At 69.7% G+C, this 53,820-nt stretch carries 49 protein-coding genes and 1 pseudogene; 28 read left to right on the top strand and 22 right to left on the bottom strand.

Features of this window, described 5'->3' with window-relative positions; genetic code table 11:
• Positions 1-6: 6 nt before the first annotated feature.
• Both Q664_RS23625 and Q664_RS52540 read right to left on the bottom strand, forming a co-directional pair.
• Positions 7-522: an imm11 family protein gene (locus tag Q664_RS23625; protein ID WP_052518566.1), complete on the bottom strand. Its 516-nt coding sequence runs from the start codon at positions 520-522 to the stop codon at positions 7-9.
• Between the two features lie 65 nt (positions 523-587).
• Positions 588-1,952: an AHH domain-containing protein gene (locus Q664_RS52540; protein WP_075207493.1), complete on the bottom strand. Its 1,365-nt coding sequence runs from the start codon at positions 1,950-1,952 to the stop codon at positions 588-590.
• Positions 1,953-2,160: 208 nt separating this feature from the next.
• Here Q664_RS52540 and Q664_RS23615 point away from each other — a divergent pair, with 208 nt between their 5' ends.
• From Q664_RS23615 to Q664_RS23595, 5 genes are read left to right on the top strand one after another with little or no spacing between them, the layout of a single operon-like run.
• Positions 2,161-4,035, top strand: coding sequence for a type I restriction-modification system subunit M (locus tag Q664_RS23615; protein WP_235216843.1), 1,875 nt, complete (start codon positions 2,161-2,163; stop codon positions 4,033-4,035).
• On the top strand, positions 4,022-5,263 hold the full coding sequence (locus Q664_RS23610) for a type I restriction enzyme endonuclease domain-containing protein (RefSeq protein ID WP_084610293.1): 1,242 nt from the start codon (positions 4,022-4,024) through the stop codon (positions 5,261-5,263). The genes Q664_RS23615 and Q664_RS23610 overlap by 14 nt, the downstream gene beginning before the upstream one ends.
• Positions 5,260-5,997: a M48 family metallopeptidase gene (locus Q664_RS23605; protein ID WP_052518562.1), complete on the top strand. Its 738-nt coding sequence runs from the start codon at positions 5,260-5,262 to the stop codon at positions 5,995-5,997. The genes Q664_RS23610 and Q664_RS23605 overlap by 4 nt, the downstream gene beginning before the upstream one ends.
• Positions 5,998-6,024: 27 nt before the next feature.
• Complete coding sequence (locus tag Q664_RS23600) at positions 6,025-8,349, top strand: hypothetical protein (RefSeq protein WP_235216842.1); 2,325 nt, start codon at positions 6,025-6,027, stop codon at positions 8,347-8,349.
• Entirely contained in the window at positions 8,346-9,686 is a 1,341-nt protein-coding gene (locus tag Q664_RS23595; RefSeq protein ID WP_043399851.1) for a hypothetical protein, read from the top strand. The genes Q664_RS23600 and Q664_RS23595 overlap by 4 nt, the downstream gene beginning before the upstream one ends.
• 6 nt (positions 9,687-9,692) lie before the next feature.
• On the opposite strand, the gene Q664_RS23590 is transcribed toward Q664_RS23595, so the two are convergent.
• Positions 9,693-10,892 (bottom strand): lipase family alpha/beta hydrolase, encoded by a 1,200-nt coding sequence (locus Q664_RS23590; RefSeq protein WP_043399897.1) that lies wholly within the window; start codon positions 10,890-10,892, stop codon positions 9,693-9,695.
• Between the two features lie 144 nt (positions 10,893-11,036).
• On the opposite strand from Q664_RS23590, the gene Q664_RS23585 reads away from it, so the two are divergent.
• Positions 11,037-11,330: a hypothetical protein gene (locus Q664_RS23585; RefSeq protein WP_043399849.1), complete on the top strand. Its 294-nt coding sequence runs from the start codon at positions 11,037-11,039 to the stop codon at positions 11,328-11,330.
• Positions 11,331-11,337: 7 nt separating this feature from the next.
• On the opposite strand, the gene Q664_RS60095 is transcribed toward Q664_RS23585, so the two are convergent.
• The gene (locus Q664_RS60095; RefSeq protein WP_043399845.1) at positions 11,338-11,598 is read right to left on the bottom strand and encodes a DUF1360 domain-containing protein; all 261 of its coding nucleotides are present in this window, start codon (positions 11,596-11,598) and stop codon (positions 11,338-11,340) included.
• A gap of 436 nt (positions 11,599-12,034) precedes the next feature.
• Here Q664_RS60095 and Q664_RS52535 point away from each other — a divergent pair, with 436 nt between their 5' ends.
• On the top strand, positions 12,035-13,981 hold the full coding sequence (locus Q664_RS52535; RefSeq protein ID WP_052518561.1) for a lamin tail domain-containing protein: 1,947 nt from the start codon (positions 12,035-12,037) through the stop codon (positions 13,979-13,981).
• Here the strand turns inward: Q664_RS52535 and Q664_RS23570 are convergent.
• The 3 genes from Q664_RS23570 to Q664_RS23560 form a co-directional block, all read right to left on the bottom strand.
• Positions 13,946-14,965, bottom strand: coding sequence for a zinc-dependent alcohol dehydrogenase family protein (locus Q664_RS23570; RefSeq protein ID WP_043399842.1), 1,020 nt, complete (start codon positions 14,963-14,965; stop codon positions 13,946-13,948). The genes Q664_RS52535 and Q664_RS23570 overlap by 36 nt on opposite strands.
• Before the next feature lie 303 nt (positions 14,966-15,268).
• The gene (locus Q664_RS23565; protein WP_043399839.1) at positions 15,269-16,459 is read right to left on the bottom strand and encodes a hypothetical protein; all 1,191 of its coding nucleotides are present in this window, start codon (positions 16,457-16,459) and stop codon (positions 15,269-15,271) included.
• Between the two features lie 219 nt (positions 16,460-16,678).
• Positions 16,679-17,176 (bottom strand): hypothetical protein, encoded by a 498-nt coding sequence (locus tag Q664_RS23560; protein ID WP_043399837.1) that lies wholly within the window; start codon positions 17,174-17,176, stop codon positions 16,679-16,681.
• A 304-nt stretch (positions 17,177-17,480) separates the two neighbouring features.
• Between Q664_RS23560 and Q664_RS23555 the strand changes: the two genes are divergently transcribed.
• From Q664_RS23555 to Q664_RS23545, 4 genes and pseudogenes are all read left to right on the top strand, one after another.
• Positions 17,481-18,356, top strand: coding sequence for a lysylphosphatidylglycerol synthase domain-containing protein (locus Q664_RS23555; RefSeq protein WP_043399834.1), 876 nt, complete (start codon positions 17,481-17,483; stop codon positions 18,354-18,356).
• 197 nt (positions 18,357-18,553) lie between these two features.
• A pseudogene (locus Q664_RS63120) lies at positions 18,554-18,688 on the top strand (transporter substrate-binding domain-containing protein); the annotation flags it as partial.
• A gap of 377 nt (positions 18,689-19,065) precedes the next feature.
• Positions 19,066-19,455 carry a hypothetical protein gene (locus Q664_RS23550; RefSeq protein WP_043399831.1) on the top strand — a complete coding sequence of 130 codons (390 nt, stop codon included), beginning with the start codon at positions 19,066-19,068 and terminating at the stop codon, positions 19,453-19,455.
• 172 nt (positions 19,456-19,627) lie between these two features.
• Positions 19,628-21,529 carry a glycoside hydrolase family 15 protein gene (locus Q664_RS23545; RefSeq protein ID WP_052518560.1) on the top strand — a complete coding sequence of 634 codons (1,902 nt, stop codon included), beginning with the start codon at positions 19,628-19,630 and terminating at the stop codon, positions 21,527-21,529.
• 10 nt (positions 21,530-21,539) lie between these two features.
• Here the strand turns inward: Q664_RS23545 and Q664_RS23540 are convergent, their stop codons facing one another.
• Entirely contained in the window at positions 21,540-21,881 is a 342-nt protein-coding gene (locus Q664_RS23540; RefSeq protein WP_043399828.1) for a hypothetical protein, read from the bottom strand.
• A gap of 414 nt (positions 21,882-22,295) precedes the next feature.
• Between Q664_RS23540 and Q664_RS23535 the strand changes: the two genes are divergently transcribed.
• The 3 genes from Q664_RS23535 to Q664_RS23525 all read left to right on the top strand — a co-directional run bounded on the left by Q664_RS23535 (position 22,296) and on the right by Q664_RS23525 (position 24,632).
• A complete protein-coding gene (locus Q664_RS23535) occupies positions 22,296-22,823 on the top strand; it encodes a pyridoxamine 5'-phosphate oxidase family protein (RefSeq protein ID WP_043399826.1) in 528 nt (175 codons plus the stop codon).
• Positions 22,824-22,945: 122 nt separating this feature from the next.
• The gene (locus tag Q664_RS23530; protein WP_043399823.1) at positions 22,946-24,136 is read left to right on the top strand and encodes a cysteine desulfurase-like protein; all 1,191 of its coding nucleotides are present in this window, start codon (positions 22,946-22,948) and stop codon (positions 24,134-24,136) included.
• Between the two features lie 28 nt (positions 24,137-24,164).
• On the top strand, positions 24,165-24,632 hold the full coding sequence (locus tag Q664_RS23525) for a nucleoside deaminase (protein WP_043399820.1): 468 nt from the start codon (positions 24,165-24,167) through the stop codon (positions 24,630-24,632).
• Here the strand turns inward: Q664_RS23525 and Q664_RS23520 are convergent.
• The 5 genes from Q664_RS23520 to Q664_RS23500 are packed head-to-tail and all read right to left on the bottom strand — an operon-like array spanning position 24,565 to position 28,299.
• The gene (locus tag Q664_RS23520) at positions 24,565-25,323 is read right to left on the bottom strand and encodes a lycopene cyclase domain-containing protein (RefSeq protein ID WP_235216841.1); all 759 of its coding nucleotides are present in this window, start codon (positions 25,321-25,323) and stop codon (positions 24,565-24,567) included. The two genes, Q664_RS23525 and Q664_RS23520, sit on opposite strands and share 68 nt — an antisense overlap.
• 7 nt (positions 25,324-25,330) lie before the next feature.
• A complete protein-coding gene (locus tag Q664_RS23515; RefSeq protein ID WP_043399817.1) occupies positions 25,331-26,239 on the bottom strand; it encodes a prenyltransferase in 909 nt (302 codons plus the stop codon).
• Positions 26,236-26,961 carry a hypothetical protein gene (locus Q664_RS57965; RefSeq protein ID WP_052518559.1) on the bottom strand — a complete coding sequence of 242 codons (726 nt, stop codon included), beginning with the start codon at positions 26,959-26,961 and terminating at the stop codon, positions 26,236-26,238. Before Q664_RS57965 ends, Q664_RS23515 begins: the two co-directional genes overlap by 4 nt.
• Positions 26,958-27,893: a prenyltransferase gene (locus Q664_RS23505; protein WP_043399814.1), complete on the bottom strand. Its 936-nt coding sequence runs from the start codon at positions 27,891-27,893 to the stop codon at positions 26,958-26,960. Before Q664_RS23505 ends, Q664_RS57965 begins: the two co-directional genes overlap by 4 nt.
• Positions 27,894-27,939: 46 nt before the next feature.
• Entirely contained in the window at positions 27,940-28,299 is a 360-nt protein-coding gene (locus Q664_RS23500) for a helix-turn-helix transcriptional regulator (RefSeq protein ID WP_043399810.1), read from the bottom strand.
• Positions 28,300-28,563: 264 nt separating this feature from the next.
• Between Q664_RS23500 and Q664_RS23495 the strand changes: the two genes are divergently transcribed.
• Positions 28,564-29,040, top strand: a complete 477-nt coding sequence (locus Q664_RS23495; RefSeq protein ID WP_043399807.1) for a hypothetical protein — start codon at positions 28,564-28,566, stop codon at positions 29,038-29,040.
• On the opposite strand, the gene Q664_RS23490 is transcribed toward Q664_RS23495, so the two are convergent.
• Positions 29,041-30,336: a CapA family protein gene (locus tag Q664_RS23490; protein WP_043399804.1), complete on the bottom strand. Its 1,296-nt coding sequence runs from the start codon at positions 30,334-30,336 to the stop codon at positions 29,041-29,043.
• Between the two features lie 223 nt (positions 30,337-30,559).
• On the opposite strand from Q664_RS23490, the gene Q664_RS23485 reads away from it, so the two are divergent.
• The 4 genes from Q664_RS23485 (at position 30,560) to Q664_RS23470 (ending at position 35,727) form a co-directional block, all read left to right on the top strand.
• A complete protein-coding gene (locus tag Q664_RS23485) occupies positions 30,560-31,366 on the top strand; it encodes a hypothetical protein (protein WP_063934742.1) in 807 nt (268 codons plus the stop codon).
• Complete coding sequence (locus Q664_RS23480; RefSeq protein WP_084610287.1) at positions 31,363-32,283, top strand: DUF3396 domain-containing protein; 921 nt, start codon at positions 31,363-31,365, stop codon at positions 32,281-32,283. The genes Q664_RS23485 and Q664_RS23480 overlap by 4 nt, the downstream gene beginning before the upstream one ends.
• Before the next feature lie 42 nt (positions 32,284-32,325).
• Complete coding sequence (locus tag Q664_RS23475) at positions 32,326-32,871, top strand: glutathione peroxidase (protein WP_235216840.1); 546 nt, start codon at positions 32,326-32,328, stop codon at positions 32,869-32,871.
• Positions 32,872-33,183: 312 nt separating this feature from the next.
• The gene (locus Q664_RS23470) at positions 33,184-35,727 is read left to right on the top strand and encodes a VIT domain-containing protein (RefSeq protein ID WP_052518557.1); all 2,544 of its coding nucleotides are present in this window, start codon (positions 33,184-33,186) and stop codon (positions 35,725-35,727) included.
• A 9-nt stretch (positions 35,728-35,736) separates the two neighbouring features.
• Here Q664_RS23470 and Q664_RS23465 read toward each other — a convergent pair whose 3' ends face one another.
• Positions 35,737-36,414 (bottom strand): SOUL family heme-binding protein, encoded by a 678-nt coding sequence (locus Q664_RS23465; protein WP_084610285.1) that lies wholly within the window; start codon positions 36,412-36,414, stop codon positions 35,737-35,739.
• A 187-nt stretch (positions 36,415-36,601) separates the two neighbouring features.
• On the opposite strand from Q664_RS23465, the gene Q664_RS23460 reads away from it, so the two are divergent.
• Positions 36,602-38,272 carry a ligand-binding sensor domain-containing protein gene (locus Q664_RS23460; protein WP_152622294.1) on the top strand — a complete coding sequence of 557 codons (1,671 nt, stop codon included), beginning with the start codon at positions 36,602-36,604 and terminating at the stop codon, positions 38,270-38,272.
• 44 nt (positions 38,273-38,316) lie between these two features.
• Positions 38,317-39,474 (top strand): hypothetical protein, encoded by a 1,158-nt coding sequence (locus Q664_RS23455; RefSeq protein ID WP_043399798.1) that lies wholly within the window; start codon positions 38,317-38,319, stop codon positions 39,472-39,474.
• 23 nt (positions 39,475-39,497) lie between these two features.
• Here Q664_RS23455 and Q664_RS23450 read toward each other — a convergent pair whose 3' ends face one another.
• Entirely contained in the window at positions 39,498-39,992 is a 495-nt protein-coding gene (locus Q664_RS23450; RefSeq protein ID WP_043399794.1) for a RebB family R body protein, read from the bottom strand.
• Positions 39,993-40,098: 106 nt separating this feature from the next.
• On the opposite strand from Q664_RS23450, the gene Q664_RS23445 reads away from it, so the two are divergent.
• Positions 40,099-40,830 carry a hypothetical protein gene (locus Q664_RS23445; protein WP_043399792.1) on the top strand — a complete coding sequence of 244 codons (732 nt, stop codon included), beginning with the start codon at positions 40,099-40,101 and terminating at the stop codon, positions 40,828-40,830.
• Between the two features lie 5 nt (positions 40,831-40,835).
• On the top strand, positions 40,836-41,222 hold the full coding sequence (gene gloA, locus Q664_RS23440) for a lactoylglutathione lyase (RefSeq protein ID WP_043399790.1): 387 nt from the start codon (positions 40,836-40,838) through the stop codon (positions 41,220-41,222).
• 3 nt (positions 41,223-41,225) lie between these two features.
• Here the strand turns inward: gloA and Q664_RS23435 are convergent, their stop codons facing one another.
• Positions 41,226-42,938, bottom strand: a complete 1,713-nt coding sequence (locus Q664_RS23435) for a CotH kinase family protein (RefSeq protein WP_075207491.1) — start codon at positions 42,936-42,938, stop codon at positions 41,226-41,228.
• Between the two features lie 116 nt (positions 42,939-43,054).
• Complete coding sequence (locus Q664_RS23430; protein ID WP_152622293.1) at positions 43,055-44,449, bottom strand: hypothetical protein; 1,395 nt, start codon at positions 44,447-44,449, stop codon at positions 43,055-43,057.
• A 173-nt stretch (positions 44,450-44,622) separates the two neighbouring features.
• Here Q664_RS23430 and Q664_RS23425 point away from each other — a divergent pair, with 173 nt between their 5' ends.
• From Q664_RS23425 to Q664_RS23415, 3 genes are read left to right on the top strand one after another with little or no spacing between them, the layout of a single operon-like run.
• Positions 44,623-45,459, top strand: coding sequence for a hypothetical protein (locus tag Q664_RS23425; RefSeq protein ID WP_043399782.1), 837 nt, complete (start codon positions 44,623-44,625; stop codon positions 45,457-45,459).
• Entirely contained in the window at positions 45,432-45,947 is a 516-nt protein-coding gene (locus Q664_RS23420; RefSeq protein WP_043399779.1) for a hypothetical protein, read from the top strand. The genes Q664_RS23425 and Q664_RS23420 overlap by 28 nt, the downstream gene beginning before the upstream one ends.
• Entirely contained in the window at positions 45,928-47,268 is a 1,341-nt protein-coding gene (locus Q664_RS23415) for a hypothetical protein (RefSeq protein WP_052518556.1), read from the top strand. The genes Q664_RS23420 and Q664_RS23415 overlap by 20 nt, the downstream gene beginning before the upstream one ends.
• Before the next feature lie 23 nt (positions 47,269-47,291).
• On the opposite strand, the gene Q664_RS23410 is transcribed toward Q664_RS23415, so the two are convergent.
• On the bottom strand, positions 47,292-48,206 hold the full coding sequence (locus tag Q664_RS23410; RefSeq protein WP_043399776.1) for a hypothetical protein: 915 nt from the start codon (positions 48,204-48,206) through the stop codon (positions 47,292-47,294).
• A 112-nt stretch (positions 48,207-48,318) separates the two neighbouring features.
• Positions 48,319-50,433: a dipeptidyl-peptidase 3 family protein gene (locus Q664_RS23405; protein WP_043399864.1), complete on the bottom strand. Its 2,115-nt coding sequence runs from the start codon at positions 50,431-50,433 to the stop codon at positions 48,319-48,321.
• Positions 50,434-50,524: 91 nt separating this feature from the next.
• Here Q664_RS23405 and Q664_RS52530 point away from each other — a divergent pair, with 91 nt between their 5' ends.
• Both Q664_RS52530 and Q664_RS52525 read left to right on the top strand, forming a co-directional pair.
• Entirely contained in the window at positions 50,525-51,202 is a 678-nt protein-coding gene (locus Q664_RS52530) for an alpha/beta fold hydrolase (protein ID WP_052518555.1), read from the top strand.
• Between the two features lie 101 nt (positions 51,203-51,303).
• A complete protein-coding gene (locus tag Q664_RS52525; RefSeq protein ID WP_052518554.1) occupies positions 51,304-51,981 on the top strand; it encodes a GNAT family N-acetyltransferase in 678 nt (225 codons plus the stop codon).
• Positions 51,982-51,993: 12 nt separating this feature from the next.
• On the opposite strand, the gene Q664_RS23390 is transcribed toward Q664_RS52525, so the two are convergent.
• Together Q664_RS23390 and Q664_RS23385 are read right to left on the bottom strand one after the other, a co-directional pair.
• Complete coding sequence (locus Q664_RS23390; protein WP_043399773.1) at positions 51,994-53,364, bottom strand: metallophosphoesterase; 1,371 nt, start codon at positions 53,362-53,364, stop codon at positions 51,994-51,996.
• Position 53,365: 1 nt separating this feature from the next.
• Positions 53,366-53,820: WD40 repeat domain-containing protein (locus tag Q664_RS23385; protein WP_043399770.1), on the bottom strand; the 455-nt coding region annotated here is incomplete at its 5' end.

Below are 53,820 nucleotides of genomic sequence, written 5' to 3'. Positions count from 1 at the left end.
GTTCCGTCAGACCTCGATGAACTTGATGCCGGTGATGCCCTCGGCCTCCATGGCCGTCTTGACGTACTCGGAGACGATGAGGACGACCTTCCAGCCCCAGGGACGGAGGATGTGGGCACCTCCTATCTTCTCCGGGTCCACTCTCAGCCCTCGCACGTTCTTGTATCCGCCCAACTTCTCCGGACGGTTGTCCTCCGGCTGCCAATAGAATACCTCCTCGCTCCGGGCATCGTCGATGCATCGGATGACCTGCAGCGCGTTGAGGATGAACCAGGGCTCCGTCTGTCCCTCCACTTGCGCAGGGATGAATTGCACCTCGCGCTGGAGCCCCAGACGCTCGAAGAGCGAGACCACCCGCCGGTGGACAATGGGAATCCCCATCGCATGACTGAAATCGAGCGCGCCCCCCGATGGCTTCACAGACAAGCGGACCGGTCTCTCGATATTCAGGGCCCGCCCTTCCTTGAACTGCCAGACGTCAAAGAAATCGTCCTCACCACCCCCCTCGTCATAAAGAGGCATCCTCAAGTGCCAACGCCCCGGGATGTATTTATTGTCGTATATTTCATAATACTTCATCAGCGCGGTCATGGCTTCCTCGTGACAAGCTTGTTGAGTGGAGAGCCCGGCATGCAGACATCCCGCGCAATCTCGTCAAGCGCGCTGACGAGCTTCGCTCGACAATCGGCCCGGGGCCGGCAATCCAAGAGCGCATCCTCCAGCCGCTTGAAGACTTCGCCATGGTACGCCTCGGGATGGGGCCCCTTGTGGTCTCGCAGGTAGACGATGTTCGCCGGGTCCTCCAGGCTCATCCCGGCCCGTGCGAAGAGTTCCTCGAAATCCGGCGTCCAGGGGCCACCATTGTTCTCCGAGATGTCATTCTTGTTGGTGCACAGGTGGTGGCGGTGGTGCCCGTCCTGCTTGGACTCCGCACACGCCCCCATTGTCCGCACGGTGGACACCGCCGACGCCACCGCGCCGGCCGCCGTGCTCCCCGTCACCCCCATCAACACCACCGTCCCGTTCGCCACATTCACCTGCGCCCTCGTCCCCGCCCCTACCCTCACGCTTCCCCCCGCCCCGCCTCCCGCCATGGCGAAGCGCGGCGGTGACAGACTCGCCCACAGCCCTCCCTTCGGCATCTCCGGCAATCCTCGCGCCAGCTTCGCCCCCGCCACCGTCACCAGCACCCTCAGCCCCACTCCTCCCAGCGCCTTGCCGAACCGCTCGGCCACCGCCTCCAACTCCTCCCTCGTCCTCGCCCCTTCCGCCTCCCGGTACAGCCTCAGGCACGCCTGCCCCACGTTGTAGAGCTCCGCCGCGCTGTACGTCAGCAGCAGTGCCACCGTGACTGCTCCCACCAACGCCTTGCTCAACACTGGCTCCGGTGCAGCCCACGCCAACATGTACAGCACCAGGCTCGTCCCCACCGACAGCACCACCGCCGGCGAGCTGAACAGCTCCAGCGCCGCCTCGCGGACTCCCTCCCCCATGTAGCGCGGCGAGCGCTTCAGCGCCTGGAACCACCTGGCACTCTCCAGCGACCCCGGCAACCCCACCGGGGGCGCGCCCAACAGCGCCTCGTACTCCTCGCGCACTCGCCGCTCCAACGCCGAGGGTTTGGTGTCCGGTGGTGGCACCAGTCCCGCCATCGTCCTCGTGTGCGCCTCCGGCAGCAGCCTCGGCCCGGGCCTCGCCCTCGCCTCCTTGAATTCTCCCTCCAGCGCCTCCACCACCGCCCTCGCCTCTTCCACCTTCCACCGCGCCATCTGCGGGTTGGGCTCCAACCTCTTGAAGGTCAGCCTCAGCCCCTGCCCCTCTTCCCCCTGGTACCCGCTCACTCCCACCGGCTCCAACACCGGCGGCCCCGCCTCGGCTCCCGCCGCTCCCGCCTGGAGCACCAGCGCCACCAGCATCCACACGCAGAAGACGTACGTGACTCTCGGCTTCATGTCCGGCTCCTCCAGCCATTGCACATGGCGGCCAGTGTCCCGCACTTCGAAGACGGGCTGCCAGACCGGCCCGGGCCCGACCCCGGCGTCTCACCACCGCGCCCCCCGGGCTGCACTCACCGTGAAGCTCCGGCTTGGGAGCCTTCTCTCATGCTAGACACCCCAGCACTCCGGTCATTCGTGACCGCACCTGTTGGGGAGGAAGTTCTTGGGCAACACCGGTCTATCTCCAGCGAAGCGCCGTCTGGCCCTCTTGCAGCTCGGGCGGGCCCGCCTCAAAGAGCTCACGCAGCACTACGGCCTCGACGTGGCCGACCGCCGCGTCCCCGAGCACCACGCCGATGCCCTCGTCCGCTCGCGCTCCGTGGACTTCGCCGCGCTGCTCGCCGGCCTCAAGCGCGAGGAGCTCCAGTCCATCTGCGACGCCCTCGAGCTGGACCGCGGCGGGAAAGAGAAGGACGTGCTCGTGCGGCGCATCCTCGGCGCCGGGGACAACGGGGCCTCGCCCGCTCCCGCCGCTCCCAAGCCCGGCCGCAAGCCCGCGGCCCCGGAGCAGACCTCCCTGGAGCTGCCCTCCACCCCGAAGCTCTCCGTGGAGCAGCTCGAGCGCCATCTCTGGAGCGCCGCCGACATCCTCCGGGGCTCCATCGACTCGTCCGATTACAAGAACTACATCTTCGGGATGCTCTTCCTCAAACGCCTGTCGGATGTGTTCGAGGAGGAGGCCGAGAAGCTCCTCGCCCAGGGCGAGCCCGCCGACGTGGCGTGGGAGGACCGAGACTCCCACCGCTTCTTCGTTCCCAAGCGCGCCCGGTGGAGCGAAATCCAGAAGGTCTCCACGAACATCGGCGAGGCGCTCGGCAAGGCGTGCGATGCGTTGGAGAACGAGAACAGCAGCCTGGATGGCATCCTCGCGGGCATCGATTTCAACGACGAGCGCAAGCTGGGGGATGGGAAGAACCGGGACACGGTGCTCTCCAAGCTGGTGCAGCACTTCTCGAAGCTGTCCCTGCGCAATGCGTCGCTGTCCGAGCCCGACATGCTCGGGCGCGCCTACGAGTACCTCATCGAGAAGTTCGCGGACGATGCCGGCAAGAAGGGCGGCGAGTTCTACACGCCCCGGAAGGTCGTCCAGCTCATCGTGGAGCTGCTCCAGCCCCGCGAGGGGATGCGCATCTCGGACCCGACGTGCGGCTCGGGCGGCATGTTGATCGAGTGCGCCAAATACGTGGAGCGCCACGACGGCGATCCGCGGAACCTGACACTGCACGGACAGGAGAAGAACCTCGGGACGTGGGCCATCTGCAAAATGAACCTGCTGCTCCATGGCCTGCCCGACCCTCGCATCGAGAAGGGCGACACCATCCGCGACCCGAAACTCCTGCAGGACGGCGGCCTCATCCTCTACGACCGCGTGATTGCCAATCCGCCCTTCTCACTGGACGAGTGGGGTTACGAGGTGGCCGAGGCCGACGCGCACGGACGGTTCCGCTTCGGCATCCCGCCCAAGACCAAGGGTGACCTCGCCTTCCTTCAGCACATGGTCGCCACCCTCAATAACCAGGGGCAGCTTGGAGTTGTCATGCCGCACGGTGTGCTCTTCCGGGGCGGCAGCGAGGCCGAGATTCGGAAGGGCTTCCTCAAGGATGATCTCATCGAGGCGGTCATTGGGTTGGCCCCCAACTTGTTCTATGGCACGGGCATCCCGGCAGCGGTTCTCGTGCTCAATCGGCAGAAAGCACCTGAACGCAAGCGGAAGGTCCTGTTCGTTCATGGTGCAGACCAGATGATTCCGGGCACCACCCAGCAGAACACCATGTCCGACGAGAACATAGCCACACTCGTTCGGTGCGTCAGGGAGTTCAAGGACCAATCTCGTCTTTCCCGAGCAGTGACTCTCGAAGAGATCGAGGCCAACGACTGGAACCTGAATATCTCGCGGTATGTGGACCTTGGAACAGAGAGGCAGCAAGAGGACGTCGGGGCCGCGATTCGGAAGCTCGCCGAAATCCAGCGCGCTCGAAACGACGCCGAAGCGCGCCTCACTTCGACGCTGAAGGAACTCGGTTATGGCCCGTTCTAATCAGTATCCACCGAGCGTAGATCCGGGCGCACCGGTTGAACCGCCCGCCCCCGAAGGCTGGCAACGATTCGCCTTTGGTGAACTCCTGGACGTAGTGGAACGCCCCGTTGTCCTCGATGACGACAAAGAATATCAGTTGGTCAATGCGAAGCGCAGCCGGGGTGGTATCGCCCCCAGAGAGAGGCTGCGTGGCCGTGACATCAGGGTAAAGAGCCAATTCCGAATCGAGACGGATGATTTCCTCATTTCCAAACGACAAATCATCCACGGAGCCTGCGGTGTCGTCCCAAAGGAGCTCTCCGGTTCCATCGTCTCAAACGAGTACGTCAGCCTTCGTCCCAAGTCATCACTGAACATCGATTACCTCCGGCATCTCTCATTCACATCGTACTTCCAAGCGTGCGTCTCCCTCCTGGAGCCCGAGGACGTCCGCGCCACGTTCGACCAGGCCTTCCGGGCGTTCTCCGAGTCGCTCGACATGCTCCTGCCCGACCCGCGGGCGCTGCCCTACGTGGATGACCTGCGCTGGCTCGGGAAGATTCGCGCCGCCGCCAGGGCCCGCTTCCGCGACAGGAGCCTGGACCTGGGTGACTGCGGCGCGAAGGTGCGCCAGCTCATCGAGGAGTCCGTCACCGCCGAGGGCATTCAAATCCTCGTGAAGGAAGTCTCCCTCTTCGGCAGGGAGTTCGAGGAGAAGCTCGAGGCGCTGAAGACGCCCGAGGCGAGGGCCAGCGAGATGGAGCACGCCCTCCGGCATGAAATCCACGTCAGGCTGGAGGAGACCCCGGCCTTCTACACGTCCCTGCGCGAGCGGCTGGAGCAGATCATCGCGGACCGGAAGCTCCAGCGCATCGACGATGCACGGCAGCTGGAGCTCCTCCAGGGCTTGCGCGCCGAGGCGCGCGACGAGCAAGGTGCCGCCCAGAAGATCGGCCTGAGCGAGTTCGCGTTCGCCATCTATGGCGTGTTGGAGGAAGGCCCTCTTCCCCAGGCCGGGGAGCCGGACATCGTCTACGACGAGTCCCGGAAGGAGCTGGCGTCCATCATCCAGGAGGCCATCGACCCGAGCACCGACATCATCGACTGGGCCACCAAGGAGGACGTGCAGCGGGAGATGCGCCAGAGCATCAAGAAGCGGCTCCGGGCCGCCCGGTTCGGAGATCCCGCCAAGGTGGAGGCGGCGACGGCGAGAATCATGGACCTCGCACGGGCCAGGAGGAAACGGTGAGCGGAGTGGAGGAGCGCTCGGAGGTGCAGTGGGGGACCACACGGATTCCCTATGGCATCCGCAGGAGCACCCGGCGCCGGACCGTGGCACTGAGCGTCGCACCGCCGGGGCGGATCATCCTCACCGCTCCTCGGGACACCCCGGTCGAGCGGCTCGATGCGGTGGTCCAGGCCAAGGCGAAGTGGATCACCTCACGCCTGCGCCTCGTGCGACCCGCCGAGCCAAGACCGAGCCCCCGAGAGTTCGTCGGGGGAGAGACCTTCCTCTACCTGGGGAGGCAATACCGGCTGGAGGTCCGCCGTGGCGGTGCGGCCCCGGAGGTCCGGCTCGAGCGTGGCCGGCTGCGAGTGGGAGTCCCCGGAGCCCTCACCGGGGAGGCGCGGACGGGAGCAGTCCGGGAAGCCCTCTCCGAGTGGTACCGGGCACACGCCCGGGAACGGCTGACCGAGCGGGTGATGTGGTGGGCACGGAGGGCCGGTGTCCCCGAGCCCCGGGTGCTCGTCCGCGAGCAGGAGAAGCGCTGGGGGAGCTGCGGTGCCGGAGTAGTGCGCTTCAACTGGCGCATCATCCAGGCGCCGATGCGGTTGGTGGATTACGTCGTGGCCCACGAAATCGTCCATCTCACCCATGATGATCATGGGAGGGAGTTCTGGGCGGCGCTGGGGCGGTTGCTTCCGGATTACGAAGCGAGACGGGAGCGGCTCCGCACGGAGGGGCCGCGGCTCGTCTGGTAGCCCCATGACGGGGCGGTGAGGAGCGGCATGTCCACTCATCGTGTTGACCCATACCCGACGGGCACACGGTCGAGCCCCAACGTGAGCGTGGGAGTGCCGTGGATGTTCCCCGCGCGGCCCGTGGGCCCGGTTGTCCTGGCGCTGGCCATGTTGGTGCTGCTCGCTGGCTGCGGCACGGGCCACCCGCGAGGGAGTCTGACGAGCGGCTTCGGCCTCCACTCACGCTCCGCTTCCCGGCGGCCAGCCACCACTCCGGTACTGGCCGAAACCGAGGGAAGCGCGGGTGGCTTCCCCGGAGAGTCCGCGAACGCGCCTTGGGAGGAGCATCTCTGGGAAGGCGTGGCACAGGCTTTCGCGCCGGCCCCGCTCTCTTGCGCGGGCATGGCCCTGCCACCGGGCTGGCCCGACCTGGCCTCTAGCGACGAGGAGTTGCTGGCGCCCTTGTGGGGGTGCTCCCCCGCGGAATTCCTCCAGGTACAGCAACGGGTGGACATGCCCCGACTGCTGGAGGCGTTGGAGGATTGGGGCGCTGTAAGGCTCGGCGCCCTGGGGCCCGTGCGAGAGGATGCCGTGCCCCTCCTGCAGCGCAAACGCGTCGCCTTCCTCCTCACCACCACCGAGTTGTACGGCCTCGCGTACGCCGAGGTGTTCGCCCTCTTCGTCCTGCATTCGGCCCACGACGACGAGGTGCGGGAGATGCTGCGGCTGCTGGCCGGGGACAAGCAGTTGGGACAGACGCTGGGCCTCATGCCAGCGGTGCGCGAGGAGTTGGAGGCCCGGGGCCTGCCGCTCCCCCACTTCCCTGACCGGGCCGAGCAGGCCAGCGACATCCTTCGGGGCCTCGGCCGCGCTGCCCGGGACGCCCTCTCCAGCAGCGAGACGAGCGGGAACGCCCGGTACACGCGGCTGCACATGATGAGGGGGCAGCTTCCTCCGCCCTACCAGCGGGCCTTCGACGAAGTAAACCAGGCCCTGCGGCAGCGACACTTCGCCCCGGGCCACGTGGTGGTGGGCACCTTCGACTCGCTGACCTTTGGCGTGCCTCTGGGCTTCTTCCACCTGGTGGCCGGCACGGGCCACGGCGCCTACACACTCTCCCAGGGCCAGTACGAGCAGGCCTCACGGGAGCTGGCACCCGCGACGCTGCTGGTGGCCCTGTACGCGGGAGGCAAGGGCCTGCGTGCCCTGTCCCAGGCTCGCGGTGGAACGGGACTCCCGCGAGGACTCCCGCCGCCCGAGCAGCGCATGCGCGCTCTCCAGGAGATGGCACGGCAGTTGGAAGAGACACTGGGCGTGGACGGCCTGCGGGAACTGGCCAGGGACATCCGCTCCAGCCGCGAGGCGGGTCAACTCGTGGCAGTGGGAGGCGTGGACGCCGCCCTGGCCCTGCGCGAGGCGCGGGGGAATGTCGCCAGGGCACAAGCCTGGTTGTCCCAACGCAGACCCGAGCGCGCGAGTCCCACTGAGGCGAGGGGTGGTGCGGGCAAGGGTCCCGGCGAAGTGACTTCCCTGGCGGACGACACAGCACGTTCCACCCCGAAGACAACCCCTGCCGCCAGGCACCAGACCAGCCTGTCCTCGCTGGTGGACGAGCAGGCGGGCCTCACCCCGGAAGTGGTGGAAGCCAAATGGCTGCGGGTGGAGCTCGAGTCATCGAGCCCACGCCTCCCCGGAAACGTCGAGTTGCTGGAGAAGCAGCGCCCTGTCCTCGAGGCCCCGCCGCCCGGCGCACAGAGCAACCCGCGCTGGAGTGAGTACGTCACCTACTACGAGAAGCGCCTCGGGGAGATGAGACAAGGGACGGCGGTGAAACCGCCCCTGGCCTGGGCCGGCTATGAGCGGATGCGGGGATGGTTCGCCCGGGGGCTGGCTTTCGAGCGCATCATGGTGGAAATGCTGCGCATCGACGCGCAGCGGCCCCGGGCGGAGCGCCGCTTCCTGGGGGACTTCCTCCAGCCCCGCATCGAGACCTATGTGGGCGTGAGGACACTGGAGAGCGGCCTGCGCTTCGCCGATGTGCTCGTCATCGAAGAAAGCGCGCTCGCTGGCACACCGCCGCGCGTGGAAACGTTCAGCTTCAAGAGCCGGGACTTCAGCCTGTTGGATGAAAAGGCTTTTACGGCGCAGATGATTGCGGACGCCAGAGAAGCCCTGCGGTACTACGGCGGGACGCTGGACATCCGCCGGCCCTCCCTCCAACTCCATCTCCGCGAAGGCAGCAAGGTACCAGTTCCAAGGCTTCGCCTCATCTACGAGGGCGGCTCCCTCAAACCCAAGAATGCAGCCGAATCGAAAAGAGCCGTGAACAAAACCGAAAACGCGGTTCCGGGAGTGGAGGTGTCGTTCCAATGAAGCGGCTGAAGTTACGGGACTTGAAGGAGGAGGACAGCCTCCAGCTCGACTTCAATGGTGCTTTTGACCCACGGGCAGCGCTGGAAGATGAGTTGGAGCCCTTTCTCCAAGCGCTCGAGATGCACGCGGGCGAGTGGATGCCGGACGTTGTCGAAGGCAAGCGACAACGCAAATACGCCCGCGCTGCCATCTGGAAGGCCCTGGAAGAGGAGCGCCAGGAAAGGTACACCCACATCGGGCTCTACCGGACGAAGTGGCCCGCGTTGGACATGACGCTGCGGCTCTGGTTCCCGCCGCTTTCTCCCCAATTGGACATCCCCATTCAGGTGAGGCCGCTCTCTTTTTTCGCGGAGGCGGAGCGCTGCCGCCAATTCGTGGAGATGGTGCGCGCCTGGGCCTCCCGCTACCCGGTCTCCCATGCCTCGGCCCATAGCATTGCGGATGAGGAACTGGCGGGCGCTCCAGACTTCGGCCGCGATGAGAAGACTTCGCGAAGGGACGGCTTCGACAAAATCTACGAGGTGTTCTGGCTCAACGTCTTCGGCACCAGGCTGGTGGAGACGGTCGGCCGCGAGCGCATGCTCTCCACTCCGGCTCACCGGGTGGAGGAGTTGCCCAACGGCTCCGTCCTCCTCGTCACCTGGCCCACCGCCGCCGACTTCGCCAGCGACGCGGCCCGCCTCGCCCAGGCCCGCGCCCACGCCCACCTCCGGCCAGACCTCGACTTCTCCACCCTCCTGCGCACCCTGCGCGAGCGCAGCGCCACGCTCGCTCCCGTCGAGCCCCGCTTCCACCCCGACGTCGCCCCGCTCCTCTCTCGCGTGGTGGATGACCGCGCCCTCCACGAGCGCCAGCGCCTCATCTCCGAGTTCAACCACTACCAGCCCCCCGAGCCCGATGAGTGGCTCCCCTCCTCCGCCGCCCTCCCCTCCGACGTGGCGGACCCCCAGCGGGCCCTCGGGCATTACGGCGACCTCGCCGAGCACCTCGTCGCGCTACTGCACACCCAGGTGCCCTCCGTCTTCGATGAGACTCCCCTGTCCCTCACCGAGGTCGACTACCAGTTCTGGCACCAGGACTTCCCCACCGTCTTCGAGCGCCACCACATCGACGAGCACGCGGTGCCCGCCATCGGCGCCTACCTGGGCCAGGTGCTCGTGCGCCACCTGGGCGGCCAGTGGATTCCTCGCCAGAAGCTCGAGGAGTCCCAGGTCCGCGTGGGCCACCGCGTCTGGCTCCCCTTCGTCCGCGCCTGGCGCTACATGCGCTCGCGTCAGTCCCTCCTCGACTCCTCCCTCACCCAGCTCTACCGCGTCGCCGAGCGCCACCGCTCCTGACCTCCACTACGGCTGGTGGACCGGTCCCACCGTCTCTCCGCGCAGGAAGCGCTCCACCGCGTGGAGCACCTCTCGGTCGGACATGAGCGCCACGTGCTCCGCCGGGCTGTCCACTCGCTGGTACACCAGCGGCAACACCGGCACCGCCCGCGCCGACAACACCGAGCCATCTCCATCCGCTCGCGGTGGGTTCTTCACGTCCAGCTTCCCGTCCACCAGCCGCATCCCGCTCACCGTCGGCCTCCCCGTCCCCACCACCACCAGCGTCTCGAATGGAGCCGCCGGCAGCCCCGGCCTCGGCCCGAGTGCCTCGTGCAACTCCCGGTGCGCCTCCAACATCCGCACCAACTGCGCACGGTACGCCTCGTCCTCCCGCAGCGTCGCGTCCGCGAACGGCCCCCAACCCTCCCTCAACCAGACGGCCGCATCAAAGGCATCCAGCTCGATGGGTTTCCCCCCCGCATCCACGAAGAAGTCGCTGCGCGTGGACAGCAATTGGAAGGCGGACGCGAAGGTGAACAGCGCCTCGCGCGCCAGCAGGGCCCGGTTGCGCAACGTCTCCGTGCCCACCTGCAAGTCATCGAAAAGCCCCGGTCCTCCCGTGAACGGCGTGCCGATGATGACCACCCGCTTCACGTGCCCGGCCCCGGACCAAGCGCCCCCACCCGCTCGCGCGCCACCGTGCAGCAGGCAGTGCATCGTCACCAGCCCCCCCATGCTGTGCGCCACGATGTTCACCTTCCGCTTCCCTCCCCCTTCCTCCACCAGTTGCTCGATGCGCTCGCACAGCGCCCCCGCGCTCTCCCGGATGTCCTTCCTCCAGTCATACGAGAACGGCACGAAGCCCGGCAGGTGCTCCTTCCCGAACTCCATGAACGAGCCATACGCATCCACCGACACGAAGAACGCCGAGAGCCGCGTCATCGGACCGTCCGGCCGCAGCGGCCCATAGCCCGGCACCGGCCGCTGGCCGGGAAACGGCAGCGCGAGCGTGCGCTCTCCCCTCGAGAGCGCCTGCCCCACCGTGAGCCACGCCCGCTCGGGCTCGGGGCCCTCCGTGACGAGGAAGCTGCCCCGGTAGCCGGGGACCAGGATCGTCACCTCGTCCCCGGTGGGCGGAGGCACGTTGACCCGGGCGGCACCGCATCCCGCGAGGACCGCTCCCCACAGCAACAACACGACACACGCGCAGTGGACCGTCTTCATGGCGCGCAGCTTCCGGGGGAAGCCCCACCCTCGCAAGGCTCCTGTCTCCCCACCCGGCGGCCGGACACACGAGGCACATGCCTCCCGCCCTGGCCCGCTGAAACCGGCGGGCACCGTTCGCACCTTCGGACAAAGGAGATTCCAATGGCGAACGATCCCTTGGACAAGCTGCACCAGCGCGAGCGCGAGCTGGAGCGGATGCGGTTGCGCGAGCTGGAGGCGAAGGACCTGGAGGTGGAGTCGAACCGCGGCCCGCGTCCGCTCGAGGGCTATGCCGGTGGCCACACCACCTGGGCAAGCAAGCAGGACGATGAAGCCGCCGCCGAGGTGCATGCCCACGACGCGGAGGACTCCTGGTCCGAGAGCCAGCAGCAGGTGGCGCGGCTCTCTCCCAATGACGAGGCTCCCGCGCGCAAGGACGAAGAGCCCCGGGAATGAATCCGCCTCAAGGCATCGTCACCCAGGACTCGCGGGAGTCCTGGGACGGACCCGGCGCCATGGGCCCCTCGGACACCTCCATCGCCCGGGCGCTCCGGCGGGTGCGCTTCAGCCCCTCACCCACCCACTCGTAGGCCCGGTGGAGGAAGTCGGAAACAGCCGTGAGGGCGAAGATGGACGCGACGAGCCGCGTCTCGCGCGGGCGCACCGCGTGCGCGCAGACGAGTGCCCCCGCCACCCACGGCCCCAGGCAGAAGGTGCAGGACACCGTGAGAGCTTGTGGGTGGCCACGCCCAGCAGCAACGCATCGCGCAACGTCAGCCGCACCGGCAACGCCCGCCCATGGCGCCAGCCGAGAAATCCCCCCAGCACGGTGCCATACGTCCCCATCAGGAGCGCATAGGAGCCAAGCGGCGTCTCCTCGTCCCGGTAGCCGGCGAAGAAGCGTCTGTCCTGCAAGGGCGTGAGCATGAAGTCTCCCGGGGCGCTCGGCCTGGCAACGTCCCCGGGGACAAGGCTGCGCCTCCCACCCCTACGTCCCAAGCGAGGAACGGCCTTCCAGACAACGCGCCGCTCCCCCGCCCGGTGCGCCTCGGGACGCACCCCGCGAGGAATTCTGGAGATATCGAAACCTACCGCCTTGCTGAATTCTCGGGGAATGAGATAGCCACGAGGGCAAGCCCTTCACGCCTGGAGGCGAGCCCATGCTCACCCGTCCGTGGTCCCTGCTGCGTCCCCTCTTGCTGCTCACCCTGCTGCCCACGCTCGCCTGGTCGCAGGGCCTGCGCTTCACCACACTGGATATCGGCCAGGGTGACGCGGCGGTGCTCATCGCGCCCGGCGGGTGCGTGGCGCTGTTCGACGGAGGCCCCACCGGCTCGGGCACCACCATCAAGGCCTACCTCAAGTCGCTGGGGGTGACGAACATCGACATGGCCTTCGTCTCGCACATGCACGCGGACCACATGGGCGGCATCGACGAGGTGGACGTGGGCACGAACGCCGTCTCCATCGACGCGGTGTACGACCACGGCGGCACGTACAACTCGAGCGCCTATGACGAATACGTCAGCCACTTCAGCGGCCGGCGCAACACCGTGTACCGCGGGCAGAGCTTCTCGCTGTGCGGCCAGGTGACGCTCACCGTGGTCGCCGCCAATGGCAACGGCGTCTCCAGCACGGACGAGAACACCAAATCCGTGACGGTGAAGATCTCCTACGGCGCGTTCGATGCGCTCGTGGGCGGAGACCTCACCAGCAGCCCGGACGTCGAGTCCACCATCGTCGCCAGCGTGGGCGAGCTCGAGCTGTACAAGGTGCACCACCACGGCTCGCGCAACTCGTCCGGCAACCCGCTCCTGGACGCGACGAACCCCACCGTGTCCTTCATCTCCGTGGGCCGCGACAACACCTATGGCCACCCCACGCCCGAGTGTCTGGAGCGGCTGACGGCGCACGGCTCGGACATCTGGCAGACGGAGGACCCCGCCACCCACAAGCTGCTGGGCCACATCCAGCTGAGCTCCTCCTCGGGTGACACCTTCGTGGTGACGCAGGGCACGCGCAGCGTCTCGTATGTCTCCAAGGGCACCGGTCCGGACACCCAGGCGCCCTCCGTGCCGGGCGCGCTGGTGGCCAGCGCCCTCTCGTCCACGGAGCTCTCCCTGTCGTGGAATGCCTCCACCGACAACAGGGGCGTGACGGGCTACCGGGTGTACCGGAGCATCAACGGTGGCGCCTACTCGCTGGCGGGCACGTCCTCCACCACCGGCTTCGTGGACCTGGGCCTGACGGCCGGCGTCACCTACGGCTACCAGGTGACGGCCGTGGACGCCGCGGGCAACGAGTCCTCGCCGGCCAGCGTCTCCAAGCGCACGCCCGCGCCGGCCATCACCGTCACCAGCCCCAACGGCGGCGAGAGCCAGCCCGGCGGCGGCGCCATGGCCATCACCTGGACGTCCCAGGACATCTCCAACGTGAAGCTCGAGTACACGCTCAACAACGGCGGCACGTGGCAGGTCATCGCCAGCAGCGTGGCCGCGTCCACTGGCGGCTACACGTGGGTGGTGCCCAACTCGGCCAGCACGGCGGCGCGGGTGCGGGCCACGGATGCCTTCGGCTCCACCTCGGACATGAGCAATGGCACCTTCACCATCACCGCCTCCGCCACGCCGGCCAGGGTCATCCTCAACGAGATGCTCGCCAACGAACCCGGCAGCGACACCGACGGTGAGTTCGTGGAGCTGGTGAACGTGGGCGGCGCGGCCATCGACATCAGCGGATGGACGCTCTCGGATGCCACCTCGGTGCGGCACACCTTCGCCACGGGGACGGTGCTCGCCGCGGGCCAGGCCATCGTGGTGTTCGGCGGGGCCACCGGAATTCCCTCGGGGACGCCCAACGCGGTGGTGGCCTCCACCAGCACGCTCAGCCTCAACAACAGCAGCGACACGGTGCGGGTGAAGACGTCCACCGCCCAGGGCGCGGCCACCATCGACTCGTTCAGCTACACGAGCAGCCTGGCCAGCCAGGATGGCGTGTCCATGAACCGCAGCCCCGATGCGAGCGCCACCGGCGGCTTCGTGCTCCACACGAGCCTCTCGAGCCGGAGCGCCTCACCGGGCCTGCGGGTGAACGGCACCGCCTTCTGACCCCATCTCCAGCACCGCCGCGCCTCGCACACGTCCTTCCCGGAGCGCCGCCAGCGCCTCGTTGGCGGCCTCCAGTGGGAACGGCTGCACCTCCGTGTGCACCGGCACCCTCGGGGCCAGCGCGAGGAAGTCCAACCCGTCCTGCCTCGTGAGGTTCGCCACCGAGCGCACGATGCGCTCGCCCCACAGCAGTGCGTACGGGAACGCGGGGATGTCACTCATGTGGATGCCCCCGCACACCACCGTGCCGCCCTTCACCACGGCGGCCAGCGCCGCGGGCACCAGGCGCCCCACCGGCGCGAAGAGGATGGCCGCGTCCAGTGACTCGGGAGGCAGCACGTCCGAGTCCCCCGCCCACTCGGCCCCCAGTCGCAGCGCGAAGTCCTGAGCGGCCACGTCTCCCGGCCTCGTGAAGCCGAACACCCTCCGCCCCTGGTACCTCGCCACCTGGATGAGCACGTGCGCCGCCGCGCCAAAGCCATACAGCCCCAGCCGCTCGGCGTCCCCCGCCATGCGCAGGCAGCGGTAGCCGATGAGCCCCGCGCACAACAGCGGCGCCGCCTGCAACGGTGGGTAACCCGATGGAATGGGGAAACAGAAGCGGTGATCCGCCACGGTGTAGTCCGCGTAACCGCCGTCGAGCTGATAGCCGGTGAAGCGCGCGTTGTCGCAGAGGTTCTCCCGGCCCGTGAGGCAGTAGCGGCACGTGCCGTCACTCCACCCCAGCCACGGCACCCCCACCCGCGTCCCCGGCGAGATGATGTCCGCCCGCTCGCCCGCCTTCACCACCGTGCCGATGATTTCGTGCCCCAACACCAGCGGCAGCTTCGGCCTCGTCAGCTCCCCGTCCGTCACGTGCAGATCCGTGCGGCATACCGCGCACGCGTGCACCTTCAACAGCAGTTGCTCGGGACCCGGCTCCGGGATGGGCCGCTCCTCCAGCCGCAACGGCTCACCCGGCGCATGCAGCACCATGGCTCGCATGGAACCTTCTCACCCTGGGCTCTTGGCCTGGCTCTCGAAGAGGAGCGCGTCCGGCACGGGTTCGCCTGCCCCACACCCACCATCCGGTACCCACCCCGTCCCGCACCGGACACCAACTGATCGTCCCGTGCCGGGCACGCACCTGGAACCTGGGGACGGTTCTCCCCGTGGGAACCCCCCTCCTCGAGAGCACGGTCCTGGAGCGGCGGTCCAACCCGGGGCTCGCTTCCTTCCTCACGGTGGGGAGCACCGGGACAGGCACCCTCACCCCGTCCCTCTCCCGGGGGGCGAGGGGATATTGGCTCAGATCTGGATGCCCGCGATGAGACCCGGCCACGTCCGCACCCGCACCCGCTCCGAATCGTAGACCGCGCCCAGCCCGAAGCGGTCCACGCCCTGCAACTCCTCGTCCACGAAGGACACGAGCGTGTTCGCCGTCAGGCCTCCGAAGAGGGCGAAGTGACGGTACGGCTGCCAGCCCGCCACCAGCCGCAGCTGCGCCAACAGGTGCCCGGTGGGCTCGACGAAACCGCCCGTGTGCAGCGAGTGGGCCAGTGCGTCCACGTCCACGAAGAAGGGACCCACCGGAATGTGGCCTCCCAGCCCCAGGCCCGCCGACCACAGGCGGTGCCGGCCCTCGCGCTCCGGCCGCAGGCCCACCGTGAACAGCGTGTGCATGTGCCGCCCCCCCAGCTTCAACGCCACGTTCGTCATGGCCATCTCGCTGCCCCACGCCTGCACGTGCTGCTGGCCATTGCCCACGAAGCTCAGCAGGCCAATCGAGCTGTCCGCCTCGCCCGCCACGTTGATGAGGCCCAGTTGCAGGCCCTTCACCTTCTGGCCCACGTTGACGAGTCCCACCTGCGCGCCACTCACCTCACCACCCACGTTCAACAGCGAGAACTGGGCACCCCGCAGGTTGCTCGCGATGTTGAGCCCCGAGGAGAACTGCACGCCCCGCAGCTCCTCGGCGAGGTTGAGCCCCGTGGCCGCCTGCATGCCCCAGGACGTCCCCGCCGCCACGTTCACCCCCACGGCGAACTGCGCCCCCACCAGCTCCCCCGCCGCCACGTTCACCCCCACCGCCGTCTGCCAGCCCTTCAGCGAGCCCCCCGCCACGTTCACGCCCAGCGCCATCTGCGTGCCCTGCACCTGCCCGGCGTAGTTGGCCCCCATCGCCCACTGCACCCCGCGCAGCTCCCGGTCCACCCAGTTGCCCACCATCGCCATGGCGATGCCGTCCACCCGCCCCGCATGCGTCGCCAGCACCCCCACCGAGAGGTTGTTCACCACCCGGCCACTCTCGAAACCGTTGGTGCTGATGCCCGGCAGCAGCGAGATGCTGAACGGAATGTGCACGTCCCGCGCGGACACCGGCTGGGAGACCTCCACCACCGGGGCCCGTGCCACCTCGGCCGCCGGCTGCTCGGCCCCCACCGGGAACGACATCGCCGCCGCCATGACGCCCGCGCACACCGAGACCTGGAGCTTCATCGCCTGACCTCTTCTGGAAGATGCAGCCATCGGCGACTGGAACACCGGCCCCCCGCACAACTGTCACCTGCTACCTTTCCCCCATGCTGACGCGCACCCTTCCGGCCCGCCACCAGCAACCCCCGCCACCTCGAGGACAACCTGCGCGCGGGCTCCGGGCGCCTGCCCGACGAGAAGACCCGGGCCCGCATGGTGGAGCACCTCGGCCCGTAGCCGTGCTCAGGCCTCGATCTGCGGCTCGAACACGAGCTCGCCCTTGAGCGTGAAGATGAGGCCGGTGCCCAGGTCCCCCTCCTCATCATCCCGGCCGTGCTCGAGCTGCTGCGCGTCCTCGTCCCACTGGCCCACGTAGTACTCGCCACCGGCCGCCATCCACGCCCTGTCCTCCGCCACGAGCGTCTCCACCGTGTCCCCCTTGTCGCTGGTGGCCAGGTAGACGCTCCACTCCACGCCGTCCTCCTTCATCTGGGACACCACCTCGGCGAGCTCCTCGTCCTTGGGCGTGGCGCCCTCCTGCGCCGGCGTCACCTTCCACTTGCGCTCGTCCGGCTTGGGCTTCTGCGCCAGCCAGCCGCGCACCAGCGCCAGCATGGCCTCCTCGGCCTTCTCCTGCAGCCCCTTCATGCTCGCGGGCAGGCCCACCTCGTCCAGCGCCATCAGCGCCGTCTCCAACTGGATGGCCTTCATGGTCCACTCGTTCATCGCCGTACGCAGCATCGCCGTCCATCTCCTCGGGCCAGGTGCGGCCCGCACTCCGACTGCCGGGGCACGTCCCGCGGGCAGGGCGCTGCCCCCTATCACGTTCCCTCCCCACGTGGGGCCCCTCCTCCACCTCCGACTCCCGTCCAGGTGCCCCGTCCACCCCCCAACGCGAGCCTCCGTCCGCGGAGCGCGTCCCAAAGGCGGTCGCCAAGATGCGGAGCACTGCGCACCTTTACGGACATCCGCCGCTGACGGGCTGGAGGGGGAGGGGCGTATGGGGGCAGGCGAGCGACAGGAATGGAGCCTGGGTGCTCTGACCATGCCCCTGGGAGCGCGGGCGCTGGCGGTGCTGCACCCGGTGTGCGCGGTGTTGGGCGTGGCCCTCCTGGCGATGCTCGTGCAGCGCGCGGGCGCCGAGGAGCTGGGGCGGGAGCTGTCACGTGCGGCGCCGTGGCTGCCCCTGGTGCTGCTGCTCGAGGTGGCGCGCCTGTTGCTGGACGCGCTGGCCACCCGGGTGGCGTACGGCAGCCGGGCGCGGGAGGTGCCCTGGCGCTGCATGCTCCGGGCGCAGCTCATCGGCACGGCGGTGTCCAGTGTGGCGCCCACGGGACGGGCCTCGGGCGAGGCGGCGAAGGCGGCACTGCTCGGCCAGTACACGGGAGGCGCCACGGCCCTGGCGGCGGCGGCCACCTCGCAGGCGGCCTCGCTGGTGTCCGGTGGCCTCCTCTGCCTTCTCGGTGCCTTCGCGGCGTACCTGCGCACGGGGGCCTCGTGGCTGACGCTCGTGCTGGGCGTGCACGCGCTGGTGCTGCTGCTCATGGGCCTGGGCATGCACGCGGGGGTGAAGGGCCGCACACCGCCACCGGCCCGGGCACTCCTGGCCGCCCTCCTCGGCCGGACGCTGCAGGTGGTGCAGTACGGCCTCCTGGCCATGGCGGTGGGCATCGACACCACGGCGGTGGAGGCGCTCATCGCCCAGGGGCTCCACCTGGTGTCCCTCGCGGTGGGCGCCCTGGTGCCCGGTCAGCTCGGCGTGAGGGAGGGCGCCTTCGCGCTCTCGGCAGGAGCCTTCGGCACCACCCCGGCCCGGGCCATGTCCATCGCGCTGCTCGCCCACGGCACGCAGGGGCTGTTCGTCCTGATCGGCTCGCTCACCCCGCTGGTGTGGAAGGTGCGCCCCCCGGGACGGCCATGACCCCGACGGCCGGGCACCAGGGGGTACACCGCGCCCCCTCGTGACCAGAGCCCTGCTCCCCGGCCGCGTCCCGTCTGTCTTCCCACCCTCGCGCAGGAGGCACCCGAGCCCCGGGGACTCGAGGCGGTGCGGGCCCGCGGCGAGCTGCCGTGGGGCGCGGACGCGCAAGGGGGCGCCCCCTGCGTCTTCCAGATCCCATGGACCCCAACCGCCTCATCGGCTTCGAGGTGGACCTGGCGGAGGCGCTCGCCGCGAGGCTGGGCGTGCGCGCGCGGCCGGTGCTCGGCCCCTGGGACTCGCTGTTGGAGCGGCTGGCGCGCGGCGACTTCGACGTACGTGCGCAAACGCCTTCCCGGCGCGGCCTCGGCCACGCTGGACGGAGTCCGTCCTCGTGCTGGACCACGGCCACCTCGTCGAGCAGGGCCCGCCCGCGCAGGTGCTGGACGCGCCGCGCCACGAGGCCACGCGCCGGCTGCTCGCCCAGGCCAATGACTGACAGCGTCATATCAGTCACCGCCCAAGTCGAAAATTGCCCCAGAATTGCACTACGCGTAAAACTGGAATTCTCGTGGAATTCGGGGCACCCTGCCGCCGCCTTTCACGAAGGCACTGACTCGCGGAGGTGCTCGTCCAGGCCTCCCCTCCTCCAGGCCTCGCGTGTTGAGCCCGCCTGGAGGCTCCACCCCCTTCCCAGAATGGGAGCAACCTCATGAACTCGCCGACGCTGTTCCGCGCCGTGGCCGCCGCTGGTCTGTCGCTCGCCGTTGTCGCTTGTGGTCCCCAAGAGGAGTCGTCCTCCACCGAGATGAGCGGGATTGCCGCCGTCGAATCGCCAGTCGCCCAGCAGGGGCTGAGCCCGGACCAGGCGCGCGCCGCGGCGGCCGCCGTCTCCGGAGGCACCACGGATGAGGACGTGGTGCTCGGCATCACCTACGTCCGTCCCCACGCGGTCCGCCCCCTGCGCGCCGCCTACGCGGTGCCCGTGACGTGGACCGACGGCAACGGAGTGCTCGTGCGGGAGCTCATCTACGTGGATGTGCTCGACGGCTCGGTGCTGCTCCGGGAGCAGCTCGCCGAGAGCACGGGCTCCACCTACTGACGACCCTCACCCCGGCCCTCTCCCAGAGGGAGAGGGAGAGGAGTGCTCGCTTCCCCGCCTGGAGCCTGAGCACACCGGGACCGGCCGCGCTCCGGTCCCGGTTGCAACGGCTCCCCTCCGTACTCAATGACGAGGGAGGCCGCTCATCCTGGAGCGGCTCCCGGGAGACGGAATGCGGCAGCGGATCGACGACTACGCGTTGTTGGGAGACTGCCACTCCGCCGCCCTGGTGGGCCGGGATGGCTCCATCGACTGGGCCTGCTTCCCCCGGTTCGACTCGCCCGCGGCCTTCTGCCGCATCCTGGACGTGGGCCGGGGCGGCTCCTTCCGGGTGAGCCCCGAGGGCCCCTCCCAGTCCACCCGCCGCTACCTCGACGACACCAACGTGCTCGTCACCACCTTCACCACGCCGGGTGGCGTGCTGGAGGTGACGGACTGCATGCCCGTGCGCACCGGCATGTCCCACAGCCCCCGCACGGGGACGCGGCACGCGCTGCTGCGGCGGCTGCGCTGCGTGGGCGGCACGGTGCGGGCGCGCGTGGTGGTGGCCCCACGCTTCGAGTACGGCGCCTTCGTGCCACGCATCCGCCTCACCTCGCCCCAGACGGCGGAGCTGGTGGGCGGCGCCGACGCGCTCTGGGTGACGGCCACGCGTCCGCTGGTGGCGCACGACAATGCCCTGCGCGCGCACTGGTCCATGCGGGCCGGAGACGAGGCCTGGGTGGAGGCGGCCTGGACGCCCTCGCTCGTCGAGCGTGGCCCGGCGGAGATGCCGGACCTCACGGCGATGCGGCGCCGGCTGGAGCGGACGGTGGCCTTCTGGCGCGAGTGGATTTCCCACTGCGCCTACGAGGGCGAGTACTCCCACGTGGTGCGGCGCTCGGCGCTGGTGCTCAAGGCGCTCACGTACGCGCCCTCGGGCGCCATCGTCGCCGCCCCCACCACGTCCCTGCCCGAGGAGCCGGGCGGCGTGCGCAACTGGGACTACCGCTACACCTGGCTGCGCGACACCACGCTCACGCTCATCTCGCTGATGCTGCTGGGCTACCAGGAGGAGACGCTCGCCTTCCAGCGCTGGCTGGCGCGCACCAGCGCGGGCCGGGCCGAGGACGTTCAAATCATGTACAGCATCCGCGGCCACCGGCTGCTGCCCGAGGTGGAGCTGACGCACCTGGAGGGCCACCGGGGCTCGCGGCCGGTGCGCGCCGGCAACGGGGCGGTGAAGCAGCTCCAGCTCGACGTCTTCGGGGAGATACTGGAGGGAGAGTGGCTCTTCTCGAAGATGGGCCGGCGCATGTCGCCGAGGAACTGGGAGTTCCTGCGCGGACTGGTGGACAACGTGTGCGAGCGCTGGCGTCAGCCGGACCAGGGCCTCTGGGAGGTGCGCGACGAGCCCCGGCACTTCATCCACTCCAAGCTGCTGTGCTGGGTGGGGCTGGACCGGGCCATCCGCATCGCCCGCGCCCGGAAGCTTCCGGCCCCGGTGGGGCGCTGGGTGCGCGAGCGCGCGGCGGTGCGCGAGTACCTGCTGAAGGAGGGCGCGCGCCACGGGTGGTTCCCCCAGTCGGTGGGCTCCGACGTGCCGGATGCCTCGGTGCTGCAGTTGCCGGCGTTGGGCTTCCTCCCGTCGGCCCACCCGCTGGTGGGCCGCACGGTGGACGTGGTGCGCCAGCGGCTGGAGAAGGGCGGGCTGCTCTACCGCTACCACGCGGCGGACGGACTGAGCGGCGGCGAGGGCACCTTCCTGCTGTGCTCCTTCTGGCTGCATGACGTGCTGGTGCACTCGGGCCGGACGCGGGAGGCGGAGGAGCTGCTGCGCTACCTGCTGAGCCTGGCCAACGACGTGGGCCTCTACGCCGAGGAGGCGGTGCCGGGCACGGGCGAGGCCATGGGCAACTTCCCGCAGGCCTTCACGCACATGGCCCTGGTGGCCTCGTGCGCGCAGCTCTCCGCGGGCCGGAGCTTCCAACTGCCGAGGGCGGGCGCGTACGACTACGCGGACTTCGCGCTCACGTACCACCTCGGCCGGCGCTCCATGTTCATGTCCCACTTCTCGTGGGAGGCCGTGCAGTGAGCGCCGTCCGCTAGTACCCGAGGCTCGGGTCGTACCGGGGCGCCGTCAGCGAGGCCACCACCAGCTCCGTCACGTCCCTGCCCCCATGCAGGTTGGTGGAGAGGCATGCCGGCGTGTAGATGAAGCCCCAGGGAATGCCCCACCACCCGAGGAGCAGCGACAGCAGCGTGTAGCCGAGACTCAGGCCGAATGTCCCCTGCCCGGCCCTGACGAAGTAGACGTCCGAAGAGCGCCTCATCGTCGTGACGAAGAAGGAGACGCAGTACTCGAACACGACGAATCGTCCACCGCGTCGCAGCTCATCCTGCACCTGCGCTGTGGACAGGCCTTCCATCCCCTGGATGCCAGCCATACAGCCCCCCTGTCCGGAATTGCGGCCACGGCCGCGAAGAACAGAATGGCAGCCTACATGCTGCCCACCCGGCTGCACAGCGACACAGAGAGAGGGAGAAGCGCGACCACACGAGAAGAAACAGGCATTCAACAAGCTACGAATCCCATGCACTGGGAAACACTCTCTCGCGTGAAGCCCGGTACTCTCGCAGTCCGATAAACCCCCGTGCACGGCCGTGGCTGTCTTCAGGGTTGTTGTCTGGCAGACAACACGCGGGGGTGTTGCCTGGGGAGCAACACGCGCTGCGTACGCAGGGTGCGCGGTGGAGACAACCCGTCCCCCGGGCTCCCCTGGTGTGGGGACGGGAGGGCGGAACCGGTGTGCCTGTCACGCCCGCCGGCCCTGCTTACCGTCAGCACACGGGAGGCAGGAATGGCCACGAAGAAGACGGACAAGAAGGATCCTGTCGTGCACCTGGGCGAGCTCATCCACGGCATCAAGGTCGCGATGATGACGACGGTGGAGGAGGACGGGACGCTGCGCAGCCGGCCCATGTGGACGCACGACCGGGACTTCGACGGGCAGCTGTGGTTCTTCACGCGGGAGCACTCGCCCAAGGTGGACGAGGTGGAGCGGGACAGCCACGTGAGCCTGTCCTACGCGGACACGGCGAGGGACCGGTACGTGTCGGTGAGCGGCGTGGCCCGGCTGGTGCGCGACAAGGAGAAGGCGCGCGAGTTGTGGAACCCCACGCTGAAGGCCTGGTTCCCGCAGGGCGTGGATGACCCCGAGCTCGCGCTGCTGTGTGTCACGGTGAACAAGGCCGAGTTCTGGGACACGCCCAACAAGCGCATGGTGCAACTGGTGGGCTTCGTGAAGGGCGTGCTCACCGGCGAGCCGTACCGCCCCGGCGAGAACGAGAAGGTGAACCTCGACGAGTCCGGCGCGGCGATTCACTGAGCGCCCGCGTTGAGCATGCTCCGAGTGCCCGTGGATATCCCCTCTCCCTCTGGGAGAGGGAGCATGCGCAACCCGGCCGCTCGCGAGCAGCCGGAATCGCGGGCGGCTATGCTGCGCGCCCCATGACTTCCCCCTTCGCCGAGCACTTCCCCGCCTTGCGGTCGGGTTTCAGCTACCTCGACAACGCCGCCGGGGCCCAGGTGCCCTCGCACACCATCGACGCCATCTCCCAGTTCCTCATCCAGGGGAGCTGCAACGTGGGCCAGCCCTACCCGGCCTCCGTGCGCGCCACCGAGGTGAAGGCCCAGGCCCGCGCCGCCACCGCCGAGTTCCTCGGCTGCCGGCCCGAGGAGGTCATGCTCGGCACCAGCGCCACCGCGCTCACCTTCCAGCTCTCGCGCGCCTTCTCCCGCCTGCTCCAGCCCGGGGATGAAATCATCATCTCGGAGCTCGAGCACGAGTCCAACGCCAGCCCGTGGCGCTGGCTGGAGACCCAGGGCGCCGTGGTGAAGCCGTGGCGCGCCCGCTGGCCCGAGGGGCGGCTGGAGCTGTCCGACCTCCGCGCCCTGCTCACCGCGCGCACCCGGCTCGTCGCGGTGACGGCCGCCGCCAACTCGGTGGGCACCGCGCCCGACGTGACCACCGCCGCCACGCTCGCCCATTCCGTGGGCGCCTGGCTCATCGTCGACGCGGTGCACTCCAGCCCGCACCAGCTCCCGGACGTGCGGGGCTGGGGCGCGGACTTCGCCGTCTTCTCGCCCTACAAGGTCTTCGGCCCGCACATGGGCTGCCTGTACGTGCGCCAGGAGCTGCTGCCCCGGCTGCCCGCGGACAAGCTGTGGTTCGTCCCCGAGGACAGCCCGCAGAAGTTCGAGCCCGGCACCGCCAACCACGAGGGCCTCGCGGGCTGGCTGGGGACACTGCGCTACGTGCGCGAGGTGCTCGGCGGCGGGCAGCCCGGGCGGGCCGGACTGGAGCAGGCCTTCCGCCGCATCGAGGCCCTGGAGCGTCCGCTGCTCGAGTCCACGCTGGAGCGGCTGCGCGCCCACAAGCGCGTGCGCCTGTACGGCATCCCCGAGCCCAAGGGCCGCGTGGCCACCTTCTGCTTCAACGTGCAGGGCGTCCCACCGCGCGCAGTGGCCGAGCACCTCGCCCGGAACGGAGTGGGCGTCGCCGCGGGCCACTACTACGCCACCCTGGCCATGCAGGCGCTGGGCCTCATGCCCGAGGGCGCGGTGCGCGTCTCGCTGCTGCACTACAACACACTCGCCGAGGTGGACCGGCTCCTGGCCAGCCTGGACACGCTACCCTGAGCGCCATTCCCGAAGCAGGAGGACACGGATGCAACCGGAGGAATCGCGGCACCTGAAACAGTCCATCGACCTGGCCCGCCGGGCCCGCGAGCGGGGGAACCACCCCTTCGGCGCGGTGCTGGTGGACCGGAACGGGCGTGTCCTCCTGGAGGGAGAGAACACCGTGGTGACGGAGCGGGACTGCACCGGCCACGCGGAGTCCAACCTCATGCGCGAGGCCACCCAGCACTACGCCCCCGAGCAGCTCGCCGGCAGCACCCTCTACGCCAGCACCGAGCCCTGTGCCATGTGCGCGGGCGCCATCTTCTGGGGCGGAGTGCGGCGGGTCGTCTTCGCGCTCTCCTCCGAGCAGCTGGGCCAGTTCACCCGCCCGGACGAGCCCTCCCTGCGCATGTCCTGCCGCGACGTCTTCGCCCGCGGCTCCGAGCCTACCGAGGTGGTGGGCCCGGTGGAGCTGCCGGAGGCCCGCGCGGTGCACGAGGGTTTCTGGACGTAGGCTCACCCCAGGGGAGCGGCGCGAACGCGAACCGGAAGGCCCAGGCCGGGAAGGCCGTCGCCACCAGGCCCGCGCCCGCTCCGTACAGCAGCTCATCCCACGGCACCCCGAGGAAACGGCCGGGCAGCAACAGGCTCGGCCGCCACGTGCGCTCGAAGACACCGGGCACCAGCCGCGCGAAGAGCAGGCACAACCCCAGGTAGATGACGCACGACACCACCGCTCCCAGCAGGCTCGGGAGCACCAGCTCCGGGCGTCCCACCAGCACCACCCCGGTGCACACCCCCATCGCCGCCACCGCCGCGTAGAGGATGGGCACGCCCACCGCGAGCAACAGCCCCGTCAGGGCCAGCATCGCGGCAATGCCTCCCACCGCCCGCCACCAGGGCCTCGTCCCCTCGCCCCGGGGCACCACCGTCCGGCGGAACGCCACCGCGTAGGCACACGAGGAGAAGGCCCCGAGCCCGGCGACGAAGAGCACGTCCTCCACGCCAAAGCCAATGCGGTCCGCCAGGCCAAAAAGGAAGCGCGGCGTCCAGTACTCCGGATAGAACAACCCCTCGGTGGCCGCGAACGGGAGCGAGGCCAGCACCGCCCTCCGCATCAGCCAGCGCAGGTCCGCGCGCACGAGCCAGAAGACGGCGCCCGGCACCAGGAACAGCAGCGCCATCACCAGGAACTCATACGTCATGGCGCGCTCAGGGACTCGCCAGGGACACGAGGGGAATGGCGACCGTGGCCAACGTGGCGGTGATGGCGGCGGCGACGCGGACCTGGACGCGGAGGGAGCCGGGCGGCGCGGGACGCACCAGGGACACCACGAGCGTGGCCACCACCGGCACCAGCAGCCCCAGGCCCGCGCTCAAACCCAGGACACCGAGTCCCCACGGCGCCAGTGCCACGGTGAGGCCATTGAGCGCCACGATGGCCCAGGCGGCCCGCTCACCGCCCACGCGCGCCGGCAACGTGAGCTTGCCGCTCTCCCGGTCCGAGGGCTCGTCGGGGAGCGCGGTGGCGATGGCGCAGGCGAGGTGCGTGGGCAGCAGCAGCGCGACGAGCGCCCACGGAAAGCGCCCCGGCTCCCCGCCCTGCGCGACATACCCATAGAGCGGCAGCACCCCGGCGACGCCCACCATCTGCAGCAGCTCGCCACCCCCCCGGTAGGAGAGCCGGAACGGCGGATAGCTGTAGGCCCACAGCAGCCCCAGCGCCGCCACCGCCAGCGGCACCAGCAGCGGCGAATCCCGGAGCAGCGCCAGCCCCACCGACAGCACCAGCATCGCGCCCGCGCACACGACGGCGGCGAGCCCGAGCGCACGCGGCGAAAGCCTGCCCTCCACGAGCACGCGGGAGCCGCCGGAGAAGAGGGTGGCCGTCTGGTTGCGGCGATCCGTCTCCTGGTCCGCCCAGTCATTGGCGTAGACGATGAAGAGTTGGTCGAACACCCCGAAGAGCTGCACGGCCACCAGCGTCCCCACGTCCAGCCCCCCGCCGCGCGAGTGCACCGCGACGAACTGCCCGAGCAGCAGGGGGAGCGCGAGGTACGACTGCGAGGGCAACCGCGAGGCCTGGAGCCAGGCCCGGAGCGTGCCCCTTCCGGCCTTCACGAGGTGGCCTCGCGCGCCAGCCCCAGACGCCGGGCGGCCTCGGTGCGCAGGTCGGTGAAGGGAAGGTCCCAGCGGCAGTCCCCATCGAAGCGCCAGGCCTTCACGGGGATGAAGTCCGCCTGGGCCAGCACCTGGTGCAGGTGCGCCTCCTCGCGAGGCTCCCGGCAGAAACCGAAGGGGTTGCGGAACTCCTGGCCCTGGAGCTTGCCGTACTTGTCGTCGTTCTCGGCGATGAGCTCCACGAGCGTCTGGAGCCGGCCCTCGAGGTAGTCGAAGAACGCCAGGTCGAAGGGGCCGATGGCCGCGCGCTTCTCCGGCTGGCGCACCACCCAGCGGGCCCAGTCGTAGCCGTACAGGAAGTCATGGGCGTAGCGGAAACGCAGCTCGGACTTGTTGCCGAAACCCCGGCACAGCGTCACCACCCGGCGCGCGAAGCCGAGCACCTCCTCGGGCCCGCCGGCGTTCCACATGCGGCAGGCCAGGAAGTCCAGGTCCCAGAAGATGTTCTCCGGGAAGTCATCCGCGAGCGCCCGCACCACGTTGCCCAGCCCCTGGGCGAAGGCCCGTGCCTTGTCCTCGCGGGCCTCACCGTCCATCAACCGCGCCGCCAGCTCCACCGGCAGCAGCGCGCGCGGCCGGCGCGTGTCGAGCGAGGCCGCCTCTCCCACCAGGAGTGACAAGGGCTCCAGCCCGGCGAGGATGTCTTCTGGAAGTCCTTTCACTTCCACCCTCCCAGCCCCGCGGCGAGCACCCCTACCGACAGCGCGAACGTTCCCCACCAGATGGCTCGGTGGAGCTCCGCCTTGTAGGCCGATTGCGCACCAAATGCATTCGTCACCGCGGACGGGCTCCTCCTCACCAGACGCACGCCGAAAGGTAATGCGAGCCCCACCGCCGGCACCACCACGGCGAGGGGCGGTGCGTCCTCGGCCAGACAGGACGCCGCGAGCCAGAGGAGCAACCCCACTCCCAGCCACACCTCCGCGCCCCGGCGGGCCACCGCGTTGCCCCACACCGTCGTGAAGGTGCGCTTGCCCCCGGCGCGATCGCTCTCCTCGTCGGACAGCCCGCTGGCCAGGGCGCTCGACAGGGACAGTGCCAGCAGGCCCGGCGCCAGCGCCACCCACCCCGCGGGAGCCCACTGGCCGCACTGGGCATACACATGCAACGTGGGAAGCACACCGCCCACGCCCACCATCTCCAGCAGCTCGCCCCCGCCCCGGTAGTTGAGCCGCAGGGGGGGCAGCGTATAGGCGACGAACACGAGCAGGCCCAGCGCGGCGAGCGGCGGCAACAACGGCCGCCCCAGCACGGCACCGGCGCCCCACGCCAGCACCAGCGCCACCGCACCGGCCCCGAGGCCCGCGACGAGCACCGCCCTGGCGGGGAGGATGCCGTCCGGAATCGTCTTCGGCGAGCAGCCCTGGGGGAACATGCGGCGCTTGAGGGTGTCCACCTCGCGATCTCCCCAGTCGTTGAGCAACACGATGAAGGAGACGTCGGCCACCATCCACAGCACGCCGAATACGAGTGCCCCCAGGGACAGGTGGCCCGCGGCGGCGGCACCCACGGCCTGACCCAACAGGGCGGGCACGAGCACCTTCGGCCAACTCGCCGGCTTGAGGGCGTACCACCACCGCCGCGCCTCCAACATGGCCAACCTCTCCAATCAGGTCGGTCGAGCCGTCCCGACCTGGGGCTCAGCGCGTGAGCGCGGTGGCGATGACGTTGAGCACCTTGAGTTGGGCCGGGGACAGATTGCGCAACGAGCGCGAGAGCCGCCGCAAATCCGGGGAGCGCTCCTCCTTGGCGGGCAGCGAGTCCACCCACGCCGTCACCTCCGAGTGACTCAGGCTCAACAGCGTGTCGGAGGGAATCTTCAGGACGATGCTCAGCCGTCGGAGGGTGGGGACGCTGGGCATCATCCCCCCGCGCTCGATGCGGCCGTAGACACCCGGGGCCAGACCCACCTTCTCGGCCGCCTCCGCCTGGGTGAGCCCCGCTCGCAACCGGGCGGCGCGCGCCGCGGCCCCCAGGGCGAGGGCCAGCTTGTCATCCATGCGCTGCTGCGACGGGGGCGGAGGGGTGCGTTTCGAGACCATGGTGCGTGACGTCCAAAGAGACGTTGGAGGACATTACCCGAGAGGCCAACCCAAGCCTAGGGACTTGCTTCATGGGTCGTGCAAGCCCCCCCAACCAGGGGCGTCCCCTCTCCTCCGCGCGGACGGGGAGCGCCCGGGAGGGCAAGCGCCTCCTGCGGGCCACCCACTCACGTGCCCACGTTCTGGTTTCAAGCAGCCCATCTCCTGAAAGGAGCTGGAACGATGGCCGGAAAGACGACGACGCGACTCATGCTGGCGGGAGTGCTCGCCGGTTCCGTGGCCCTGGGCGCGGGATGCACGCGCGCGGAGGCCGGGCCCCACCCGCAGGATCTCCTCCAACAACAGCAGCAGCAGCAGGACGAGGGCACCACCACCCAGGACCAGACCGGTACCGGTGGCGCGGGTGACACGAACACGCAACAGCAGGACGAGGGCACCACGCAGGACGACGTCCTGAACGAGCCCGGCACCGGTGGCCAGGTGGGCCCGGGCGGCATCGACCCGGGAAGCACGGACGAGGACGTCCTGGATGAGCCCGGCACCGGCGGCGCGGGCAGCACCGGACAGGACGACGTGCGCGACGAGGACGAGGGCGTCCTCCAGCCGGGCATGAACGACGAGGGGCTCGACCACGACGAGGGTCAGGTGGACGAGGACACCCTTTCCCCGCCGGGCGCTCGCCCACAGCCCCAGGAGTAGCTAACCCGCGGGACGCCTCCCGGGCTCCGCCGGGCCCACGTCGGAGCCGGGAGGCCGGGTGATGCGCAGGATGAGCTCGCGCCGGTACCGGGCCATGTCCAACCGGCGCTCGAGCGCGGTGCGCTCCTGGCGGACCTCGCGTGGCTGGGTGAGGGCGCGGGCCGAGAGCGCCAGGAGCCGCTCGTTGATGGCCCGCAGCTCCTCGTCGAGCAACACGGGCTGGATGTGGCGCGGCACCCGGTTGCGGCCGAGCGCGACGTAGTGGTTGTTCTCGATCCACACCGGCAGCACGGACACGCCCTCGAGCGACACGGGCGCGCCCGGCCGCGGACGGGTGAGCGAGAAGCGCAACAGCACGGAATCGCGCTTGCTGCCATCCGCCTCCCCCGCCCGGCGGTGGACGTAGTGCCGGTCCTGGTTGGCGATGAGATTGCCCAGCGAGAAGGCCACGAGCGTGTCCCGCCCGGAGGAGGAGGTGCGGTACGACTCGATGGGCTGCAGCACGTGGGGATGGTGGCCGATGATGGCGAGCGCGCCGGCCTCCAACAGGGCGCGGGCCAGCTTGCGGTCCTCCGGGTGGGGCGTGTGCGAGTACTCGGTGCCCCAGTGGACGGCGACGATGAGCGCGTCACAGCGCCGGGCCGCGGCCCGCACCAGCTCCACGGCCGCCTCGGGGGAGTGCCAGCTCCCATTCACCTTGCCGCGGTAGGGCACGTAGGCCACATGGGGCGAGGTCTCCGGTTCCATGGGATTGCGGGCACCGTTGAGCCACCGGGTGAAGGACAGGAAGCCGATGCGCATCCCACGCTTCTCGACGATGAGGGGCTCCCACGCGGCGGCCTCCGAGGGGCCCGTACCGACGCTCCTCAGGCCAGCCTCGGCCAGGTGCTTCCACGTGGCCTCGGCCCCCGCGCGGCGCTGGTCGAAGACATGGTTGTTGGCGGTGGAGACGACGTCCACCCCGGCGGCGGCCAGCGCGTGCAGCATGGCGGGCGGCGCGTCGAAGAGCAGGGGCGCGGTGCGGGCGAGCGGATTGCCGGTGCTGGGCGTCTCCAGGTTCACCATGGCGACGTCCGCCGCGCGCAGCACGTCGGCGAGGGGCCCGAAGACATGATCCCAGCCCTCGTGGTTGATGGAGCGGGCGGGGCCGGCATCCCCGGAGTCGGAGCGGGCGTGGTCCGCCGCGGCCTCCTTCACCTCACCATGGGGAATGACATCTCCCCCGAAGACGAGCTCCACCCGCTCGGGGGGAGCGGCATGGAGCAGGGACACGAGCAGGAACGCCTGGACGAGCACGCTCGCATGCTACCCAGGCAATCGGCTCGGAGGACAGGCCCCCCCCCGCCTCCACGCCTTGACGGACGGGTCCCACCCTCACGAGGTGTCTCCGCGTCCGTTGAAAGGGCTGGGCCCGAGGGGAGACGGACCCGAGTGCATTGACCCGGCCCGCGCTTCCGCCAGACTCGCGCGCACGGTTTCCCTCGCACGGCCTCTCACCACCCACGTCATCACAGGGCACATGAATCACCTCTCCTCCACACGTCGGCACGGGCCCACGCTCCGGCGGAAGTACGGAGCCGCGCTCGCCAGCGTGCTGCTCCTGACCTGCCAGGCCTCCGCGCAGTCCCTCGACTCGGCCTCGAGCGCCTGCCGGACCCAACCGGCCCTGTGCGCCCGCGTAGCCGGAGAGGAGACCGTCATACCGCAGGCAGCCCAGCGCCTGGCCGAGTTCGGCGCATCCGTCACCGCGGTCGCGGTGGTACTGAATGAAAAGCACCAGCAGGAACTCGAACAGAAGCTGACCCAGTGCGCCAACATGGCCCGCGAGAAGGTGCTCCGCCAGCACATGGGGGGCAGGAGCCCCACCCCGGCGGAGTGCCGCGAGACGAAGGAGTTCGGAGGCAGGGTGAGGACGCGGGCCATGTTCCTTGGCGAGGAGATGCACAAGGTGGCGCTCGCGTGCGCGGAGCTGGAATTGGGCGCGCTGAGACCAGGCGGCTTCAGCCGGGAGCCGCGCTACCGCTACAACACGGACACCCGGCAGCGCGAGTTGATCAGCCCGGAAAAGGAGGAGGCGCTGCTGGAAGGGGGCTGCTACAGCGAACTGCGCGGCACCATCAAGCCAGACATCGTCATCCACGCGGGCAATCCGCTCTTGCCTCTGCGCGTCTATGACTTCAAGTTTCCATGTGAGAACAAGGATTCAGTCCCTTGGTGCAAGTATAAAAAAGGGCCTCATGCGGGCCGATGGCAAAACGAGGTGTACCAGGAAGCCCTGGGGGTTGAACCCAAGGAAATCCTCCCCTGGGTGGGAGTCATGCCATGAACGAGCATCGTCCACGTATCCGTGTCTATGGACCGGCCGGCTACAGCATCCTCCGAGACAGTCTGAGCCTCTGTTTCTACATCCGCCACCCCCACCCGGTGATCATGAGGGGAGTGCTTCAGTCATTGGAAACCTACCTGAGTGCGGTAGGGCCAGGGGCGCTCGGCACATACGTGGATGACGATGGATACACGCAGTTGCTCGATGACTCCGGGTGGAAGGAGATCCGGCGTGAGCTGCTCGAGGACGAATGGCCCATGCTCGCGCTGCGCGACGATGACTCCAACCGCGAGGACCAGTACGGTTTCGACTATTCTGGCAAACCGCTCGGCACCCCCGCCCCCTCATTGGACGGCGAACCGGATGCGTCGTGCATGGTGGGCTTCTGGCTTCCCACCGAGTACCTCGAGGAGCACGGTCCAGACCGGCTGCGTGAGCTGGCGCTGCAATTGGCCGCTCCTCTGCCCTTCTGCTTCGGGCAGGTGGGCCTCGCCTTCAGGGGCCAGCTGAGCCTGATCGGCATGCGGAGGAAGGTCCGAGAGCAGTGCTTCCGATACCCGGGCATGGACATCCCGGATCCGAGCTGGCATTCGTGGAAGCTCGGCACGCGGGTACGCGGCCCCTCCTGGCTCACCTTCCTGGGCCAGCCCGTGCTGGGTGAGCTGGGCGGCGCTGCGGGCCTCCGCTCGCGCCTGTCCTCACCGGGCACCACCATCCAGGAGCTGGAAGGGGAGCGCGCCGTCATCACGCTGGGCCCCTGGCCAGAAGCAGGGGACACCGAGCAGGGCCAGACGCTCCCCGCCTACCGGGAGCTGGCGCGCGTCCTGGAGCCCTGGCTCTACCAGGAGCATCGCGACTTCGGGTCCGACTTCCCTCCCGAGGATCTGCGCCGATGGGAGCGCCGCTTCCTCGATTAGCGGGCCGAGCAACGCACTACCGCTTCAGGCATCCTGGGGGGCATGTCCAACCGACTGATTTCCCTCACCGCGGCCGTGCTCCTGCTGGGCACCGCCGCCGTCTCCGCGGAGCGTGCGATGTCCTTCCATGACTTGCAGTCCAAGCAGCTCAACGGCCAGCCCCTCAACCTCTCCGAGTACAAGGGCAAGGTCGTGCTCGTGGTGAACACCGCCTCCGAGTGCGGCTACACCCCCCAGTACGCGGGCCTCGAGAAGCTCTGGGGCGAGTACAAGGCCAAGGGCGTGGTGGTGCTCGGCATCCCCTCGAATGACTTCGGCGGCCAGGAGCCCGGCACCTCCGAGCAGATCGCCAAATTCTGCGAGCTCCGCTACAAGGTCACCTTCCCCATGCTCGAGAAGGTGAAGACCAAGGGCGAGGGCCAGTCCCCCATCTACGAGTTCCTCGCGCGCAAGCACGGCGAGCCCAAGTGGAACTTCCACAAGTACGTGGTGGGCAAGGACGGCCAGGTGCGCGCCGCCTTCCCCAGCTCGGTCACGCCGGAGAGCAAGGAGCTCAAGGGCGCCCTCGACAAGGCCATCGCCGAGTAGTCCGGGCACCAGCCCATTCCACTCGTCACCGGTGACCAGTGAAACGGGGCGGGTCCATTCCACTCGTCACCGGTGACCAGTGAAACGGGGCGGGTCCATTCCACTCGTCACCGGTGACCAGTGAAACGGGGCGGGTCCATTCCACTCGTCACCGGTGACCAGTGAAACGGGGCGGGGTCTCAAGTGGGCGTGGCCGGGCAGCCACAGCCCCTGGAGCCCCGCCCTCAGTGTTTCCAGGCACTTGGCGCATCCCAGACGCTGGCCCGCGGACTGCAATCCCCCGGCACGTACCCATCCCGTCCGAGGAATTCCATGCGAGCCGCACTCGTCGCGCTCTTCGTCTGCCTACTGTCCGTCCCCGCTTCCGCCCAGGAGCGGGACACCGAGACGCCCTGCCCCGCTCCCGCCTCGCCCCTGAGTTCCGGGGCCATCACCCAGGGGACACTGGTGGCGAAGCTCCGCCGCCACGCCTCCGCCCAGGGCTGCCCCGAGTCCCAGCCCCAGCACTTCAGCCTCAAGCACACCGAGGTCGACGCCGAGGTGAGTGGCTTCCTCGCCAGCGTCACCGTCACCCAGGTCTTCGAGAACCCCTACGCCGAGCCGCTCGAGGCCCTCTACGTCTTCCCGCTGCCGGAGAAGGCGGCGGTGGACGCCATGGAGCTGGTCATCGGCCAGCGCGTCATCCGCGGCGTCATCCAGACGCGCGAGCAGGCGCGTGACACCTACGAGCGGGCCCGAGCCGAGGGCAAGACGGCCGCACTGCTCGACCAGGAGCGCCCCAACCTCTTCACCCAGTCAGTGGCCAACATCCTCCCGGGAGAGGAAATCCGCGTGCGCATCCACTACGTGGAGCGGCTCGTCTACGAGGACGGCAAGTACAGCTTCAACTTCCCCATGACGGTGGGCCCGCGTTACATCGGCGGCGAGCCCCTGGCCTTCCGCCAGGGCGAGGGCACCGCGCCGGACACCACCACCGTTCCCGACGCGAGCCGCATCACCCCGCCGGTGCTGCCTCCCGAGGTGCGCAGTGGCCGTGACATCCGCCTCCACGTGCGTCTGGACGCGGGCGTGCCCGTGCACGAGCTGCGCTCCACGTCGCACCGCGTGACGGCGACGCGCGAGGGCTCCAGCCGCGCCCGCGTGGAGCTGGCTCCGGACGATCGCATCCCCAACAAGACCTTCACCCTGGAGTACCGCGTGGCCGACGCGCTCATCCGCCCGGCCGTGCTGGTGCACCGCGAGCCCGGCGCCGACGAGGGCTACTTCCTCGTGCTCCTCAACCCGCAGCTGGCGCCGAAGCAGGAGGAGGTGGTGCCGCGCGAGCTGTACCTGGTGCTCGATACCTCGTGCTCGCAGTCCGGCCCGCCCATCGAGAAGTCCAAGGCCATTACCGCCGAGGTGCTGCGTCACCTCCACCCCGAGGACACCTTCCAGGTGCTCAACTTCGACACACAGGTGACGAAGTTCGCCCCCGCCGCGGTGCCGGCCTCGCCGGAGAACGTGGCGCGCGCCCTGCCCTACGTGGCCAACTTCTGGGGCGGTGGCGGCACGGACGTGCGCGTGGCGGCCCAGGAGGCCATGGTGCCCGCCAACGACCCGGCCCGCCTGCGCATGGTGCTGCTCATGACGGACGGCTTCATCGGCAACGACGACCAGGTGCTCGGCACGCTCCAGCAGCACCTGCGCGAGGAGACGCGCGTCTTCAGCGTGGGCGTGGGCAACGACGTCAACCGCTACCTCGTCGCGAAGATGGGCGAGGTGGGGCGAGGCGCCTCCACCTTCGTCAACCTGAAGCGGCCCGAGGACGAGGTGTCCCGTGAGTTCGAGTCGCGCATCCGCGGCCCGGTGCTGACGTCGGTGCGCGTGGCCACGGAGGGACTGCCCGTGTCGGACGTCTACCCGCGCACCCTGCCGGACCTCTTCAGCGGCCAGCCCCTGTTCCTCATCGGCAAGTACCACGGCACGGGCCAGGGTCTGCTGCGCATCACCGGCCGCGTGCGTGGGCGGGAGCGTCACTTCGAGGTGCCCCTCTCCCTTCCCGAGTCCGCGCCGGAGCACGCGTCCCTGCGCAGCCTCTGGGCCCGCCAGCGGATTGAGGAGCTGACGGTGGAGAACTACCGTGGAGAGAAGCCCGAGGTCGTCCAGGCCATCACCGCCACGGCGCTCCAGTATGGGCTGATGAGCAGGTACACCTCCTTCGTCGCGGTGGAGGAAGTGGCGCGCACGAAGCCCGGCGGTGACACGGTGCGCGAGCTGGTGCCGGTGGAGCTGCCCGAGGGCACCTCGTACGCGGCCGTCACCGGTGAGCTGAGCCGCGAGGAGATTCCGCCGGGAGACCCCATCCTCTCCGTGGTGGCGCCGAGGAACGCGCGCCGGGTGACGGCCTACTTCCCCTTCGGCCTGGTGAAGCCGCTCACCTTCGACACGGTGTCGGGCTATTGGCGGGGCCGCTTCCTGGTGCCGCTCTGGGTGGAGGACGGGTACTACGACGTGCTGGTGGCGGTGGAGATGCCGGACGGCACGGTGCGCCGGCGCGAGGTGCGCTACCGGCTGGACTCCAAGGGCAACGACTTCGAGGTGACGCTGTCCTCGCGGCTGCTCGCGCCCGGCCAGACGCTGCGGCTGGAGGTGGACGCGGTGGAGGCCACGAAGGAGGTGAGCGTCTACGGCGAGCTCTTCGGTGACACGCAGCACCTGCTGGAGACGCGCGACGGCCTGCGCTTCACCCGCGAGCTGAGGGTGCCCGCCGGCACGGAGCCCGGGGAGTACGAGCTGGTGCTCGTGGCCCGGGACGCGGCGGGCAACCGGTTCGAGCGCCGCGAGAAGGTCCGCGTCGCCCTCACCGTCGAGGAGTAGCGCCGCCGCTCAGTGCACCGGCTCCACCGCCTGCACGTCGACGAGGATCTCGTTGCGGCGCAGGAAGGGGGGCATGAAGGGCGAGTTGTACTGGGCGAGCACCGGCTCGCCCACGGGGCGCAGGCCCTGGGCGCGCAGGTCCTCCAGCAGCCGCGCCTGCTCGGCCTTCGCCACGGACTCGGGGGCCGAGCCGGAGAAGCTCCGGACGGCCACGCGCTTGCCCGGCACGCGCTCCAGACGGACCCGCGAGTCCACCGGTTCCGGCAGCGTCTCCAGGGTGTACTCCGAGGGCATGGCGAAGGTCATGCGCCACACCTGCCCACTGCGCTGCATGCCCACCGGGGCCGTCATGGCGATGCGCTCACCCTGCTCGGAGCCGCTGGCGGGCTGCAGGCCCACCGGCGCCGTCATGGCGATGGACTGCTTGCGCCGGTTGCCCCCGAAGATGTAGCCCGCGAGCCGCCGGAAGCCCTCGTTGAGGCTCGCGTCGAACTCGCCCTCCACCTCCGTCACCGCCACGACGGTGGGCACGTATTCGCGCAGCTCCACGTCCTGCTTCACGCTCAGCACCCGGTACCCGGGCTCCTCCAGGTTCTTCTCCTGGTACAGCCGCCAGCCCGCCCAGCCCAGCGCCCCCACCAGGGCCGTCCCCGAAGCCCACAACACCGTCCGTGTCTGCTTGTTCATACGGAGGATGTAGTCACGCGTCCCCGCTCCCGGGCCCTGCCCTCGCGGGCATGCCGGAGTTGGCCATTGCCCACTCCCGCCCTCCGCCGGGTGCTGACGCCCGGCCACACTCCGAGGCCGGAGGGAGACGCAGCCAAGAGATTCCGGAGGGTTACGCGCTGGCCCGGGCTTCGCAATGCAGGCGGGCATGCTGCTCTCCACCCTGACCGCCGCCCTGCTCTCCGCCACCGTCACCAACACGGAGACGGTGCATGACCTCGCCACGTACAACGGCCACGTGGTGGCCTGCACCGAGGGCGGCCTGGAGCTCTTCACCCACGCGGGCCGTGCGGTGCGCACGCTGACGGTGGACGATGGCCTGCCGAGCCACTTCTGCCGCGCGCTGGAGGTGGCGGGAGACACCCTCTTCGCGGCCACGGACGAGGGCGTGGTGGCGGTGGACGAGCGCTGGCGCGTACAGCCGGTGGTGGGGGCGAAGTGGCACGCGCTGCCGGCGGAGGGGGGGATGAACACGGAGCTCTACCGCGCGGCGCTCGGCTGGCTCGCGGAGCGGCTGCCCGCGGGCCCCACGTACACGGCCTTCACCGAGGGCTACCTGGGCACGGCGGACGGACGGGTGATGGCGCCGGGCTCGGGGCGCATGTGGACGGTGCCGGGGCCGGTGCGGATGCTGGAGGAGATGGACGGCGCACTGCGCGTGGGCACCACCGAGGGCGCCTTCACGCTGGGAGCCGAGGGGCTCGTCTCGCTCCCCGTGCCCACGGGCCCGCTCGCGTACGCGAAGGATGCGAAGGGCGGGACGCGGGTGCTCGGTGCCGAGGGCGAGGCGCGGCGGTGGGGCGAGCGCTCCGGCGAGGCCCGGGCACTGCCCCCGGGCACCACGAGCACCGTCGAGCTGAATGGCGCGGCCTGGGCGGGGACACGCGGCCAGGGTGTCTTCCGGCGCCAGGGCACGGAGTGGAAGCGGGTGACGCCCACGGGCCAGCTGTGTGGCAACCACATCACCGCGCTGACGCGGCACCAGGGGCTGCGGGTGGTGGGCACCTTCGACAAGGGCGTGTGCTGGGAGCAGCCGGACGGGAAGTGGCGGACGTTCCGCGCGCCCCACCTCCCGAGCAACCACGTGCTGGGCCTGGCCAGCGACGGACGCAACCTCTACGTGGCCACGATGTACGGGCTGGGCCTGTACGACGGGAAGACGTGGACGCCCATGGCGTACGGTGGCCGCAACCCGGTGGCGCTCGGCAAGCTGTCGGTGCTGGCGGCGGTGGCGGACACCGAGGACGGCGTCGCGCTGGTGGATGGGCGGGGCACCTCCTTCGTGAAGCGGGCGAGCCAGCCGCTCGAGCTGGCGAAGCGCCTGCCCCTGCCCGAGGGGTGGAGCACCCATGTCTCGGGAGCGCACGGCGCCGGGCGCTACCTCTGGGTGGCGAGCGAGGACCGGGGCCTGCTGCGCTGGGACGGCATGCGGTGGACGCGCTACCACGATGGGAAGCACCTCACGGACAACTGGGTGACGGCGCTCTCGGCGGACGCGGAGGGGCGCGCGGTGGTGGGCACGTGTCAGGACGGCTTCAGCTACTTCGACGGCGAGCACTGGACGCGGGTGCGCGACGCGGAGGGCCTGCCGAGCCGCTATGTGGTGTCGGCGGCGCTGGTACCGGGTGGAGCGCTGCTGGGTACACTGCTGGGCGCGGCGCACTACGACGCATTGAGCGGCACGGTACGCCCGCTGCCGAGGCTCGCGGATCCACGCGTGTATGTGCTGCTGGTGGAGGAGGGCACGGTCCTCTTCGGCACGGAGGGTGGCCTCTCGCAGCTGGCCTGGAGCGCCCCGGCCGCCGTCACCCAGCGCTGAAGCATGATACGGATGTGCCTCCATCAACGAGGGGGAAGACATCCATGTATAGGTACCGGACGGCACTGGCCATCCTGGGGTTGTGGCTGGCGGCGTGCAGCAGTGGTGTGAAGCAGGAGGACTTCGACGCGGCGCTCGCGGAGGCCGTGTGCGAGAAATACGTGCGGTGCGGAGTGTCCCATGACGAGGACTCCTGCAAGCGCAACCAGTTGCAGGGGTTCATTGGCCAACGAGGACTGACGCAGTACCGCGAGGACTTCCGTGCCGGCCGGATACGCTATGACGCGACCGCGGCCAGCGCGTGTCTGGAGAAGATCCGGACCGGCACTTGTGACGCGCATCCGCTGTCCTCGCGGCGATTCCTGCCAGGTGTGGGAATGTCCGTGGACTGCCGGTTCCTCTTCGGGGAGGTGGAGGACGGTGAGCCCTGCCATGGAAGCGGTGAGTGTGGCGACCGGTCCGCCTGCACCTCGGTGAGCCTGTCTTCCTGCGGCACGTGCCAGCCCCGGCGCGCGGAGGGAATGCCGAGCGCGTCCCCCACTCTGTGCGAGGAGGGCCTCGTCTATTCCCAGTCCACCTGTCGGAAGCCCCTCGCGGAGGGTGAGTCCTGCGCGGATTCGGGTGCCTCCGGCCAGGAGCTATGCGAGCAGGGCCTCATCTGCGACCAGGATACCCAGCGCTGCCGGCGTCCCGCCGCCCAGGGCGAAGCCTGCGGGTCATGGGGGAGTGGATGTCACTGGACCCTCACCTGTATCGACGACACCTGCCAGCCGCCGCGAGGCCTGGGGGCCGACTGCACCGCCGAGCCCAGGAGCAACCCCTCCTTCCCCATATTCGACTCGAGCCAGTGTCAGCAGGAACTCTTCTGTGATGCCGAGCCCGGCGCGCCCGGCAAGTGCCGCGAGCTGCTCGAAGAGGGCGCCTCGTGCCGGGATTTCCGCGCGTGTGACCGGGGCCTCTCCTGCGACGGACTCGACCCCTCCAGCACGCAGCCCGGTACCTGCCGGCGGCTCGCGGGACAGGATGAGGATTGCACCGAGCGTTTCTGCGATGGCCGTTTCTATTGCGCCCAGGCCTCCAACACCTGCCAACCCCGCCGGCAATTCGGCGAGCCGTGCGCGGACGAGCCCACGGCCTGTGTCCTGGGCACCACGTGCGCCCAGGGCACGTGCAGCGGCCCGGACCCGAGCTGCCGCCCGTAGCGCGCGGGCCCTCGGGTGCCGGCTCAGCCGGCCTTGAGGACCCCGGCCGGCTGGGACGCGCCCTGCGACTCGCCGGAGGAGCCGGCCGAGAGCACGAGCACGGCCGACTGGCTCAGCGCCGCCTGCCCCAGGGTGTTGAGCTGCTGCTGGTTGGCCACCGCGTTCTGGAACGCCAGGCCGAGCGCCTGCGCCGCCGCCTCGTAGACGGTGGCCAGGGCCCGTGCCCGCGCCTCGTCGGGGTGGGCCGAGGCGCCGGACTCCGGGGCCCGCTCCGCCGGGGGCGCGGACTGCGCGGGCTCGATGGGGGGAAGGGAGGCGGACTTCGACTCGGGCGCGGGGCCGCGCACGGACTCACAGGCCACGCGCGCCTCCACCACGAGTTGCAGGATGCTCCGCTGCTGCTGCGAGGAGACCTCGTTCAGCTTCGCCAGCACGTCGGCCACCGCCGTCCCGAGCCGCACCAACTCCGTCTCCGCGCCGAGCGTCGCCAGATTCACCTTGTCGCCATCCGCCATCATGTTCCTCCTGGGAGTACAGGGCACCGCGGTGCCACATCCCCGGGAGTAAAGCCCTCCAGCCGCGCGCCGTCGAGCGGCCTTTCATGGCACACTGCGCCTTGCCCCCATGCGATTGAGCCATGTGCAGGCGCTGCTGGACTCCGCCTTCCAGGGTGTGGAGGAGGGCGCCGCCCGGATGTACGAGCCCGAGGACTCCCGCTTCGACGAGCGCCTGAGCGCCGTGTGGCTGGAGTACCGCTGGTACGTGCACGAGCGGGGGCTCGCCGAGGTCTTCGTGAAGTGGAAGCGGGTGGAGAAGGAGGCCTGCGCTCAGGAAGAAGTGTCCGTGCTGCGCCTGCACCTGCTCGGGCACTCGGCGGCGCTCACCACGCGGGCCCGGCGGGTGCTGGAGGCGGGTGCACCCTCCGCGGGGCGGCTGCTGGAGCTGCTCGGCGAGGACGGGGTGAAGCGCGAGTGCAGCGCGGCGGGGCCCACTGGCATCACGCTCGAGCACTGGCCCCACCCGGCGCCCCAGCCGCTGCTGCCAGAGGAGACCTTCCAGGGGCTCTCCTCGGTGCTGCTGCACCCCGAGTCCTCCTTCGAGGAGCGGCACGAGGCGGTGGACCGGCTGTGCCGCGAGCGCAGCCCGCGCGTGGTGCACACGCTGCTGGCCGCGTTGGAGGTGGGCCCCTCGCTGTCCGCCCTGCGCCGGCTCTCCGAGTGGTGCGAGCCCGGCGCCCTGCCCCACCTGGAGCGGGCGCTCGCGGCCGTGGCCCCGGACAACCCGGCGGACCTCTGGACACTCACCGCGCTGCAGCGGCGGTTGCGGGCCTGGAGCCGCACGTTCCAGGGTATGTAACGCGCATGCGAATCCTCCACACCATGCTGCGCGTGGGCGACCTGGACAAGTCGCTCGACTTCTACACCCGCGTCCTCGGAATGCAGTTGCTGCGCCGCAAGGACTACCCGGATGGGAAATTCACCCTGGCCTTCGTGGGCTATGGCCCCGAGGACACCCACCCGGCCCTCGAGCTCACGCACAACTGGGACACCTCCAGGTACGAGCTGGGCAATGCCTACGGCCACATCGCCCTGGGCGTGAAGGACATCCACACCACCTGTGACACCATCCGCCAGGCCGGCGGCAAGGTGGTGCGCGAGCCGGGCCCCATGAAGCACGGCACCACCGTCATCGCCTTCGTCGAGGACCCGGATGGCTACCGGGTGGAGCTCATCCAGCAGGGCGCGTGAGCCCTACGGCAGCCGCCGCTCCAGCAGGTTCCACCGCTCGTCCACCCACTGGCGGAGGTACTCCACCTCCTCCTCGTGGGTGGTGAAGTCGGTGCGGTCGCTCCAGCGCTCGAAGGTGCGGTACTGCTGGAGCCAGCGCGCCTCGTCCCGCAGGGCCACGGGGTGGATTTCCCGCACGTAGCCGTCGATGAGCTTCAGCACCTCCTCCTTGGCCAGCGGGCCGCGAAGCAGCGAGCGGTAGCGCTCGCGCATGGGCCCGGAGATGGAAGGCTCCTCCAGCATGCGCGCGAAGAGCCGGTTGCCTCCGGAGAAGTCCGGGAGGAGCGTGGGCCCGAGCCGGCGCGTGTCCCAGTCCTGGCCGAAGCTCGCGTCGAGATCCCACGGGATGAAGCGCCAGGGGGCCTGCGTCACGGGGTCATGGTAGTGGTAGGCGTTCTTCGCGCCCGAGTCATTGCCGAGGATGGCCGTATTGAAGATCCACCAGTCCTCGTAGTCCTGGGTGTTCAGCCGCGAGCCCCACTGCGCACGGAACGTCTCCCGGTCCGAGTCCGCGATGAAGGCGGTGAGCGCGTTGAGCGTGTCATAGGCGCCGACCCAGCCATCCTTGGGCGTGCCCTCCTTCTTCTCGAAGCCGAGCTCCAGGGGCTGCTTGGGCGCGCCCTTCTTGTCGAGCCGCGAGAAGTTCGCGTCCGCCTCCACGGCCTTGAAGAGGTCTCCATCATCGGAGAGGCCGTGGCGCTCCATCAGGTGCTCGTTCACGTGGTCCGCCACGGTGAAGAGGCCCCAGAAGCGCCCGTTCACGTAGAGCACCGCGCTGTACGTCTTCACCTGGATGTGGTCGGGAGACATCCGGTTCCACAGCTCGAAGGCGAGCCTCGGCCGCAGGTACGAGTTGTCATTGAAGCTGGTGATGAGCACCAGCTTGCGCCGGCCGGTGAAACCACCCGCGAGCTCCGGCTCGTTGAACGGGTCTTCCTTGTCGAATTTGAAGGTGTAGTTGCGCTTGGGGAAGATGCTGGAGGTGGCGCCGCGGTACTTGGCCTCGGCGGTGTAGCGGTGCCCGCGGTAGACGAGCTGCACCGGACGGTAGCCACCCGCCGTCAGCGTGCCCTCGAAGGAGAGGTGCAACACCGGCAGCCCGTACTCCTCGGTGTACGTGACGGGGTTGAGCTCCCGCACGTTGCCCGGGGCCAGCCAGTTGTCGGCCACGCCCACCTTCACCACACCCGTCTCGCCCGTGCTGTGCTCGGTGACGGTGAGCAGCCACACGTCCGCCTGGGCCTTGCCCGGTGTCCACCGCAAGGTGCCACTCGCCTCGTCCAGGCTCGCCCCGGCCGGCAGGGGCGACACGCTGAAGCGCAGCCCCGCCGCCGTGTAGCCGGTGCCGCAGCGGAACGTCACCGTCAGGAGCTCGCCCTCCTGGAGCCAGTGCGGACCGTCACCCGTGGGCGCGCAGACGGTGGGCTTCGGAGGCGGTGTGCCCGGCCCCGGCTCCGGTGTGCCCGCGTCCGGTGAGGCCGGAGGGCTCGGGTCATCCAGAGGTGGAGTGGGCGGCGTTCCGTCCGAGGGCACCGGGGAAGCCGGCTCCCCGGGCGAGACCGTGTCCGCTCCCGTCCCGAGCGAGCCGTTCCTGTCCCGCGAGGACTCGCAGCCCACGCCACCGAGACACGCCACCAGCACCAGCGCGCACCGGCCCCACCACGTTCCGCCCCTCATGTCCCCTCCCCGCCGTGCCGGGAGGAGTAACCATTCCGTCCCAGAAGAGGTACCCGGGCGGGAGTAGGAGCAGCGGCCGCTCGGCTGCCTCCCCGCTCTCCGTGTCCACGTGGGGGCTACAGGCCCATCTGGAAGGAGCCCTCGGCCACCAGCAGCACCTCCACCGCGGGCGTCGCCTTCGCGCCGAACAGCGGTGACAACACGGTGGCCTGCGCCCGCACCGCCGTCGCGTAGGACTGGTAGGCGTCGGCCGTCTTCGTGGCCAGCAGCGAGACGTCCACCGCGCTCGCCGTCACCACCGAGGAGACGGCCGCGTCCAGCGTCGCATCCAGCGTGGCCGCCGCCGTCACGGTGGCCTGCACCGCCGCGCCCACCACGAGCTGGTTCGACGCATTCACCCCGAGGTAGCGGCCCAGCACCGAGGCCTGCGGATCCGCGCTTCCGGACACGCTCGTCTCGAAGCTCGCGAAGGCATTGGCCGCCATGGCCGCGCTGGTGGACGCGCGCACCTGGGTGCGCAGCGTGGTGCTCGCCGTCACCGCCTGCTGCTTCACGTCCTCCACCGCGCCGCCCGCCGTGAGGAGGGCCGACAGCGCCGCGCCCGAGGCCCGTGCCTCCACGCCCGCCGAGGCCCGCAGCGCCGCGTCCACCAGCGGCCGCGCGTCCTCGGCCGACAGGCGCGCCTTCACCGTGGCCCGGAAGGAGGCGCTCGCCGCGCGCTCGGCCTGCGCCTGCTGCTCCACCTTCGCGCCCAGCTGCTCGGCCGCCGCGCGCAGATTCGCGTGGAACGTGTCGTAGAGCTCGTTCACCGGGCCGCCGCCCTCCAGCCCCGCGCTCAGCACCGCCGCCGCCATGAGCTCCTTCTCGAAGAGCGCCGTCTGGCTCGTCCGCACACCCGCCCTGGCGTACATCTCCAGCTCGGCCTGCTGCGCCGCGCGCACCGCGTCCGCCAGCGCCTCCACCCGGGAGCGGAAGGCCTCGGTGGAGGAGGCGCCCTGCCGCGCCGCCGCCGCCATCTGGGCGGTGATGCGGGCACGCACGTCCACCATGTCCAACGTCTCCGCCTCCGACTTGTCCGCCATCATCTGAAGGAAGACCTCGGCCTCCAGCGAGGTCTCCGAGTCCATGGGCGCGGCGACCACGTCCTTGCCCTCGGCGGTCGCCTCGAGCAGCGCCGAGGCCACCACCTGGCCCGAGGCGTCCACCGCCTCCAACACCAGACGCTCCTCGCCCCCGGGTACCCGCAGCGTGTAGTACCCCCGGTCCTCCAGCTTGCCCTCGGCCACCACCGTCAGCTTGCCGTCCGGCCCCACCGTGCTGGCGTGCACCTGTGCCGTCGCCGCCACCGTGCCCGAGCCACCGAGCGAAGCCGCTCCCGCCAGGAGCGCCTGCGGCTGTGTCCCCTCGCCGTCCGTCACCCGCCCCTTCACCTGCACCGTGTTCCCACACCCCGTGCCCAGTCCCAGCACCACCAGTGCGGCAAAGAGGTTGCGAAGCGTCGTCGTCTTCAAGGTCGTCTCCTCACACACAAGGCGCCACCTCCGGCCATCCGGCCAGGCTCCGGAAGGGGCGCTCGGCTGTGTTTGACGGAATGAGCCCGGAGTGGATCAACCGCCTCCGCCCAGGCGGGTGGGCTCCCGTCCGACATACCCAGTCACACTCCCGGCGGAGGAAGCTGGGCGGCATGTGTTGGTTTCGCCTGCTTTTTCTGCCGCTGGTGCTGGGGCTCTCCTCCATCGCAACGGGTTGCACCGAGGACGAGCCCTACGTCCGTTCGCTCGCACCCGTCGACGAGCCGCCCTTCGCCTACGAGCTGTACTGCGATGAGCGGGGACAACCGGTGAATGAAGAGGCGCCCGTGCTCCTCGTGCGGCGGCCTTCGCACCTGGAGAAGGTGTACGCGGACGCGGAGCACGGTGAGGCTCGCGCGCGGGAGTTGTTCCGGCATATCGAAGGCACCTTCGTCGCCAGCGGCCTGTACATCGCGGACGAGGTGACGTCGCCCCGTTGCCTCGCCCTGCCCCTGCCCGGGTGCAAACCGGACTGGAGCTTCGTGGACAGGTTGCTGCCCTCGAATGGGCCTGGGGCTCAGCGGCTGCGCGAGGTACTTGGGACAGCCTTTGCCCAGCGGGCCCGCCAGCGCGGCCTGCGCAACGCGCTCATCACCTCATCCGTGGGCGCGCTGTTGGCCATCACCGTGGTGAAGGGGCAGTTGAAGGGGGCCGCGGCGGAGGCCAGCACCGAGGGAAGGAGGATGCTGGCCTCCACCGAGGGACGGACGCTCGTCACCGCTACCTCCGAAGCCGAGGTGCTGGAAGCCCGGTTGTTGGAGGCCGAGGCCTCGTCCCTGGAGTCACCGTCCAGGACACGCTGTGGAGCGACTACGTGGCCTACTGGGAGCGGCGCTACGCCGAAGTGGCCGGGCAGGGACCTCCCTCCTCCACCGGGCGACTCGTGCCGAAGCCGCCCCTCACCTGGGAGGGCTACCACACCATGCGCGCCGACTTCCGGCGCGGAATGAAGTTCCAACGCTCGGTGGGACAGATGCTGCGGCGGGAACTGGAGCTGTCCGAGCACGTCAGGCGCGTGCTGCGCGGCATGCGCAAGCCACGAATGGATGAAAACGTGGGCCTCACCCACCCGGGAAACACCGCCCTCACCTACGCCGACCAGTTCGCCGTGGACGAAGCCACGCTCGCGTCCGGCGCCAAGGTGCGGGTGGAGACCTTCAGCAACAAGAGCAGGAACTTCAAAGGCTGGAGCGAAGATGACATCTTCAAGCAAGTCCAGGCCGACGCAAACGAAGCACTGGTGAAGTACGGAGGCATCGTGCAGGTACGCCGCCCCGGCCACCCGATCTTCGGGCAAGACGTTACCGTTTCCCGGGTACACCTCGTGTATGACTCCGAAACATTGACGCCCTCTCTCAAGCAAGAGCTCCCCAGGGCCCTCGGCAAGAAGAACACCAAGGTCGAAATCCACTTCCACCATGTCCCTCCCGCCCCCTGACAAATGGAACGAATCGGACATCCTCGACTTCGAACTCTTCTCTTCCATCAATCCCTTCGACCGGGGCCATGAAGGGCTGAACGAAGTGCTCGATGTCCTCGAATCCGTGGATGAGGAGCTGCGTCCGGGCAGGATCTCCTTCGAGCGTGACCGCAAGCCGAAGTACTCGCGGCAGCTCATGCATGAAAGCCTCTCCGAGTTCCAGTTCATGGAAAACACGTCCTTCTTCCTCAAGTGCGCTCGTGTTCCGGAGGCCTACTTCGACATCCACGGCAGCACGGACGACGAGGGCTCGCGTTTTTCCCTCACGCTTCGAATCATTCCGTTCGCCTGGTGCCGTGAACCCGGGAAGCAAGAGGAACGCGCCGCCGGGTTGGTGTCATTGGTGAGGACCCTTGCTTCCCGCCTACCGCTCTCCCATGGCTCGGCCCACAGCGGCACGGATCAGCTCCTCGACACGGACCCGGAGCAGCCTCGTCCCATCCTTCCTCCTCAGGTGGAACGGATGCACTGGCTCAACGTGTACGGGCCCCAACGGGTGGAGGCGCTCGGCCGAGAGCGCGTGCTGTCCACGCCCGCCTTCCTCGTGGAAGAGTTACCCCACGGTGCCGTGCTCATCCTCACACGTCCCACGCCCGTGGACTTCGCTTCCGAACAGGCCCGCCTCGCCCAGGCCCGAGCCCTCGTTCACCTGCGTCCCGATCTGAAACTGGAGGACATCCTCTCCACCCTCCACCGGCGCTCGCTTGCCTTCACTCCCATCCCCATCCAGTTCGACCCCGATGTGGCCGACATCCTCCTTCAGGAGGTGGACTTCCAGGGACTCTCCCTGCGACGCCAGAGGGTGGAGCAATACAACGCCTATCATCCGCCCACCGTCTCCGAGTGGCTGCCCGCAGCCCATCAGCCCTGGCCCGACGTGCCGGATGTCCAGGCGGCCCTCGACCTCTACGAAGGAACCTACGCCGAGCAACTGCTCGCCCTGCTGCACACGGAGGTCCCCTCCGTCATGGACCGCTCACCCGAGTCCCTGCCCCACATCGACTGGAATTCATGGCACATGAGCTGGGGTTGCCAGTTCACACCGGAGCAGCGCTCCCGCCTCATCCCCGCCCTGGGCGCCTACCTCGGCATGCTGTTGGTCTACGGGCTGGGTGGGAAGTGGATGCCCCGGCGCAACCTGGACGAAGCCGCCGTGGTGGTGGGCGACAGGGCCTGGCTGCCCTTCCTACGCGCCCGCCATTACCTCCAGGGACGCGATGCCCCCTTGGACTACTCCCTCACCCAGCTCTTCCGCGAGGCCCAGCGACGGCGCGGCTGACGCTCCCGCCGCGCCGAAGGCGGCTACACCCGGACGGTCACGGGCTCCCAGCCGAGCAGGACGAGTTGGAGGAGCTCGACACCCAGCAACTCCGGATAGCGCTGCAACCAGGAGGTCCGCTCTGGCGTGACGGGATCTCCGTTCCAGATCAACTGTCCCCCGGCGCGCGCCCGCATGCGCACGGCCACATCGAAGATGGAGTGCGCCGTCCGCGAGAAGGGAGCCTCTCCCCATTGCGGCCAGATGAGCAACTCCTGCGGGTTGTTGAGGAGGAACCACGTCACCGGTGCCTGGGTGGCGCGATCGAACCAGACCGCTTGAGGCCCACGAATCTCCACGTCCTGGCCTTCCGGTGGCTCCGCCACCAACTCCGCCAGGGGTGGCGGCTTCGGGTGCTCGAGCCGCAGCATCAACATGTTGGGGGCTTCGTCCTGCTGGCCGGCGGGGAACTCGAGCGGCATCCGGAGGTTGGGATGGAGCTGCTCGCGATTCTGTTGCCACGAGCGCGCCAGCTCTCGCGAGTACGTGCCCTCCACATCCAGCAGCTCGCGATGGGACTCCACCGTCACCTCACGGCCCCGCACGCCCTCGAAGGCCCGCAGTCCCAGCTCCTCGCTCACGAGGGCCGCCAGGGAGAGCAGCTCGAACACGTTGGCCATGAAGAAGGGGTGGGTGGCGCTCACCGAGAGCTGAAGGGTCCCCGCCTGGGGGCCATTGTTGGGCCGCAGGCCCGCCCACAACAGGGGAGCCAGCGCGAGCTCCTCTCCCGCGCGAAACACCCAGGTGGAACCATCGGGCCGGAGCGCCGCTCGCGTGGGGCGTGAGCGCGCGAGCAACTCCAGGCAGGCACGCAGGTCCTCGAGGGTGAGCCGGTCCGGCGCACCGGCCCGGACGTCCTCGATGCGGCGGTGTGACGTCAACCAGACGGAGAAGGGCATGGGTCGTTTCCTCGATGGAGGAAACTACCGCCCCAGGGCCAGGAGTCCAGGAGGAGTAGCCGGCACCCGCTCAGCCACCAGTGTGGCGCAGGACACTCGTGGCCCGCGCGTGCTATCGCGGCAGCTTCCGGTACTCCTCCGCGAGCGCCTCCGGAGTCTCCGCGAGCTTCACCGCCACCCGGGTGGCCTCGGCCGGGGGAAGCCTGCCCAGGACGCTCCGCTCCAGGTGTTGCGCGATGAAGCCCTGGTCGTGCCGCACCTTCACGTCCACCACCTGCCCCTTGCCGTCCACCACCGGCACCAGCCACGGTGAAATCAGCACCACATCCGCCGGCACCTCCACCGCGCGCACCCGCGCCACCACCTCGTCGCGCAGCTTCGGGTCGAACCGGATTCCCTTCTCCTGCACCAGCTTCCGGATTCCCTCGTAGTCCCCCGTCGCCTTGATGACCATCAGCTTCGAGAGCAGCTCGCCCACCGCCACGCGCATCTTCCCGGAGTCCTCCACCACCCAGGACGTGCGCCCCGGCTTCCCCTCCCCGCCCCCGTCCACCACCTGCTTCACCGCCCCCTTCTCCATCAGGAAGTTCACCGTCATGTGGTGGCCTCGCTGATGGTCCTCCTCGAAGGTGTCTCCCTCCGGCACCTGATTGAGGTTGGTGAGCCCCTCCACCAGGTAGTCCCGGTACATCTGCTCCGCGATGCGCTCGTGCTCCGGCGACAGCGTGGCCAGCGACGGATCGAACGCGTGCCAGAGCGCCACCAGGTCCGCGCGCGCCTCCTCCAGGGTGTTGTCGTACTCCTTCAGGTAGCGCGAGGTGTTCCCCTCCAGCTTCGGGTCCACCTGCCCCGAGGCGTGTCCCAGCACTTCGTGGAACGCCACCAGCCACTTGCGCGCCGTGACGGTGTACTGGCGGGACTTCGCGGCGTCCTCGGGCGTCCGGGAGAACTCGATGGCCAGCGGCAGCCGCTTCATCGCCGCCGCGGCCTCCATCACGTTGCTCACCAGCACGCTCTTGCTGCCGTACTTCTCACGGATGTGCTGCTCGTTGGGCAGGTTGATGCCGGCCGGCGGTGTCGGAGTGCTCGTCACCAGGTTGATGGCCTTGGCCACCGGCGTGGCCACCTTCTTGCGCTTGTACACGTCCGGCCAGGGCATCCGGTTCTCGAAGTCCTGAGCCCGCCGGGCGATGACCTCCATCACCCGGTTCTCCCTCGCATCGCGGTAGTTGATGAGCCCCTGCCACTGGCCCTTCTGGCCCCGCGCGTCCACGTACGTCTCGATGAAGCCGACGTTGGCGTCCACCGTGGGGTTCGCCTTCAGCCAGGCGATGTTGTACGCGTCCCAGTCCTTCGGATTCCCCGTCTCGAAGTAGCGCACCAGCTTCACGAGCGCCGCCTTCTGCTCCTTCGGCGCGGACTTCGCCGCCTCGCTCAGGTGGGCACTGACGCGCGAGAGCTCCACCGCGTACAGGCCCCGCGGCACCTTCCCGTCGGGCGTCCCGGTGCGGAACACCTGCTCCACCAGCTTGCCGTCCACCTTCACCACGCGCGAGTTGAGCGGGTTCTTCTCCTGGAAGCCCTCCAGGTCCTTCAGCGTCACACCCCGGCCATACGCCGTGTTCGCCGACGCGGTGAGGAGGTCCTGCCCCGGCGGCGGCGCCTTCGCGGTGAGTTGCGGCTCGACGCCCGCGTCGAAGAGCGAGGGCCTCAGTCCTCCCAGCCACGTCTTCAGCGCCGCCTCGTCCTTCACGCCCAGGGGCGCTCCGGCCTTCAGCGCCCGCAGCGCCGCGGCCTCCAGCTCGGCGGGGGTGAAGGCGGGGACGAACTTCTGGCCCGTCGTTTGATCATGATTGCCCGTCTGGGCGTAGAAGCGCGCCAGGTAGTCCGCGAGCTTCGCGTCGAACGAGCCCGGCTCCGCGTGGCCCTCGCGGCCGAAGAGGTACACGGACTCCATCAGCCGTTTGATGGCCACCGTGTCCCAGCCGAGCTGGTCATAGGCGATCTCCTCGCCCGCGTGTGCCGCGAGCGACAGGTGCCAGGCCACGCGCTTCTCGTCCCGGGAGAGCGCGGGCACGCCCGGCGCGTAGATGCGGGCGATGGCGTCATGGCCGAGCCGCTCCACCAGGAAGGGCTGGGCGGCCTCGGCGGGAGGCGTGCTCGGGGCGGGAGTCCGTGCGGGCTGAGGGTTGGCGGCCAGTGCCGCCGCGAGGAGGAGGGCTTTCATGGAGGCTCCGGGAAACGTTCAGCGGGCGGCATGGGTTGGCACCCGGGGACATCCGCCACCCGCGGAGGCCAGTGCATACCATCTGCCGGGCATGACCACTCCTCCTCCGCCCGTCCGGGATTTCGCTCCGGTGAACGGGGCACGCCTGCACTACGAGCTCCAGGGAGATGGCTTCCCGGTCGTGTTGCTTCACGGCGGCCTGCTCGACCTGCGCCTGTGGGACAGCCAGGTGGGGCCCCTCGCCCGGCACTTCACCACCCTGCGTTATGACCAGCGGGGCTTCGGCAGGACAGTGGCTCCCGAGGGACCCTACGCGCCCCACGAGGATCTGCGCGCCCTGCTCGACCACTTCTCCATGGACCGGGCCCACGTCGTCGGCCTGTCGTTCGGCGGACGTGTCGCGCTCGACTTCGCCCTGGCCTGGCCCGAGCGCGTCTCCTGCCTCGTCCTCGCCGCGCCCGAGTGGACGCTCGACCACATGCGAGGCCTGGCGGAAGTCCACCACCCCCGCTTCCTGGAGCCTCCGGCCTTCACCCGGCTGGAGCAGCTCCTCATGCCCACGCTCGTCGTGGTGGGGGACAGGGACAACCCCGTCCTGCTGAGCAACGCGGAGCTGCTCGCGCGGCGCGTCCCCACCGTCACCCGCGTCACCCTCCCGGGCGTGGGACACCCGCCCAACCTGGAGCGCCCCGAGGACTTCAACCGCGTCCTCCTCGACTTCCTCCTGGCGCAGGCCTCCGCGAGCGTTGGCGAAGCACCCCTCGGGTAGCTCTGTCCGCCGCGTAACGCGGCGGGTCAAAATGCCCCGGGGCCCTCTTGACGCAACGCATCATCCCCTCGGATGCTGGGAGTCTCAGGGGGTGGTACGGGATGAAGCCAGCACGTCGATTCGACACCCACTGGAGGGAGCGGCTCGCGCTCGCCGACGGGACGGAGGTGGAGCTGCGGCTGGTGAGGCCCGAGGACGCGGAGCTGCTGCGCCAGGGCTTCGAGCAGCTCTCTCCGCGCTCACGGCTGGGCCGCTTCCACGCGCCCAAGTCGCGGCTCACGGACGCCGAGGTGCACTACTTCACCTCGGTGGATGGGGAGCAGCACCTGGCCCTGGGCGCGGTGAGCCGGGGCCCCGAGGGACAGGAGGAAGGCCTGGCCATCGCCCGCTTCATCCGGATGGCCCGGGACTCCGAGGTGGCCGAGGCCGCCGTCACCGTGGTGGATGCGGCCCAGGGCAAGGGACTCGGCCGGCTCCTGCTGGAGCGCCTGGTGGAAGCGGCGCGCGAGCGCGGGGTGGAGCGCTTCGAGTTCCTCGTGCTCCCCGGCAACGCGGCGATGTTCCGCCTCCTCGACGAGCTCAACCCGGACGGCACGCCCGTGCGAGGAGACGAGGACGCGCTCTGCGTCACCCTTCCGCTGGCCACCACGCCCCACCGGAAATGGCGCCTGTTGCTGCTGCTGCTGGGGCTCGCCGCCCGGGGAGCGCTGAGCGTGCTCGGGCCCGCGCCGGAACGGATGCCCGAGCCCGGCGAGGCTCCTCCTCCGGGCGACGCCTGACGGCCGGGGCGCTCAGGACGTGGGCGCCACGCGGGCCGAGCCCAGCACCTGCATCCCCGCTCCCGGCTTCCATTCCACCAGCGACACCTCGGCGCCACCCGCCGCATGCGGGCCACACAGCACCGCGGTGAAGCGCTGCTCCAGCCGGGCCAGCACCTGCCGCCCGGCGTCCAGCCCGGGGTTGTTCCGCAGTTCCTGGAGGAACTCCATCCACACCGACTCGGGGGCCTCGGCCGGAGGAAGCCGCATGAGCCAGATCCACGTGCCCGAGTTCGCGTACAGCACGTCCTCGGCCCGCTGCCAGCGCGCCGCGTGGGTGTGGCCGAAGATGACGGCGCCCGCCGTGTACTTCTTCGCCAACCGGCGCGCCTCCTCCAGTTCCGGGTCCGTGGGCGCCAGGTCGAAATACCGCTCGCCCTGCTCCCCCGCGAGCTGCCGGTGCAGCCGCGCGTAGGCGCGCAGCGCGTGGAGGCCTGGCTTCGTCCGGGCGCTCTCCAACTCGGACGCGTCCCCGCCGAAGCTCAGCGGCCCGTCCGCCAGCGACTCCTCCAGCGCCAGCTCCTCCTGCTCCGTGAGGCCCGCGGCCTTCACCAGCTCGGCCAGGCCCAGCTCCGGCTCGGACGGCTCCGGCTCCTCCGGGTTGAACGTCACGGGCGCCAGTCCCCGGCGCAGGAGCTGCCAGAGGAGATTCAACGAGGAGCGCTGGAAGACGAGCTTCACCGCGCCCGGGTTGACGGCGAGCGCGGCCATCACCGCGCCCCGCATGTCCGGCACGAGCAGGTCCGCGAAGCGCATGCCGTACTCGCGCTTGAGCGGATTGAGCAGCTTCTTCACCAGCAGCGAGCCGGCGGCGTAGGTGAAGCCGGACGCATCCATGACGCCAGGGCCGGGCAGCCGCGCATAGTCCACCTTGTTCCAGGCGTCGTTCTGCTCGCCATGCGCCAGCAGCACGCGCGCACCGCCCACCTCCAGTACCCGGGGCGCGTCCCCGGACTCGAACACCAGACGCCGCGCCACCTCGGGAGGCTGGCCGAGCGCCTGACGGAACACCTCCTGTACCCCGGGCAGCGCCAGTTCCACGTCGTGGTTGCCCAGGCGAACCACCGCCTCGCCTCCGGCGGCCAGCACCCGCCCCAGTGCGCGGAACACCTGGGACGTGGACGCCGAGTCCACCATCGCCCGGGCCTGCGCCACGGCCCGCGCCACCGTCAGCTCCAGGGGATCCTCGTTCATGAGGAAGTCCACCGAGTCACCGTTGAGCACCACGCGGGTGGGCTCGCGGGTGAACTGCTCCAGGAAGGCGGGCAGCGCCTCGGCGCCCGCGAAGATGTCGTAACCCTGGCCGTTGCCCAGGTGCAGATCACTCACGATGACGGTGCGCATGTCACTCCCCCCTCACTGCTGAAGTCTCGATGGGCGTCCGGCCATATGCGCGTTCGCATTGCTCATAACCCCCCTGTGCTTCGTCGGCCGTCTCCAAGATGAAGGGTTGGCGCTCCGCCGGGCGCAAGCAGGCACTGATGGCTGTGCGGAGGATGTCCTGAAGCCTTGCTGAACTGACCGTCCAGAGACGTGCCGTACCATCTTGAGACGCCGACACCACCCGACTCCCATCCCGGCTGAAGGCCGCGAAATACACGGCCTCCGCATGGCCCCGCATCACCACGGGATCGCCCGGTCCATCCACTCTCCACACCCGCACGGTCTTGTCCTTGGACGCCGTCGCCACCCACTTCCCGTCCGGGCTGAAGACCGCGGAATACACGGCATCCCCATGGCCTCGCAGCACCCCGGGCTCGCCCCGCCCATCCGCCCTCCACACCCGCGCCAGTCCGTCCA

This window comes from Archangium violaceum Cb vi76 (assembly GCF_000733295.1).
In the GTDB taxonomy this organism is placed as follows: domain Bacteria; phylum Myxococcota; class Myxococcia; order Myxococcales; family Myxococcaceae; genus Archangium; species Archangium violaceum.
The sequence above is the reverse complement of the archived record's forward strand: the minus strand, read 5'-3'. Positions and strand labels throughout refer to the sequence as shown.

Bases quoted from the DNA above. Each gene is read 5' to 3' on its own strand.
- Q664_RS23625 (WP_052518566.1), bottom strand. From the start codon at position 522: ATGCCTCTTTATGACGAGGGGGGTGGTGAGGACGATTTCTTTGACGTC.
- Q664_RS52540 (WP_075207493.1), bottom strand. From the start codon at position 1,952: ATGAAGCCGAGAGTCACGTACGTCTTCTGCGTGTGGATGCTGGTGGCG.
- Q664_RS23610 (WP_084610293.1), top strand. From the start codon at position 4,022: ATGGCCCGTTCTAATCAGTATCCACCGAGCGTAGATCCGGGCGCACCG.
- Q664_RS23600 (WP_235216842.1), top strand. From the start codon at position 6,025: ATGTCCACTCATCGTGTTGACCCATACCCGACGGGCACACGGTCGAGC.
- Q664_RS23595 (WP_043399851.1), top strand. From the start codon at position 8,346: ATGAAGCGGCTGAAGTTACGGGACTTGAAGGAGGAGGACAGCCTCCAG.
- Q664_RS23590 (WP_043399897.1), bottom strand. From the start codon at position 10,892: ATGAAGACGGTCCACTGCGCGTGTGTCGTGTTGTTGCTGTGGGGAGCG.
- Q664_RS23585 (WP_043399849.1), top strand. From the start codon at position 11,037: ATGGCGAACGATCCCTTGGACAAGCTGCACCAGCGCGAGCGCGAGCTG.
- Q664_RS52535 (WP_052518561.1), top strand. From the start codon at position 12,035: ATGCTCACCCGTCCGTGGTCCCTGCTGCGTCCCCTCTTGCTGCTCACC.
- Q664_RS23570 (WP_043399842.1), bottom strand. From the start codon at position 14,965: ATGCGAGCCATGGTGCTGCATGCGCCGGGTGAGCCGTTGCGGCTGGAG.
- Q664_RS23565 (WP_043399839.1), bottom strand. From the start codon at position 16,459: ATGAAGCTCCAGGTCTCGGTGTGCGCGGGCGTCATGGCGGCGGCGATG.
- Q664_RS23560 (WP_043399837.1), bottom strand. From the start codon at position 17,176: ATGCTGCGTACGGCGATGAACGAGTGGACCATGAAGGCCATCCAGTTG.
- Q664_RS23555 (WP_043399834.1), top strand. From the start codon at position 17,481: ATGCCCCTGGGAGCGCGGGCGCTGGCGGTGCTGCACCCGGTGTGCGCG.
- Q664_RS23550 (WP_043399831.1), top strand. From the start codon at position 19,066: ATGAACTCGCCGACGCTGTTCCGCGCCGTGGCCGCCGCTGGTCTGTCG.
- Q664_RS23545 (WP_052518560.1), top strand. From the start codon at position 19,628: ATGCGGCAGCGGATCGACGACTACGCGTTGTTGGGAGACTGCCACTCC.
- Q664_RS23540 (WP_043399828.1), bottom strand. From the start codon at position 21,881: ATGGCTGGCATCCAGGGGATGGAAGGCCTGTCCACAGCGCAGGTGCAG.
- Q664_RS23535 (WP_043399826.1), top strand. From the start codon at position 22,296: ATGGCCACGAAGAAGACGGACAAGAAGGATCCTGTCGTGCACCTGGGC.
- Q664_RS23530 (WP_043399823.1), top strand. From the start codon at position 22,946: ATGACTTCCCCCTTCGCCGAGCACTTCCCCGCCTTGCGGTCGGGTTTC.
- Q664_RS23525 (WP_043399820.1), top strand. From the start codon at position 24,165: ATGCAACCGGAGGAATCGCGGCACCTGAAACAGTCCATCGACCTGGCC.
- Q664_RS23520 (WP_235216841.1), bottom strand. From the start codon at position 25,323: ATGACGTATGAGTTCCTGGTGATGGCGCTGCTGTTCCTGGTGCCGGGC.
- Q664_RS23505 (WP_043399814.1), bottom strand. From the start codon at position 27,893: ATGTTGGAGGCGCGGCGGTGGTGGTACGCCCTCAAGCCGGCGAGTTGG.
- Q664_RS23500 (WP_043399810.1), bottom strand. From the start codon at position 28,299: ATGGATGACAAGCTGGCCCTCGCCCTGGGGGCCGCGGCGCGCGCCGCC.
- Q664_RS23495 (WP_043399807.1), top strand. From the start codon at position 28,564: ATGGCCGGAAAGACGACGACGCGACTCATGCTGGCGGGAGTGCTCGCC.
- Q664_RS23485 (WP_063934742.1), top strand. From the start codon at position 30,560: ATGAATCACCTCTCCTCCACACGTCGGCACGGGCCCACGCTCCGGCGG.
- Q664_RS23480 (WP_084610287.1), top strand. From the start codon at position 31,363: ATGAACGAGCATCGTCCACGTATCCGTGTCTATGGACCGGCCGGCTAC.
- Q664_RS23475 (WP_235216840.1), top strand. From the start codon at position 32,326: ATGTCCAACCGACTGATTTCCCTCACCGCGGCCGTGCTCCTGCTGGGC.
- Q664_RS23470 (WP_052518557.1), top strand. From the start codon at position 33,184: ATGCGAGCCGCACTCGTCGCGCTCTTCGTCTGCCTACTGTCCGTCCCC.
- Q664_RS23465 (WP_084610285.1), bottom strand. From the start codon at position 36,414: ATGAACAAGCAGACACGGACGGTGTTGTGGGCTTCGGGGACGGCCCTG.
- Q664_RS23460 (WP_152622294.1), top strand. From the start codon at position 36,602: ATGCTGCTCTCCACCCTGACCGCCGCCCTGCTCTCCGCCACCGTCACC.
- Q664_RS23455 (WP_043399798.1), top strand. From the start codon at position 38,317: ATGTATAGGTACCGGACGGCACTGGCCATCCTGGGGTTGTGGCTGGCG.
- Q664_RS23450 (WP_043399794.1), bottom strand. From the start codon at position 39,992: ATGATGGCGGATGGCGACAAGGTGAATCTGGCGACGCTCGGCGCGGAG.
- Q664_RS23445 (WP_043399792.1), top strand. From the start codon at position 40,099: ATGCGATTGAGCCATGTGCAGGCGCTGCTGGACTCCGCCTTCCAGGGT.
- gloA (WP_043399790.1), top strand. From the start codon at position 40,836: ATGCGAATCCTCCACACCATGCTGCGCGTGGGCGACCTGGACAAGTCG.
- Q664_RS23435 (WP_075207491.1), bottom strand. From the start codon at position 42,938: ATGAGGGGCGGAACGTGGTGGGGCCGGTGCGCGCTGGTGCTGGTGGCG.
- Q664_RS23425 (WP_043399782.1), top strand. From the start codon at position 44,623: ATGTGTTGGTTTCGCCTGCTTTTTCTGCCGCTGGTGCTGGGGCTCTCC.
- Q664_RS23420 (WP_043399779.1), top strand. From the start codon at position 45,432: ATGCGCGCCGACTTCCGGCGCGGAATGAAGTTCCAACGCTCGGTGGGA.
- Q664_RS23415 (WP_052518556.1), top strand. From the start codon at position 45,928: ATGTCCCTCCCGCCCCCTGACAAATGGAACGAATCGGACATCCTCGAC.
- Q664_RS23410 (WP_043399776.1), bottom strand. From the start codon at position 48,206: ATGCCCTTCTCCGTCTGGTTGACGTCACACCGCCGCATCGAGGACGTC.
- Q664_RS23405 (WP_043399864.1), bottom strand. From the start codon at position 50,433: ATGAAAGCCCTCCTCCTCGCGGCGGCACTGGCCGCCAACCCTCAGCCC.
- Q664_RS52530 (WP_052518555.1), top strand. From the start codon at position 50,525: ATGACCACTCCTCCTCCGCCCGTCCGGGATTTCGCTCCGGTGAACGGG.
- Q664_RS52525 (WP_052518554.1), top strand. From the start codon at position 51,304: ATGAAGCCAGCACGTCGATTCGACACCCACTGGAGGGAGCGGCTCGCG.
- Q664_RS23390 (WP_043399773.1), bottom strand. From the start codon at position 53,364: ATGCGCACCGTCATCGTGAGTGATCTGCACCTGGGCAACGGCCAGGGT.